General features: G+C 39.9%; 47 protein-coding genes, 1 tRNA gene and 2 pseudogenes. 23 read left to right on the top strand and 27 right to left on the bottom strand.

Translation table 11 applies throughout. The features are described from left to right. Positions 1-53: 53 nt before the first annotated feature. The gene (locus FS875_RS02915) at positions 54-944 is read left to right on the top strand and encodes an outer membrane protein (RefSeq protein WP_144752796.1); all 891 of its coding nucleotides are present in this window, start codon (positions 54-56) and stop codon (positions 942-944) included. Positions 945-2462: 1518 nt separating this feature from the next. Here the strand turns inward: FS875_RS02915 and FS875_RS02910 are convergent. Continuing rightward, a tRNA-Leu gene (locus FS875_RS02910) sits at positions 2463-2547 on the bottom strand. Between the two features lie 195 nt (positions 2548-2742). On the opposite strand from FS875_RS02910, the gene FS875_RS02905 reads away from it, so the two are divergent. Further along, complete coding sequence (locus tag FS875_RS02905) at positions 2743-3348, top strand: YqaA family protein (protein ID WP_144752793.1); 606 nt, start codon at positions 2743-2745, stop codon at positions 3346-3348. 12 nt (positions 3349-3360) lie between these two features. Next, entirely contained in the window at positions 3361-3930 is a 570-nt protein-coding gene (locus FS875_RS02900; RefSeq protein WP_144752791.1) for a disulfide bond formation protein B, read from the top strand. A 1042-nt stretch (positions 3931-4972) separates the two neighbouring features. Here FS875_RS02900 and FS875_RS10790 read toward each other — a convergent pair. The 3 genes from FS875_RS10790 to FS875_RS02885 form a co-directional block, all read right to left on the bottom strand. Then, positions 4973-5098 (bottom strand): hypothetical protein, encoded by a 126-nt coding sequence (locus tag FS875_RS10790; RefSeq protein WP_281282238.1) that lies wholly within the window; start codon positions 5096-5098, stop codon positions 4973-4975. A gap of 147 nt (positions 5099-5245) precedes the next feature. Then, positions 5246-5392 (bottom strand): hypothetical protein, encoded by a 147-nt coding sequence (locus FS875_RS02890; RefSeq protein ID WP_246067844.1) that lies wholly within the window; start codon positions 5390-5392, stop codon positions 5246-5248. A 388-nt stretch (positions 5393-5780) separates the two neighbouring features. Then, positions 5781-6419 carry a hypothetical protein gene (locus FS875_RS02885; protein ID WP_144752784.1) on the bottom strand — a complete coding sequence of 213 codons (639 nt, stop codon included), beginning with the start codon at positions 6417-6419 and terminating at the stop codon, positions 5781-5783. A 1067-nt stretch (positions 6420-7486) separates the two neighbouring features. On the opposite strand from FS875_RS02885, the gene FS875_RS02880 reads away from it, so the two are divergent. Beyond that, the gene (locus tag FS875_RS02880) at positions 7487-8296 is read left to right on the top strand and encodes a VIT1/CCC1 transporter family protein (protein WP_144752781.1); all 810 of its coding nucleotides are present in this window, start codon (positions 7487-7489) and stop codon (positions 8294-8296) included. A gap of 397 nt (positions 8297-8693) precedes the next feature. Next, positions 8694-9233, top strand: coding sequence for a dUTP diphosphatase (gene dut, locus FS875_RS02875; protein WP_144752778.1), 540 nt, complete (start codon positions 8694-8696; stop codon positions 9231-9233). Positions 9234-10469: 1236 nt separating this feature from the next. Here dut and FS875_RS02870 read toward each other — a convergent pair. Together FS875_RS02870 and FS875_RS02865 are read right to left on the bottom strand one after the other, a co-directional pair. Continuing rightward, on the bottom strand, positions 10470-11069 hold the full coding sequence (locus FS875_RS02870; protein WP_144752775.1) for a biopolymer transporter ExbD: 600 nt from the start codon (positions 11067-11069) through the stop codon (positions 10470-10472). Further along, on the bottom strand, positions 11066-11941 hold the full coding sequence (locus FS875_RS02865; RefSeq protein WP_144752772.1) for a MotA/TolQ/ExbB proton channel family protein: 876 nt from the start codon (positions 11939-11941) through the stop codon (positions 11066-11068). Before FS875_RS02865 ends, FS875_RS02870 begins: the two co-directional genes overlap by 4 nt. 702 nt (positions 11942-12643) lie before the next feature. Between FS875_RS02865 and FS875_RS02860 the strand changes: the two genes are divergently transcribed. Further along, positions 12644-12988, top strand: a complete 345-nt coding sequence (locus tag FS875_RS02860; protein ID WP_144752769.1) for an ElaB/YgaM/YqjD family protein — start codon at positions 12644-12646, stop codon at positions 12986-12988. A 3-nt stretch (positions 12989-12991) separates the two neighbouring features. Then, positions 12992-13444: a phage holin family protein gene (locus FS875_RS02855; protein WP_144752765.1), complete on the top strand. Its 453-nt coding sequence runs from the start codon at positions 12992-12994 to the stop codon at positions 13442-13444. Positions 13445-14040: 596 nt separating this feature from the next. On the opposite strand, the gene FS875_RS02850 is transcribed toward FS875_RS02855, so the two are convergent. Continuing rightward, on the bottom strand, positions 14041-14550 hold the full coding sequence (locus FS875_RS02850; RefSeq protein WP_425456892.1) for a nuclease: 510 nt from the start codon (positions 14548-14550) through the stop codon (positions 14041-14043). A 405-nt stretch (positions 14551-14955) separates the two neighbouring features. Here FS875_RS02850 and FS875_RS02845 point away from each other — a divergent pair. The 7 genes and pseudogenes from FS875_RS02845 to FS875_RS02815 form a co-directional block, all read left to right on the top strand. After that, positions 14956-15269, top strand: a pseudogene (locus FS875_RS02845) (TrbC/VirB2 family protein); the annotation flags it as partial. A 6-nt stretch (positions 15270-15275) separates the two neighbouring features. Then, positions 15276-15662, top strand: coding sequence for an EexN family lipoprotein (locus tag FS875_RS02840; RefSeq protein ID WP_144752814.1), 387 nt, complete (start codon positions 15276-15278; stop codon positions 15660-15662). A 2-nt stretch (positions 15663-15664) separates the two neighbouring features. After that, positions 15665-16051 carry an EexN family lipoprotein gene (locus FS875_RS02835; protein WP_144752762.1) on the top strand — a complete coding sequence of 129 codons (387 nt, stop codon included), beginning with the start codon at positions 15665-15667 and terminating at the stop codon, positions 16049-16051. A gap of 2 nt (positions 16052-16053) precedes the next feature. Beyond that, positions 16054-16344, top strand: coding sequence for an EexN family lipoprotein (locus FS875_RS02830; RefSeq protein ID WP_144752759.1), 291 nt, complete (start codon positions 16054-16056; stop codon positions 16342-16344). Between the two features lie 36 nt (positions 16345-16380). Further along, entirely contained in the window at positions 16381-16650 is a 270-nt protein-coding gene (locus tag FS875_RS02825; protein WP_144752756.1) for a hypothetical protein, read from the top strand. Continuing rightward, positions 16650-16865 (top strand): annotated as a pseudogene (locus tag FS875_RS02820) (EexN family lipoprotein); the annotation flags it as partial. The gene FS875_RS02825 and the pseudogene FS875_RS02820, both read left to right, overlap by 1 nt. A gap of 111 nt (positions 16866-16976) precedes the next feature. After that, a complete protein-coding gene (locus tag FS875_RS02815; RefSeq protein WP_342778851.1) occupies positions 16977-17168 on the top strand; it encodes a hypothetical protein in 192 nt (63 codons plus the stop codon). Positions 17169-17230: 62 nt separating this feature from the next. Here FS875_RS02815 and FS875_RS02810 read toward each other — a convergent pair whose 3' ends face one another. From FS875_RS02810 to FS875_RS02770, 9 genes are all read right to left on the bottom strand, one after another. Beyond that, positions 17231-17824, bottom strand: a complete 594-nt coding sequence (locus FS875_RS02810; protein ID WP_144752749.1) for a Fic/DOC family protein — start codon at positions 17822-17824, stop codon at positions 17231-17233. Further along, entirely contained in the window at positions 17811-17999 is a 189-nt protein-coding gene (locus tag FS875_RS02805) for an antitoxin VbhA family protein (RefSeq protein WP_144752746.1), read from the bottom strand. The genes FS875_RS02810 and FS875_RS02805 overlap by 14 nt, the downstream gene beginning before the upstream one ends. Positions 18000-18196: 197 nt before the next feature. Continuing rightward, positions 18197-18445, bottom strand: a complete 249-nt coding sequence (locus FS875_RS02800; RefSeq protein ID WP_144752743.1) for a HigA family addiction module antitoxin — start codon at positions 18443-18445, stop codon at positions 18197-18199. 410 nt (positions 18446-18855) lie between these two features. Then, positions 18856-20226, bottom strand: a complete 1371-nt coding sequence (glmM, locus tag FS875_RS02795) for a phosphoglucosamine mutase (protein WP_144752740.1) — start codon at positions 20224-20226, stop codon at positions 18856-18858. 602 nt (positions 20227-20828) lie between these two features. Further along, positions 20829-22970: an ATP-dependent zinc metalloprotease FtsH gene (ftsH, locus tag FS875_RS02790; RefSeq protein ID WP_144752735.1), complete on the bottom strand. Its 2142-nt coding sequence runs from the start codon at positions 22968-22970 to the stop codon at positions 20829-20831. A 114-nt stretch (positions 22971-23084) separates the two neighbouring features. Continuing rightward, positions 23085-24572, bottom strand: a complete 1488-nt coding sequence (gene tilS, locus FS875_RS02785) for a tRNA lysidine(34) synthetase TilS (RefSeq protein WP_144752732.1) — start codon at positions 24570-24572, stop codon at positions 23085-23087. 18 nt (positions 24573-24590) lie between these two features. After that, positions 24591-26201: a tol-pal system YbgF family protein gene (locus FS875_RS02780; RefSeq protein ID WP_144752729.1), complete on the bottom strand. Its 1611-nt coding sequence runs from the start codon at positions 26199-26201 to the stop codon at positions 24591-24593. A 53-nt stretch (positions 26202-26254) separates the two neighbouring features. Continuing rightward, the gene (pal, locus tag FS875_RS02775) at positions 26255-26776 is read right to left on the bottom strand and encodes a peptidoglycan-associated lipoprotein Pal (RefSeq protein ID WP_144752725.1); all 522 of its coding nucleotides are present in this window, start codon (positions 26774-26776) and stop codon (positions 26255-26257) included. Between the two features lie 196 nt (positions 26777-26972). Further along, positions 26973-27668 carry a DUF1013 domain-containing protein gene (locus FS875_RS02770; protein WP_144752722.1) on the bottom strand — a complete coding sequence of 232 codons (696 nt, stop codon included), beginning with the start codon at positions 27666-27668 and terminating at the stop codon, positions 26973-26975. Positions 27669-28049: 381 nt separating this feature from the next. On the opposite strand from FS875_RS02770, the gene FS875_RS02765 reads away from it, so the two are divergent. After that, positions 28050-28796 (top strand): YebC/PmpR family DNA-binding transcriptional regulator, encoded by a 747-nt coding sequence (locus FS875_RS02765; protein ID WP_005774608.1) that lies wholly within the window; start codon positions 28050-28052, stop codon positions 28794-28796. A 1423-nt stretch (positions 28797-30219) separates the two neighbouring features. Here the strand turns inward: FS875_RS02765 and tolB are convergent. The 4 genes from tolB to tolQ form a co-directional block, all read right to left on the bottom strand. Further along, a complete protein-coding gene (gene tolB / locus FS875_RS02760) occupies positions 30220-31545 on the bottom strand; it encodes a Tol-Pal system beta propeller repeat protein TolB (protein ID WP_144752719.1) in 1326 nt (441 codons plus the stop codon). Between the two features lie 39 nt (positions 31546-31584). Beyond that, on the bottom strand, positions 31585-33057 hold the full coding sequence (locus tag FS875_RS02755; protein ID WP_144752716.1) for a cell envelope biogenesis protein TolA: 1473 nt from the start codon (positions 33055-33057) through the stop codon (positions 31585-31587). Positions 33058-33165: 108 nt separating this feature from the next. Then, entirely contained in the window at positions 33166-33618 is a 453-nt protein-coding gene (tolR, locus tag FS875_RS02750) for a protein TolR (protein ID WP_144752713.1), read from the bottom strand. A gap of 15 nt (positions 33619-33633) precedes the next feature. After that, positions 33634-34347, bottom strand: a complete 714-nt coding sequence (gene tolQ / locus FS875_RS02745) for a protein TolQ (RefSeq protein WP_144752710.1) — start codon at positions 34345-34347, stop codon at positions 33634-33636. A gap of 860 nt (positions 34348-35207) precedes the next feature. Between tolQ and FS875_RS10355 the strand changes: the two genes are divergently transcribed. Continuing rightward, complete coding sequence (locus FS875_RS10355) at positions 35208-35477, top strand: hypothetical protein (RefSeq protein WP_207999954.1); 270 nt, start codon at positions 35208-35210, stop codon at positions 35475-35477. 658 nt (positions 35478-36135) lie between these two features. Beyond that, on the top strand, positions 36136-36498 hold the full coding sequence (locus FS875_RS02730; protein WP_144752707.1) for a helix-turn-helix domain-containing protein: 363 nt from the start codon (positions 36136-36138) through the stop codon (positions 36496-36498). A gap of 573 nt (positions 36499-37071) precedes the next feature. Here the strand turns inward: FS875_RS02730 and ybgC are convergent. The 7 genes from ybgC to FS875_RS02690 form a co-directional block, all read right to left on the bottom strand. Beyond that, entirely contained in the window at positions 37072-37512 is a 441-nt protein-coding gene (ybgC, locus tag FS875_RS02725) for a tol-pal system-associated acyl-CoA thioesterase (protein ID WP_144752705.1), read from the bottom strand. Beyond that, a complete protein-coding gene (locus FS875_RS02720) occupies positions 37478-37729 on the bottom strand; it encodes a hypothetical protein (RefSeq protein WP_144752703.1) in 252 nt (83 codons plus the stop codon). The genes ybgC and FS875_RS02720 overlap by 35 nt, the downstream gene beginning before the upstream one ends. Further along, positions 37726-38817, bottom strand: a complete 1092-nt coding sequence (gene ruvB, locus FS875_RS02715; protein WP_144752700.1) for a Holliday junction branch migration DNA helicase RuvB — start codon at positions 38815-38817, stop codon at positions 37726-37728. Before ruvB ends, FS875_RS02720 begins: the two co-directional genes overlap by 4 nt. 13 nt (positions 38818-38830) lie before the next feature. Further along, entirely contained in the window at positions 38831-39445 is a 615-nt protein-coding gene (gene ruvA, locus FS875_RS02710; RefSeq protein WP_144752697.1) for a Holliday junction branch migration protein RuvA, read from the bottom strand. After that, positions 39442-39957 (bottom strand): crossover junction endodeoxyribonuclease RuvC, encoded by a 516-nt coding sequence (ruvC, locus tag FS875_RS02705; protein WP_144752811.1) that lies wholly within the window; start codon positions 39955-39957, stop codon positions 39442-39444. Before ruvC ends, ruvA begins: the two co-directional genes overlap by 4 nt. Before the next feature lie 622 nt (positions 39958-40579). Beyond that, the gene (locus FS875_RS02695; RefSeq protein WP_144752694.1) at positions 40580-41098 is read right to left on the bottom strand and encodes a DUF1465 family protein; all 519 of its coding nucleotides are present in this window, start codon (positions 41096-41098) and stop codon (positions 40580-40582) included. A 200-nt stretch (positions 41099-41298) separates the two neighbouring features. Further along, positions 41299-42441, bottom strand: coding sequence for an OpgC family protein (locus FS875_RS02690; RefSeq protein ID WP_144752692.1), 1143 nt, complete (start codon positions 42439-42441; stop codon positions 41299-41301). Between the two features lie 354 nt (positions 42442-42795). Here FS875_RS02690 and FS875_RS02685 point away from each other — a divergent pair, with 354 nt between their 5' ends. From FS875_RS02685 to FS875_RS02655, 6 genes are all read left to right on the top strand, one after another. Beyond that, a complete protein-coding gene (locus FS875_RS02685) occupies positions 42796-43458 on the top strand; it encodes a thiamine phosphate synthase (protein ID WP_144752689.1) in 663 nt (220 codons plus the stop codon). 972 nt (positions 43459-44430) lie between these two features. Further along, entirely contained in the window at positions 44431-44793 is a 363-nt protein-coding gene (locus FS875_RS02680) for a helix-turn-helix domain-containing protein (protein ID WP_207999956.1), read from the top strand. 379 nt (positions 44794-45172) lie between these two features. Further along, on the top strand, positions 45173-45535 hold the full coding sequence (locus tag FS875_RS02675) for a helix-turn-helix domain-containing protein (protein WP_144752809.1): 363 nt from the start codon (positions 45173-45175) through the stop codon (positions 45533-45535). Between the two features lie 1227 nt (positions 45536-46762). Next, positions 46763-47806, top strand: a complete 1044-nt coding sequence (locus FS875_RS02665; protein ID WP_144752684.1) for a tetratricopeptide repeat protein — start codon at positions 46763-46765, stop codon at positions 47804-47806. Positions 47807-48627: 821 nt separating this feature from the next. Next, on the top strand, positions 48628-48993 hold the full coding sequence (locus FS875_RS02660; RefSeq protein WP_144752681.1) for a helix-turn-helix domain-containing protein: 366 nt from the start codon (positions 48628-48630) through the stop codon (positions 48991-48993). A gap of 383 nt (positions 48994-49376) precedes the next feature. After that, positions 49377-49742 (top strand): helix-turn-helix domain-containing protein, encoded by a 366-nt coding sequence (locus FS875_RS02655; protein WP_144752678.1) that lies wholly within the window; start codon positions 49377-49379, stop codon positions 49740-49742. Positions 49743-50057: the final 315 nt, after the last annotated feature.

Genomic DNA, 50057 nt, shown 5'->3' with positions numbered 1-50057 from the left:
TATATTATGTACATATAATACATTATGTAATTGAAATAAATTGGGGAAATTTTATGAATACAAAATATTTAATTGCACTCTCTCTTTTCACTTTTATGACCACTTCAACAGCGCAAGCAGCCGATACAGTAATATTGCAGCCATCAACACCGAATATTTCAACGTCAAGTAGTTTATCGCCACGGGTCGCACCATTTGCTGTTTCTACGTCTTTTTCTTGGTCTGGTTTTTATTTTGGGGGACAAATTGGACATGTTTCCAATAAAAGCAATTTAAATTATGCACCAGAAGCGATGAGTGGAAAATGGGCTTTGGTCAACAGAGATTTATCACCAAGACCATCGGGATTTATGGGTGGTCTTTATATAGGTTCTAATATTAATTTAGGAGATAATCTTGTTATCAGTGTTGATACAGATATGGTCTGGTCGGGGAGGCAAAACACCCAAACAGACAATGGCAAGAAAATTCTCGATAAATTAGACACTCTTAACGCAACCTTTCAAGAAGCTGGGATTCCTATTCTAACATCAACCACTCAAGATGAAACGACCCCCAACACTGATGATATCGTTGTAAGCAGTGTAACATTGAAGGAAAAATGGGGTGGTGCTTTTCGCGCGCGCATTGGTTTTGCTTCCCATCGTCTTATGCCTTATATTGCAGGGGGTGTTGCCTACACACAGATGCAATATATCCTATCCCTTTTAACAAAATCGCATGAAGATTCGACGGTATTTGCTTCTGGCAAAGTGTTCGATAAAACAAAAACAATGATCGGTTACACTGTTGGTGGTGGCTTTGATCTTGCCATGACAAATGACATTATCATGCGTACAGAATACCGTTATACAGATTTTTTTAAAAAGAAATTTGCAAATGATGAACTTAAAATAAGCGATCAAGCACATAATTTTCGCCTTGGCATCGCTTATAAATTCTAATGTCTTAAAAAAATGAAACGTTTAAAAAACCCTGTTAAAAACAGGGTTTTTTTTACATCTCTCCTCCTTTAAAAAAAGACAAGGACTCTAAAAACCAGCGCTCAACTGTCAACAAAGGATTGTAAAACAATCCAGCTTTTTGCAAGTTCTTCTCGTCTCCCCTTTTAGAGGATGTATTAAAAACAATAAGAGCTTTACCCTCACGACTTAAAGTAAGAGCACTGATATTTCTTTAAAATAAATTAAAATAAAGATGTATACTGCGTATCAAGAACAACAGCTGATGATAACGTAGTAGCAGCATAAAAGAGAAGCTTGTGTGTTCATTTTTCAACCTCTTCTTCACGCCTCCCAAAAGCATGTTTCTTCATCGATAAAGAATCCGGTTTTTTCAGTATCAATTCACCGATCACCTCCTTTTCCCTAAAATAAGATCATTTGATAGGGTAACGGGAATTTACTTCACGCCCCATCTTTAAAAAGCAAAGATCTCACCCCCTTTAAAACCTCATGTCGGTTTATAAAGAAACAACAACTCTTGAGTAAATTTCTCTTGGCTTTCCATTGCATGGATTTCACTTAAACTTAAAAACAAGCCCTCACCTGAATATTCAAGACACACTGAAAACAATAGTGAAACAACTTACCTTCTATCACCCCACTTTAAATGACGCTGTTTTCAACTGTTCTATTCTAGCAATAGAACAAGGATATTGTCTCTCGGTTTGTGTCATACCGGAAACGAAAGAGATAATCTCATTTGGGAAAAACATATTTGGGAAGAATATGAAATTGTAAAGATGAAAAAAACCATTTGTAGCAACTTATTTTCCAGCCGTCCCCTCTCCTATGTCCTCTGCTTCGGCAAACAAAAGCCAAGCAATATCTTTAAAAGAGTGGAGCGGACACATAGACCTCACGCTTTTATTTCTCAACCCATTTGGGCTCACACCTCTCATGCCATAGGAGAGCATTCCAAACCAAACCCTGCTCCTCCCACACACAATACACGGGCTCATTTGCGAGCGTATTTTCAAGAAATATTGAACACCTCCCTTTTGCCACAACGCTTATGAAAAATAAAATCTATTGTGTATCCCTCTTTACCCCTCATCACAGAGTACGCTGGAAGTTTCCTATACTGTGTCCCCAAATATCCCTTCGCACTTAATAAGAATAAGATGCATGAAAGGGCATGTTTTCTTATACAATTTTACGCCACGCGAGCACATCCGGTTCATACGTCCGCTATGGCTGCATGCGCACACGATACACGCGCACGATAAATGTGCAAGAGACATGATTTTGGCTGATTGGCGCTCAATGGATTTAAAAATAAGAGTCCACTCTAATCTTCAAGGTCATTCATTCAACGGGCAAAAAAATGAATACTTTTGATAAATCCCAATGGCTTATAAAGCAACGCTCTACAAATTCCAATGGTTTATAAAGCGATATGATGCACCATAACAGAATAAAATGGACGTCTTGATCAATAAAGGGAAATCTTTATCAAAGTGGTGCGGGTGGTCGGACTCGAACCGACACTCCTTTCGGAACCAGATTTTGAGTCTGGCGCGTCTACCAGTTCCACCACACCCGCACTTATACGATAAAAGACAGACTTGTCGATTATTCTTTTGCACTATATGAAGAAGGATAGATTCGTCAACAGCAGACTTCTGATTTTTTAAGAATTCCTCTCATTTTCTTCTCTGTTGGATAGAATATTTTCTTTATCGCATTTATAGCAAATTCATTTGTAAAGTTTTTACCACTCAAATTTATAAAAAACCTTATGATATTAAATAAATTAAAGCTTTGGACGATTTCTTTAGCAAATCGGCGTACAGCGCCACACTGGCTTGGTTTCATTGCCTTTATTGAAAGTTCTTTTTTCCCCATTCCCGTAGATATTTTATATATCCCACTTCTGCTTATCCGCCAAAAGCGGGTTTATCGCTATGCTTTGATTGCAACCATTTGTTCCGTTTTAGGAGGTATTGCCGGTTGGTTTATCGGACATTTTGCTTATGACACCCTTGCCAAACCCATTTTAGAATTTTACGGCAAAGTTGAAAGTTTTGAATCTCTAAAAAACCATGCAACCCTGCAATTTCTGATTATTTTACTGATAACATCAGGTTTTTTTCACCTTCCCCCCATTAAAATTGTCACAATTTTGGCAGGTGTAATGAATGTACATCTTGAACTTTTCATTCTCATTTGTATTTTTTCCCGTGGCGCTCGTTTTTATCTTCTCGCGTGGCTGATTAAACATTTTGGACAAAAAGCAATGAATTTTCTAAGACAGCATTTCAAATGGATTATCCTCATGGGCTGTGTTAGTCTCCTTTTAATTTATGGGCTTTTCATCGCTTTTTTTAACAAACAGCTTTTATAAGGAACAGACCCAATGGCATGTGTTTTGTCTTCCCATTCCCTTTTAAACAAGCATCTTCATCTAGAACCCAGCAGAAAAGAACAAAGTTTATGGGCTTTTTTTCTTACCTTTTGCTTGTCCGCCACGGTAGGTCTTGCTCTTTGTTTTGAATATCTTGGTGGGTATCTTCCTTGCGATTTATGTCTGATCGAGCGTTTTCCCTATTACGGTGCCATCCCCTTTTTGCTCTTAGCAGGTTTTGGAGCCTGGTTTTTTCGCATGTCTTCTTGGATACAACTTTTATTTTTATGTGTTTTTGTCTTAATGTGCATCAGCCTTGTTTTAGCCATTTATCATGCCGGTGTTGAATATGGTTTTTGGAAAGCTCCTCTTAGTTGTGGTTTAAACGCTGTACGAAGAACCTCAGATATTAACCAGCTTCTTAACCAATTAAACCACATTCACCCTCCCTCTTGTTCAGAAGCCCCCACACGTTTTCTTTTTCTTTCATTTGCCGGTTGGAATGTGGTTGCAAGCCTCCTTTTCACCCTTATGAGCCTCTATATTACTTCAAAAGGCATTCTTTCAGCCCACAAAACATAAACATTCCCCCAGGTAAGACAGCATCCCTGCTCTTAAAAACACCGCATACCCCATAGAAAAGAACACCCCGCACAAAACATCCAAAACACAAAAATTGCCTCTTTAACACGCATCCACACACACATCATCTCCTTTTCAAACCTCTCCTTGAACATTAAAATGGATGAAACACACCTTTTGTTTGTCAAATCTCCCTCTGTTTTTTCATGCCTTTGCAAATTTAATATTGTTATCAATATCCTCCTCTTAAAAAGGAGAGAGAAACAACAAAACAACGGATATTTGTATTTTATTGTTTTGCTTCTTTAATATTTTGATAAAAGCTAGCGGTAGAAAAGTGAACAGAGGATTAAATAAAGGGACCAATCACTATTGAATGGTCAACCTGCCTTGACGGATAAAAACACAACGCCTCTCCCTCCCCTGCTCACCCTTTTAGAGATCTATCACCTTAAAGCACCATATAGTGTGATGAAACATGATCATGCCACATGGTAAGAACATGAGACATTTTGAGATCTCAATGCGCCTTATCCCCCTCATATAAACCCTCGGCTCAAATCAGCACCACACATTCGACACGTTTTTAGGTGCGATTTTCCGCATGATTCATGTCTTACCAGAACTTTGAAAAAAAACGCCTATTTGAGTGCTCTCTAAAAAAGGCAAAACTCTACGAGAATGTTCTGGATTTTGCCATTTTTGACAAAATCGCAACCGAATAATCCTGCGTCTTATGCTTGACAATCTCTAATAGAACCTAAAAAACATGGATTATCTGCAATTATGCGACAACCGTTTTGATAAGCCATTTTAGTTTGCTCACATGGCATCCCAAAGTTATCAGAGGAGGCATTTCATAAGTTATTGTTCTTATGCTTAAACATTTCCCCCCTTTACACCTTTGGCTTAAAAAAAATAAGCATATATAAAGAAACATAATACAGGCATCAGTAATGGTGACCACTTCCCCGCAAGGGAGGAAATAAGAACGCAGGAATGGTTTCCTACTCCTTTCGTCATTTAAGTTCCCTCCTTTGATTCAAACGGTCCAATTAAGAGCATAACCACCATCACCATAAAACAAAAGCTGCTGTTCATCATATCCACTGATAAGCGATAAACTGAAATATCGCTCATCATCTGTACGAGCGACAGATTCTTCCAAAGTAACCACGCCCTACAATCATTTTTTTTGTATTTTCATCATGATAAATCATAAGATATTCTTTTCATAGTATGCCATAGAGAGGGTTTTACTATGGCGCCAATTTTTCAAGAGAAACCCTAAACCGCAATAGAGAGCAAGGTTTCTTTATGGAGAGCGCGCAGGACGCCGTGTTTTGACCTTTTCCATCACAATGATAAATTCAAACTTTATCCAAAACGACAATACGCTCCCTCTAAATGATTTTCGTACCACCTCATCCGCCACAGGCTGCTCCAATATCGATCCATTCATCGGTATATTTCCTTGAGAATTTTTTGCGTTTTCAGTCCCCGTAAAAAAAGACAATATTTTTTTTAGCACTATCACCTCCAGTGCATTTTCAACTTCATTTCAGTTGATTCGAATTAAACAATGCCCAAAAAAATCCAATAAAAATAGAGGGTTAAGTTATAAAAACGAGAGGGGAGGTTTCAGTCTTATGTAAGCCTTTTTCAGCCTAACTTATCCTTATAAAAAACGTTTTTAAAAAATATAAAGAATATTTTATTATGTAAAAACAATTGCTTATAACCTAGGGGAGAAAGACAAAAACCTCCCCCCTAAATAGGAAGACATTTTCAAAATTATTAAAAAAACGACGTCATTTTAGTGATCTTTTTGTTTTTTTCTTCTGATAAAATTAATTGGCAGATGTCTTCGGAGCCCCACCACGAGTTTCCCAATTAGCAACAGCCGCTAATTCCTCAATGAGCTTTTCTCTTGGTAAATTATCATCATCGACCAACTTGTATTGAATGGCATGTTCACGAATCCACTTTATAAGCGTTCCTTTAACACTTTTACCTGGTGCAGCCTCACTCACGGCCTCCCACGCCGCCACAATAGCCGCAAGCTTTGGAGCATAACGCGGATGATTTGGATTTTGAAACGCATATTTTTGATCTTGAATGTCGCCAGCATCACCCTCCGGAAAGAAAAATGCAGGGCGATGACCACGTGATAAAAGCCATTTTTTTAAATCTTCAACGAGAACATATGAGAAATCTACATCTATACTACCAAAAAAATCATACGACCATTCTACTTTTAATTGCCCTTCTTTTCCTGCTTGAACGATAGCACAATAAGCTCCTCGAAAATTAGAAGTTTTTTCTAATGAAATGCGACAATGACCTTCAAAAATATCACTATATTCTGGTTCTCTTTTGTCGAAAAGAGTATATCTTGCTGGATCTAATCCGGCCATTAAAAACGCTGCTTCCAATAATTTTAGTTTTTGCAAACTCAAAAACCATTCTAAACCTTTATCAATTTCCATATATTTCCCCGCTTTTTTCTATGAAACTGACCATTTTTTTCAAAACGCTAAGAATAATCTCCCTTGATACACAGAGAGATTATACACTCCCTCAAACCGCGATTTATCACACTTTTTAAGCGGTCCACAACACCTCCCCCCATTTGTGATCCACAAGCAAATGATTTTGATTGATTCAATATAAGGAGTTTTAAAGTGAGAGAATCCTAGTGAATTTGGGGCTTTCATGCAAGAGATAAGGCACATGACAAGGCGATAAAAGCCCTTTCATAAAGCATCAATTTTCATACGTGATCAAACAAATATATCTCGCTCGTTTATGCACCCCAACCTTTAAAACAAGTTCCAATCACAGCACAAAAGATAATTTGTCAGACGCAAATAAATCCACCTCAATGCGAATATCATAAGAGGACTAGCTTACACTTAAAACGCGACGCCGAATGTGAAACGATCCAATAAAAATGCCGCGAATAAACGGTGCGAAAGACTGTCGCAAACATTGGGGGCTAAGATAAGTGATGGTGCCGTGCTCTTTTATGAAGCATCAAGATGAAAAGACTCAAGAGATTTTTATTATTTCATGGGGGAATTTATACTATTTCATAGGCTCCTTACTGCTCTCCCTCTTCACCAGCACTTTCGCGAAAAGGGACTTGAAACCCTTAAAACAAGGTCTTTTTTTAAAAATGATTTCAAATTTCAAAAAGTTTTTTATCGTCTTTTGAACGCATCAACTAAATGATAGGGCTGGATTATTTCTTTCCATACATTCTCGAGTATCATTATCTCTCGTACAATAATTGGAATGCTCTATTGCAACATTTCTTTAGCACAATAAAATATATTTTTCTCAATTCTTTCATGGGTGCCCTTCTCGACACCCTTAGATAAATTTTCTTTATTGACTTGATTTTACAGCTTTATTTTCATGGCATCACCACATTCTTTTTTCTTTTTTTTAAACGCAACTTTTTTGCACTTTTTCAGTTTGTAACTTTTAGGTTGACTTTCAATTTATTTTTATTAAGCTTTTAGAATTATTCTAAAGTGCAAAGGAACAGAGAATGTTGAAATCGTTTTTTTCATTTGTACAGCGTAAAGTTCTGTTCTTTCGTTCAGCACAAAAAATTCTCCTTCAAGCGCTCAAAATAAAAGAGCAACAAGCCGCACTCTATTTAAAATATGCAAAAGCTCTAGAGCCTTATTCCTCTAAAGAAGCGGCGGTTTTTACTGCCATGGGGCTTCAAGCGCTTGAAAATTATAAGCAACTTTTGTGTCTTTCTTGCCATAATCGTGCCCACACGGCGGATAGATTATGTGAACAAACTTCTTTTATAAAAAGCAAGGGGAACCAGCCCTCTCCTAAAAAAGCAACAGCAAATCACACCATAAAGAAGCCCTCGAAAGAACAAAAGCAAACACTTTTGACATGGATTCAACCAGGTCTCGCAGGGTTAATGGATGGCTCTGTCTCCACCCTTGCCCCCATTTTCGCCGCAGCATTTGCCACAGGAGAAACACATCAAACTTTTTTGATCGGGCTCTCAGCTTCCATTGGAGCGGGGCTTTCAATGGGGTTTACAGAAGCAGCCCATGATGATGGGAAGTTATCAGGGCGTGGTTCACCTTTGAAAAGAGGTCTTGCCAGCGGCATTATGACAACATTAGGTGGTTTAGGTCATACGCTTCCCTATTTGATCCATTCTTTTTATGTTGCAACAGTAATTGCCTGTATCATTGTTTTTTTCGAACTAGGTGCCATCGTCTGGATTCAGAATAAATATATGTCGACCCCTTTTTGGCGCGCCTCTTTACAGGTTATCATTGGTGGAGCTTTGGTTTTTGCCACCGGGATTCTTATCGGCAGTATTTAAAAAAACGCATCCCCCATCATTTCACTCTCGCATATAGTTTTGCCTATCTCATAGCATGTCCCTTTTTAATGGGACACCAAATCATCGTTAACGATCCCTTTATTGAAAGGGGTTCTTATAGTGCTTTGATAGTCTTATCCATTGTATCTAAAAAACCTTACCTGACTATTTCGTTTTAAATAAGCCCGTGTTCCTTATATAGGCATAAGCCATTCTTGCTGATATCATGATTGGAAAATGCTGTTGATGGAGCTTTGGAGTCTTATGGATTAATAAAAGATAATAACCAAGCTCTGGGGACAACCTGTATCAAAAAACCTTTATCGACTTGTTTTATGGATATCTTTTGTTAAAGTACCATTTTTTCTAAACTTCATATTTTGGAAATGCCTTGATCATGCCGCATACTGAAACCAACGCACCGCTAAACAACCAAGAAAATTGTGTTTCTTCAAAATCTTCACATCCCGTGACTTTATTCGTTCAGCGTCTTGCACACGGACAAGATTTAGAACTTCCTCACTACGCGACAGCGGGTTCTGCGGGTCTTGATTTACGTGCTGCCATTGGAGAAGGAGAAACACTCGTCCTTTCGCCAGGACAACGTGCTCTTATTCCAACGGGTCTTATTTTTCATTTATCCCCAGGCTATGAAGCACAAATACGCCCACGTTCTGGTCTCGCTTTAAAACACGGCATCACATGTCTTAACACCCCAGGAACGATTGATAGTGATTACCGTGGCGAAGTCAAAGTCCTTCTCATCAATTGTGGTCAGGAAGACTTTTCTATTGAACGAGGTATGCGCATTGCTCAAACCGTCATCGCCCCTGTCACCCAAGTGAATGTTTGTGCCATTGAACCAGCACAAGAAGACAGTCAAAGTCATACAGAGAGCCGTGGAACAGGAGGTTTTGGTTCAACAGGGCATACTTAAAGCACAATAAATACAGGTTAAAGCGACACAGGCTTATTTAAAAAGGTTTTTTTACTTCTAGATTCCTTAATTTTTTGAGGCTCTCTTGACGTTTGAAAATCCCGTGACGTTTTGGAATCCTTTGAAATCTAGAGAAATTCTTTGCGTAGTACATCATCATAATTCTGATACCCTAACAGCTTGAAGAATTGATTTGATGTATTCTTATTTCAGAGCCCTTGATTTTTGAGGCATCTTAAGTTTTTAAAGCAAAGCAGCGCCCACTTTATGCCTAAGGCTCCCACCTTTTAATCAAATACACAAACCCTGCATCCTTTCTCCCCTTGTGTCTCTTCAAAAGATTCACAACCCCGTGACGTTAACAATTTAGCATCTTGCACTTGAAATAATGAAAACTCTCATCACGTGGCAGCGCGTTCTGCGAAGCTTGATTGATATGCCCCCTAAACGAGAAGCAAAAACCTTTACACTTAAAATATGCCCTTATTTCTTGACATCTTTCCTTAATCCTTTAGAGCTTTTAAAGCACGCATTCTTCCACACTTCTCACTTAAACGCACAAAACCTCCCCCCCTCACATGCCCCTCTCCCCCTTCAAACAAATGGGTATGATGATGCAAAAAAACACAGCCTCTTTAAAGGATTTAAGAAGAATTCATTGTCTGGTAAAATGAGCGATCCAAATGCCATAAGAATGTCTCATGGCCAATTTGTTTTTTCAAGCCATCACACCCCAAATCTCGACACCCCAAATCTCGTGTCCGTTACAAGCGCTTGTTGTCCGTACAGATAAAAACGAAAGAAAAGACTAAAAATGCCTATGTGAACACATATGCCAAGAGCGGACGCAACATTGGAAGAGTATAAAGGATACTCACTTGCTCTTTTATAAGGCATCAAATATAAGGCATCAAAATGGGAACATTCAATTTTTATAAAAGCATGAACCATTTATTCATGAACGCCGTTGCAAAAGCTTTATCTCTCTTCAAACACAACGAACAATAACCACGGTTGCTTTATAGAGCCTCTCTTGTAAGTAAGATTGAGAGCGGATTGCAATCCGCTCAGAGCGATTTTACGCTATTCTAGTGCATCCATCTTTGGTTGAATCAATCAATAACACTCCCCTCATCAATTTCATTCGATAACTTTGATATGACTTTGATGAAGTTGCTTTGCATCCTTTAACAAAGCCATTTTTTTATCAGCTATTTTTTATCAGCTATTTTTTTATCATGGGGCAGAAGCTGTTCCAGAAATATGAGCGTTTTCCACAGTACTGGTTGTTACGGCATCCACATGCCCGACCAGGTTAGTCCCCGCCCTCTCAATAGCCCCCTCTGTCACAACAGGTCCCTTTGTTCCATTTGCGATTTTATGATTGTCCCCACCTCTTGCGGCAAGATTGGAAGTATTTTGCAATCCGACAAGACCGATTTTACTATATCCAGCCATGCGTACTTGATTTAATAAATCGATGACAATGCCATAATCAATTTCACTATCGGCTTTGATTAAAATTTTTGTCTCTAAATTTTGCTTGGTCTCCCTCAACAAAGCTTCCCTCAAAGCTGCTTGTTCTATCAAATGATCGCCAATGTAAAGAGAATGATCTTTTTGCAAAGTGACATAAAGGGGCTCATCAGGTTGCACCACTGAAGGCGCTTGAGTGATCGAAGGAAGCTGAACAGGAATGACAGATGTTGCCAAAGGCGCAGCAACCATAAAAACAATCAGTAACACCAACACAACATCAATAAAAGGGGTCACATTGATTTCGCTGTGCAATCCACTTTCATCGAGATCAAAATCATCATTAAAGCTTGCTTTCATTTTTTATGACTTTTCTGTTGTTTTTGTCGATCCAGTTCACGACTCAAGAGCCTTTCAAGAGCAGCAGCAATATCGCCTAAATCACTGCGATACCCATTCAAAGCACGCATAAGGCTATTATACATAACAACGGCGGGGATCGCTACAAAAAGCCCAACCGCTGTTGCAAATAAAGCTTCAGCAATTCCAGGAGCAACCACATCAAGCCGCGTTGTTTGCGATTGAGCAATCCCAATAAAAGAATTCATAATTCCCCAAACCGTTGCAAAAAGCCCCACAAAGGGCGCAAGTGCACCAATGGTTGCAAGAACAGCATTTCCACACGCAATACGACGTGTTGCAGCCAGCAAACAACGCGACAAAAGCGAATGAACCCTTTCTTTTAAACCTTCATGAACATCGCGGACATAAACATCGCGAGAAACGTCTCCATATTGCTTATTTTCCTCATAAAAAAGAATATCCTCAAGCGTTTGTGCACTTTTCCTTGGATTGGTTCTCTCAGCAGAGCTTTCACTTACCCCTTCAGGAGCAGTAAAATGAACCTCTTGTGTTGAAAGATAAACCTCTTTAAGAACTTCTTTGAGAAAAAACACCCCAGCCCCTTTGCTTTCCTTCAAGCTAGCCGCCAAACGCGTGAGAGTCTGAGCGTTTAGAACTAATCGGAGTTCATGACGCACCCGTCGTTTTGCCACAGTGATCTCAATAATTTTCACAAAAGCAATTGTCCAAGATATCAAAGAAGCAAGCAACAAAAGAATGATAACAGCTTTCACCACCCAATCCGCAGCCATAAACATAGAAAAAGGCGAAAAATCATGTCCTACCAATATAGCAGAACTACTCTCTAAAGGGACTGTTTCAGATTCCATTTCTATCTCACAACTCTCGTGGTCTTAACCTTCTTTATGCGCTGAATCGTCAACCCGCAGAGCATCACTCTTCCACAATGCCACTTCAACGTCACTTTTGCATTCCTCTTAAAAAAGAAAACTTGATAAATCAAGTATAGTTTTATTCCCTAAATTCTCTTTTACCCTAGCCAGATCACTCAAGAAATTTTTTTTATATCCCATCTCACAAGTTTATCTTAACTCAAGTCGCTTTACTGCATAAATTTGTCAAAATGATAGACTGATAAGAAATCTCTCGTATAATATTTCAATTGATAAAAACAAGGCATCATTTTATACTTATAACACATTGATTTATAAGAGTAATTTATCATCATTGTTTTTGAATAAGCCCCTCATATTGCACGCTTATCTCATTCAACCACTCTTGAATGAAGAGAACAAAACATCTGCCCACATGGGATAATATATACGAGATAAACAACACGGATTTTTCCCTTAAAGAAAACGATCTTCAACCTTTTACAAAGAAACAGCCCTCCAAAAGCTAAAAAATGGTGCTGAATAGCTTGAAAGGCATCAAACAATTTTAAATTGCACAAAAAGACACGGAACCAAAAAACACTTTTTGCGTTACCCCAGCAGTAAAAATTTTCACTCCAATGCAAATGATTACGATGAACACAGCAAGACAACTATACAAGAGAGGGAAAGAACATCATGAACAAGAACAAGAACAAGACAACAGACAAAAATAAAACCGCCGCAGAAAAAGACCTACAAAACGAGCTCCAGGGACAATTAGACACGTTACGTCATGAAATTTCCGGGATGACCTCAACACTAACAGATCTTGGTGCCAAAAAATTCAATGCGGCCAAAGACAAAGCGGAAAAACTGTATCACTCAGCCAAAGAAAGTAGTGAAGACATCATGTCTCAAGCAAAAGACAAAATCAGTGATCTTGAACAAAGCATGAATCAATGTGTTCGTAAAAATCCTGGCAAAAGCGTTTTGTTTGCAGCAGGTGTTGGTTTTATTCTTTCTCAGTTACTGCGTCGTTAAGCAATGCATAAGTTTATCGCTCCTCTTTTAAACCATCTTGTCGGTGGAGGGCTAAAAAGCACTGTCAAGCAAGTGCGCCTTCAAGCAATTTGCTGTGGGTTTATTGGCATTTCATTATTTATGGCTTTGCTTTTTTTATGTATCATTGGTTTTCTTGCGTTATGTACTGTTATGAAGCCACTTTTTGCTGCCAGTATCATGTTTTTCATTTGGCTTTTTCTTGCGGGATTAGCGTTTATAATCAACAGGATTTTGAAAATTTATCAACGCTATGACCAACAAAAAAAGACCGAAGAACAACGCCACAAACTAATGACAGATGCGACTGTTTCCAGCCTTGCTGTTCTCAGTCAACATTTTCCTTTTGCCAAATTGGGTGTCCCTATTCTCGGATTAGCAACGTATTTTCTGTGGAAAAAAGATAAAAAAGACCCCTTTTTAGATGAAAATATGTAAAGTTGTAAACTTATCCCCCCCTGAAGTGCTTTCTTTTACCATACAAAGAAAGCACTTTTTTGTTTTTTAGCTTCTTCAATCCCTTGGGAAGAAGAAACCCCTTTCATTTTAGCTAAAAACTCCATAGCCCCAATTAAATTTCTTTCAGATTACAAGTCTATTGTTCACGCACATGAGCGCAGTATAAGGCAAAGCTTCAATTAAAAGTTCTGATTTTTAATTTGCCCTTATATTTCTTTTACTTTGAAAAGACTCATAGCTTTGAAGAAAGCATGTCAAGATGAAGCATATCTTAAAAAAAGATTTTCACGATGATAAAGATTTCAAACAACTGTTTTTTATTGCCAATCCTCTCATAACAGCAAAATGACATATAGGGGAAGAGAGTGCTCTCTCCCATATATACACTTGCAGAGACCCAACTTATACATGTAAGCAAGCTTTAAATAAAAACAATTTTCCAAACAAACTTAACCATGACGAGAGTTATCCATTAATCCCTATGAGGCTTTTGGTTCAACTTAAGGCTCGTTGTGGACTATTATCTTCATTTTTAAAGCGCACTTGAGAAAATGCTTGATCAATTATGGTCAAAATCAATTATGATCAATGGGGTTATAGGTCCCATGATCTCTTCGCCAATCTTCTGGTTGTTGAAATTGGCTCGACCACAAGCCATTTTTTTCTTTTTGAGCTATCAATTGTAATTTTTTATAGTCTGCGGGGGATGGGAAGTTATGCTGATCTTTTGTCAAAACCATCAACCCTTCTGCAAGTCCCAAGCGTGCCAGATCCACGCCATCCACAAAACATTGAGCATAGTGAATTTGTTTAATGACACGGGTTTGTCGACAGGTAACATTCTTATCGATTGTTTTAGAGACAAGCCACGCCGTGACAAAAGCCCCACATGGCCACTTAACACCATTTCGGGTAGCAAATTGTCTCGTTTCACAGGTTTCCACACCATAGAGGCGGATATCACGGATGATTCTTTTTCTCCATTCATTATCTGTTGGTGTGATCATTTTAAAGGTCACACCACTTGTGACCTGAATAGCACCAGAATAAACGGGGACATTTTCTTCATAAAATTGTGATGCCAATGGCTGTTGGAGCGATAGCTCTTAGTGTAAAGCTACATTTTGTTGGTTTGTATTTTGTTGGTTTATATCATTTGTAAATTTTAACCTTGAATTTTGAACTGTTTTTTCTCTTGTCTTTTCCGATACTTTTAAAGAAAAAGTTTGAATAATCTGTTCATTATTTTCACTCAAATAAAAGTATCCCAAAATAATAAGACAAATTAAGACAATATATTTAGAAACGGATCAAAACTGTTTAAAAATTATCATTTTGAATATTACTGTAATTTATTGTTCATTAACTGAGGAAAAATTAAATATTGTTAATTTTACAATAGAAAAAACTATTTTTTCATTTATATAATACTTAATTAATATTAACTATTAATTTTATGATTAACTTAAACATAAAGCGGGGGAATTTTCATGAAAAGCATGAATAATTCGTTCAATTGTGAACACACCTTAAGAAACATTACTTTATCCAACACCCAAAAGAAATGGCTAACCACAGTCTTGATGCTTTTTATTACCTTCATGGCACTCAGTGAGCCAGCATTTGCAGAAAGCTTCGGAAAAGTTGAAGATGCGCTTAACAAAATAATTGAGACTTTAACAGGACCCATTGGAACATCAATTGCCACCCTTGCGGTTGCGGGTATTGGGCTTGCATGGATTGCTGGTTATGTTGAAATGCGTAAAGCTTTTTTGTCTGTGTTGGCATCGGCATTGTTATGGGCTTAAATATGAACAAGATCACCATCACAACATTACTGCTTTGCACAGGGCTCATCGCTGCTGGCTGTGAAAAAACCTATAGCGTCGCTGAATTTAAAAAAAATCCAACGTTGATGGAAGAATGGGGAGCAAGATGCGGATTCACAGGGACTTCAAAAAATTGTGAAAACCTAAGAGTAGCAGGGCTTGAACTTCAGAAAGAATATGAAGCAAAAGCGGAAGAGAGACAGCGTAAAGCCGCAGAAGACTTGGATAAAAGATTAAAAGAACTTAGGGATAAAAAACACGCTGAATATGAAAAATGGAAAGCTGAGTTTGAAGCAAAACAACGGGCTAAAGCCGAACAAGAAGCAAAAGAGCGCGCGGCAGAACAACAACAACAGGACAATCACTAATCATGAATAAAATCATCATAACAACATTACTACTTTGCACAGGGCTTATGGCTGCTGGCTGTGAAAAAACCTATAGCGTCGCTGAATTTAAAAAAGATGAAAAATTATTTGATGAATGGGTCGTGAGATGTGGAGGAGTAGGAACTTCAAAAAATTGTGAAAACCTAAGAGTAGCAGGCGCTGAACTTGAGAAAGAACGTCAAGCAAAAATTGACGAACATAATCGCAAAATAGACGAAGAGTTTAAAGCTAAACGAAAAGCCTGGATTGAAAAAATGGAAGCTGAAAATCAAAAATTCCGCGCTGAACAAGAAGCAAAAGAGCGTGCTGAAGAAGAACAAAGAGCAAAAGAGCGCGCGGCAGAAGAACAACAACAGGACAATCACTAATCATGAATAAAATCATCATAACAACATTACTACTTTGCACAGGGCTTATGGCTGCTGGCTGTGAAAAAACCTATAGCGTCGCAGAATTTAAAAAAGATGAAAAATTACGCTTAGAGTGGGATGCTAGATGTGGATTTGCTGGAACTTCAAAAAATTGTGAAAACATGCGGTTAGCATTCTTAGAACTTGATAAGGAACGTCAGGCAAAAGCTAAAGAAAGATGGAAGGCTACATTTGGGATAAAAGAGCATGCTGAGGAAGAACAAAAAGCGAAAGAACAAAATAATAATTAAATTATAAAAATACACAACGAATAGCGAAGTATCTAAATGGCAGTAGAAACCAAAGGCATATTCACTAAGATAGACAATATGTTGATGGAGCCCCTTACAAAAACAATGGGTAAAACCATTGCCTATCGCTATTGCGCTTTAGCTGCTCAAGCTAAACACTTACACACATTTTGTATTACATTTATGGCAACATTATGTCACTGCCATAGATTTATCATCACTGGTTATAAAAAACCGATAACCGAGCATAATTTAAAAATTGTGCTCAAACCTTGTAAAACTGAAAGAAAGAAGGGGAAATATTGATGAATAAAGTTCTCATAACAACATTGCTACTTTGCACAGGACTCATCGCTGCTGGATGCGAAAAAACCTACAGCGTCGCTGAATTTAAAAAAGATGAAAAATTACGCCTAGAGTGGGATGCTAGATGTGGATTTGCAGGGACTTCAAAAAACTGTGAAAACATGCGGTTAGCATTTTTAGAACTTGAGAAGGAACGTCAAGCAAAAGCTAAAGAAATATGGAATGCTACATTTGGGATAAAAAAGCATGCTGAGGAAGAACAAAAAACGAAAGAACAAAATAATAATTAAATTATAAAAATACACAACGAATAGCGGAGCATCTCAATGGCAGTAGAAAGCAAAGGCATATTTTCTTATATCGACAATATGTTAATGGAGCCCCTTACAGAGGCAATGGGTAAAACCATTGCTAATCTTTCATCGTCTTTAAATGCTCCGCTTAAAGCGTCTTGTACAAATTACATTATATTTATGGGCGACAATATCATCTATGGGCGTTCTTCCATGCCCTTATAGAACTTTATAGCCACAACTTTCAAACTTTGCATCGTTGTTGTACGCACCACAAATACCGCTGCTTATAAGAGATTGAGGTTTTGACGAATAAGTATAGACAAGTGTTCAGAATTCCCAAAATGGGCTGCAATGGATGCCTCTATCATTTCTTGTCGCATGATACCTTTCCAGCTGATACGATAACCAGCTTCACGAGCAAGTTGCCCCATAAATTCACGCAATGTGCGCCCATTTCCCTCTCGAAAGGGATGCAAGGCATTCAACTCTCCCATGTAATATCCAGCCCTTTGGCTAAATTCATCCATATCAAGACCACGCAGATACTGTTCTTTTGCAAGCTGTTGCATAATCTTCGGGGCATAACTTTCAATCCGATGATAACTTGCAAACATACTATTGCCTTTGGCAATATCCACTAAACGGATCTCTCCCGCCCATTCATATATGTCACCAAACAGCTTTCTATGGATCTCCTTCATGTAACCCAGATCAAACTTACCACCTGTAGCAGCACGCATAAGCTCAAAAGACCTTACATAAGCGAAAGTAGATTCCACACGCTCCAGTACAATTTTATCCTGAATTTCAAACCGATTATACAGCACACCAGTATCAAGATCAGTATAAGGATCACCACTCCCTTTATACTTCTCCACGTTTTACCCACTCCAACAAATCTTTGATAATATCACTTGTTTCAAGCTCTCCAATAATAACACGCTCCATTTGCTCCACGACTTTTGGATCTGGCTCTAACCCCTCTAAACGTTGGCTTGCTAATGCATTTTCAGCAGCAAAGCGACGTCGTTTAATTTCCTCTTCACTCAACATATAAAATCCTCCTTTGCTTATATTCATTATAGCTCAAATGTGCGACAAACATAAGGTTTTATTCCCTACTTTACGTATATCACATCTTTTGATTTTATACGCTCTATCTCGCGTTATTTTGCTCTTCTCAATATCTCTGTTGCAAAAATTTAACAGCCATTTGAAACTCTTTTATGCAATCTTTAGTCATGAGACTGTTATTTAAGAATTGCTTTTGATAAATCATAATTTGTTTGCAGTGCAAGCCACATACGTGCTGTGCTTACACCAGCCATTTCAAGCCTAATAGCAAGATGAGCCCTCATAGCGGCTTTTCCATTTAAAACGCTAAAAAGTGTTCCACAAGATAGACCAAGCCACTCTGCTGCTTCATTAACCGATAAACCAAGTTCTTTGATCACATCTTCACGCAATAATTCACCAGGATGTGGTGGATTTTTCATCATTTTTTAGCACTCCTTAGTGATAATCACGATAATCAACTCATTCGACATCTACACCATTAAATATGCCATCAAAGCGAAATATCACCCGTCAATTTCCATTGACAATCATTGACCCATAATCTTTAAGATCACTTTTTAGCGGATATAATCAAAAGGACGCATAACTTTAAATCTTGTGGCGATACATCTCCTTCACCCTTAGAACAGTATGGACGGTTCTAATTGCTTTAGTCGCATCAGTAATATTATAGAAGGTTTCAATTCTTTTATATTTAAATTCTAAAATTATAAATTAAGAGAACGCGTAACACGACAAGATACAAAAATGCTTATTATTGTTATATGACATGACTTCTTTTATTTTATAAACATGAGAATGATCATGAAAAAAATTGATTATTCTCATCACTTTATTTTTCAAGTGCAGTCTCCACGCGTGCATCATGATGGGTAATCACATCCATCAACTCTGTCACGACCGTATCCAGCACCTCTCGTGCATCCCCTTCCGCCATAAGGCGAATAACCGGCTCGGTTCCAGAAGCGCGAATAACCAATCGCGCTTCTTTTCCCAACCGCTTTTCTGCTTGATTAATGGCCGTTTTGACGGGATTTTTTTTCAAGACATTTTTATCTTTAATCGTTACATTTTTTAAAATTTGTGGAACAGGTTCAAAGCGTTTACACAATTGGCTCATAGGGCTTTGACTTTCCTTCATACAAGCTAAAATCTGCAAGGCTGCTACCAACCCATCACCTGTTGTCCCAAAGTCACTAAGCACAATATGCCCCGAAGCTTCTCCTCCAACATTATATCCCTTTTGGCGCATGGCATCGACAACATAACGATCTCCAACTTTTGTTCTGATCAGGTCCAATCCTTTGCTGTTCAAAAAACGCTCCAGTCCCAGATTAGACATAATTGTTGTGACAACCCCATTGCACCGTAAGCGTCCCATTTTATACCAATTTTCAGCGATCACAGCAATCAACTGATCCCCATCAACTGTTTGTGCTTTTTCATCAACAATGAGCACACGATCGCCATCTCCATCAAGAGCAATCCCCACATCAGCACGCACCTCATGCACTTTGCGTTTTAAAGAACTTAAATCAGTTGAGCCACATTTTTGATTAATATTGGTGCCATTGGGTTCATCATGAATAGCAAACACCTCAGCCCCCAACTCCCATAAAGCACGAGGAGCCGCTTTATAAGCAGCGCCATTAGCACAATCCACAACGATACGCACAGCATCTAAGCGAACATCACGAGGCAAAGTTCGTTTGGCATATTCAATATATCGATAAATATCTCCCTCAACCCGTTTTACATAACCAATTTCAGCAGAACTTGCTAAAGATTTTGACAGATCTGTATCAATCAATTGTTCAATTTTTGCTTCCATATCATCTGAAAGCTTAAAACCATCAGGACCAAAAAGTTTAATTCCATTATCATAGAAAGGATTATGAGAAGCAGAAATCATCACACCAAGATCCGCACGCAAAGAGCGGCAAAGCATTGCAACAGCAGGTGTTGGCACAGGCCCCAATAAAAAAACTTCCATTCCCGCAGCAGTCAGCCCTGAAACCAAAGCATTTTCCAACATATAGCCAGATAATCGGGTATCCTTACCAATCACCACACGACGCGATTGATGTTGTGAACGGAATAAAACCCCTACAGCCATTCCTACCTTCATGGCAAAATCAGGTGTCATGGGAAATGAATTGGCTTTTCCCCGAATTCCATCTGTCCCAAAATATTTTTGCACCATGCCTCGTTCCTTTATTCTTCTTCCCTTGGCTTTTCTTTAAAACTCCAACAGCCCCCTTGGGGACAATAGCCCTCTACTCTATACCCCTCACTCTATAAATGATACCATTGGACTTGCCCCTCCTCTTTTTAGATCATCAAAAACCCCTTCCACCATTGACACATCTAAACGACGCTCAACCAATAATGTTTCTCCTCTGCACACATAAAGCAATATTATTTGCTAAACAAGCTTTACACATCCCTTGAACATACCTAAAGGATAGTCTCACCTCCTACTAAAGCCGCAGAGCACCCTCATCGCTTAAACCTTGGCACCCTTGAGCAAGCCCGCAAAGCTAATTCATCATCAAACCTTCAAAACCCTCAGCCCAAAGCCGCAAAGCCCCCCATCGCTTAAACCTTGCACACTTGAACAAACCTGTAAGAAAACAGACCACTTAATCCCCAGCTAACGCTGTCATAATAAACGGCTTTTCTTAATTTTTTTCTTCCATATTTTGGCAAATATTACGTCAAAGGCGCAAAGCTTCGCTCGCGCCCTTTTCAAAGAATTTAGAATTTTTTCCAAAACACAGCCACTTAAGCATTATTAAAAGGCTCTTATTTTTCTTTATCAGCTCCCACAGTATTGGGCTTTTTGTCAGCACTATTTTTACTTTGAGAGTGATTGACTGTTTTTGTGGTGCCTTTTGCATTTTGCGCTTTTTTAGACTCAGTATCCTTGGACTTAGTATCACTGGATTTTGCTGTTTTCTTTCCAACAGCGCCCTCTGCCTTACCGTCCTCCTCTTTAACGGCTTCTGCTTTATGGGTCACTGTTTTAGGCGCTATTTTAGCATCTTTTTCATCGTCCACAGAGGTCTCTACCTTTACTGTTCCAGTTTTTGGAACAGAGGAAATCCGCGGCGCAGCGTTTTCATCTTTCTGCGTGCGTGAAGGAGGCTTACCTGCAATGACTTCGTTAATTTCAGCACCCGTTAAAGTTTCATATTCCAACAAGCCTTGAGCAAGAGCAAACCATTCTTTTCTTTTTGTTTTCAAAATATTAGTTGCACTTTTATAGGCATCATCAATAAGCTTACGCACTTCCATATCAATCATGCGCGCTGTTTCTTCAGAAACATTTTGTGTTCGTGCAACAGAATGACCTAAAAAGACTTCATCTTGGTTATCGCCATAAGCGACATTTCCAAGCAGATCGGAGAATCCCCACCGTGTGATCATGGCACGTGCTAATTTCGTTGCTTGCTCAATATCAGAAGAAGCCCCGGAGGTAATATTTTCTTTTCCAAATTTCAATTCTTCAGCCACGCGCCCTCCCATCATGATGGCTAAGCGAGAAATCATCCACCGATAACTCATGGAATAGCGATCACCTTCCGGCAATTGCATCACCATTCCCAATGCCCTTCCCCTTGGAACGATTGTTGCTTTGTGGACAGGATCAGCAACCGGTACATTGAGAGCCACAATAGCATGCCCTGCTTCGTGATAAGCCGTGAGTTCTTTTTCTTCTTGTGTCATAGCGGTTGAACGACGTTCAGCCCCCATCATCACCTTATCTTTTGCATCTTCGAATTCTTGCATTGTCACAACTCTTTTATTACGGCTCGCAGCCATAAGAGCAGCTTCATTGACAAGATTCATGAGGTCGGCACCGGAAAATCCTGGTGTTCCCCTTGCCAAAACTTTCAAATCAACATTCGGAGCTAAAGGGACATTGCGCACATGTACTTTCAAGATTTGCTCACGTCCAGAAACATCCGGGTTTGGCACCACAACTTGTCGGTCAAAACGCCCTGGTCTCAATAAAGCAGGATCCAGCACATCAGGGCGGTTTGTTGCAGCAATCAGAATAATACTCTCATTGGGCTCAAACCCATCCATTTCGACAAGCAACTGATTTAAGGTTTGCTCGCGCTCATCGTTTCCCCCACCCAATCCAGCACCCCGATGACGTCCCACAGCATCAATTTCATCGATAAAGATAATACAAGGTGCATTTTTTTTAGCCTGTTCGAACATATCCCGCACACGGCTTGCCCCAACACCGACAAACATTTCAACAAAATCAGACCCTGAAATGGTGAAGAATGGTACATTAGCTTCCCCCGCCACCGAGCGCGCTAACAGCGTTTTACCGGTTCCTGGAGGACCAACAAGCAAAACACCACGAGGAATACGCCCTCCTAAGCGTTGAAATTTCTGTGGTTCGCGTAAAAATTCAACAATTTCTTGCAGATCTTGTTTTGCTTCTTCAACGCCAGCAACATCCTTAAAGGTAACACGTCCTTGCGCTTCATTAAGTAATCTTGCTTTTGATTTCCCAAATCCCATTGCCCCGCGTGATCCATTTTGCATTTGTCGCATAAAAAAGACCCACGCCCCAACGATAATAATAACAGGCAACAAAGAAAACAGGAGATTGAGGAAAATACTATTTCCAGAACTTTCAGGAATAGCTTTAACATTAACGTTTTTGCTTTCCAATTTTTGTATCAAACCAGGATCACGCGGTGCAAAAGTTGAAACAGTTCTCTGCTCGACAGTTTGTCCTGTTAATTTTTGACCTTGAATGGTCACCGATTTCAGCTCATTATTCTCAACCTTTTGCAAAAATTCAGAATAGGAGACTTCTCCCCCACCAGAACGTTGACTATCTCCATTAAAGAGAGAAAACGATATAATCAAAATCAAGGCAATAACTCCCCAAATGAGGAGAGAGCGGTAATTGGAATTCATATTCAGCCCACTTAATCAAATATAGATTTCAAACAGTTCCCCTTAACATATAACCTTGTCAGTCCCTTGCCAAGGGATGAGAGACGGTTTATTCTCTTTTAGCGTTATTTTTCTTTATCTTTTCACCTCAAGATTAAAAAAAGGTTCCACAACATTCACCAGCGCAGCATCTTCACGTGAGGAAAGCCAATCGAAAGGCGCCATAATTCGCTTGATGATAACATTTTTATGAATAATCGCTTGAGAAATCAACTCAGGAATATCATACCCTTTATCATTTGAAATCATCAGCAACGATTGTAAAGAGGGAAAATGAGGTTTTTCAAGATTAAAATTGCTATTTTTCAATAAGGATTTCAACTGTTCTAAATTTGCAGCTCCAACCTTTATAGCCTCAGATCCATGATTGGTGATTTTATAGCGCCCATCCCATATGAGTGTTTCCTCTGTCCCTACCAGAGCCTCTTTCATATTGCGCCCTTCACGCCACAAAGCAATACCATCTTTGTTATATTCAATTACACAGCCCGCATAAGTAAAACGCTGCTTTTCGGAAGAATGGAGACAGAGTTTTTGAACAAGCATGCTTAATTTTTTTGAGGGGAGCAAATAAAATCCCCCACCCATCAACACGGCAAAAAGCCCAACAACGAAAGGGAAACAAGCATTTTTGTGTAAAAGAGACGCAGGCTTTTTGATGAAACAACGCCCATATTGAACCCTAATATCCAGAGCTAAGATTAAATCAGCAATATTTTGCGCGTGTTGACGCCGCTGTAATGCGGCTTGATTTATTTTTTGAGCAATATCAGCAAGCTTTTGCGAAGAAAGAGATTGGCGCACACGCACGCGTTCAAAATTGCGATCTTCGTTTGTAGGATCATCAATCCACATTTTTCCTTGTATGCTTAAATAATTGCGCAATGTTTGGCGCTTTACACCAAGAAGCGGACGAATCAAACGTATTTTTCTGTGCAACAATGCCTCACGCGGGATACAAGATAAACCACGCTCATAGAGGACTCCATCGTTTTTTTCGGTAATATTTTTTCTCGTTTCTTTGGCATGATCTTCATCACCCATAGCACCAACTTCACCGCGCCATGCACCAGCAAAACCACCCGCAGAAAAACCATCACGCATAACACTAGCATCATCATCCAAAAGCCCCCTCCTTTTTTGGAGACGTTGAGACCGCATTTGATAGGTTTCAACCTGATCATTGAGTGTATGGCCCGTCATAATAAGGGAGGCACCTTGTTTTTGTGCTTCCTGAACTAAGAGATTATAGCGTGCAACACGAGCGCTAGAAGCAATATGCGTCTTTGGTTTTTTGCCTTCCCACCGCACAGTGATATGTTTAATGTGATGGGAACGACAAATTTTCGCAACAGTTTCTGCTTCACGCGCTGATTCTTTACGCAATTGGTGATCAACCGTCACAGCAATGATTTCTAAAGGAGCAGAGAGCGTTTCCAAATACTCTTTGACCAAAAACAGTAAAGCTAAAGAATCACTTCCCCCTGAAACGGCAAGAATCACTCGTCGACACTGAATAAAATCCGATGTTTTAAAGAGATTTCTTGCCAGTCTAACGCACACCGAAAATGACCTCGCTGCTTATTTTAGAGGAGCACAAAACACAGACTCTAACATTTGATGATGTTTTGACTTCTTTGCAAAAAGAGCACAATCCTTTTCATTTTTCTCAAGAGCAACCATACTTCTTGCTAATTTCAGCAAAATCTCAGAGGTATAAAGCTTCTTTTTATCGGCATACCATGCGGACAGATAAACTTGTGCTGCTTCATGATAGCGTTTTTGTCCCAACAAAGATTCAGCCAACCAAAACAAAGCATCATCACTCAAAGGATCTTTTTTGTAACGATTTTGAAAAGTACAAAATCTCTTTTCAGCCTCAACATAGTTGGCAGAACGGATAAAATCATACCCTTCCTTATACAAAGCTTTAGAAGAAGAAAGCGTGTCACTCTGATCTGCTTGAGCCGTTACATCATGCGCTTTTTGTAAATGATCGCCTGTTTCCTTCGCAGTATGATCTTTCACATCTACAACCTTTGTCTGATCACTCGTGCTATGCTCCTGCACTATCTCTTCTTTTACAGTCTGAGATTTTGCATCTAAAGCGGCACTTTCAACGGAACAAGAATAAACAGAAGAGTCTTTTTTATCAAAAAGCCGGTGAAACTGCTGGTTAACAGTCTTCAAATTGTTATGCTCAAGCACCATCCGTATTTTATGCAAAAGTTTATCTAAATCATAATCTTTAAATAAATCCTGCTGGTTCTCTAAAATACTCCCTTGATACACCGAAACACCAGCAGCTTTTTTCACTGCATCCGCAGCTTTATCAGCAGCATCTGAAGCTTTTTCCACCACACCAGAAGCAGCTTTATCAGCAGCATCCGTGGCTTTCTTCACCACATCAGAAGCCTTATCCGCGGCATCTGAAGCTTTTTCCACCACACCAGAAGCAGCTTTATCAGCAGCATCTGTGGCTTTTTCCACCACATCGGAAGCTTTATCCGCGGCATCTGAAGCTTTTTCCACCGCACCAGAAGCAGCCTTATCAGCAGCATCCGTGGCTTTCTTCACCACATCGGAAGCCTTATCAGCGGCATCTGAAGCTTTTTCCACCGCACCAGAAGCAGCTTTATCAGCAGCATCTGTGGCTTTCTTCACCACATCGGAAGCTTTATCAGCGGCGTCAGAAGCTTTTTCCACTACATCGGAAGCAGCTTTATCAGCAGCATCCGTGGCTTTCTTCGCCACATCGGAAGCTTTATCCGCGGCATCTGAAGCTTTTTCCACCACACCGGAAGCAGCTTTATCAGCAGCGTCAGGTGCTTTTTCCACCGCACCGGAAGCAGCCTTATCAGCAGCATCTGTGGCTTTCTTCACCACACCGGAAGCCTTATCAGCGGCATCTGAAGCTTTTTCCACCACATCGGAAGCAGCTTTATCAGCAGCATCTGTGGCTTTCTTCACCGCATCGGAAGCCTTATCAGCAGCGTCAGAAGCTTTTTCCACCACATCGGAAGCAGCTTTATCAGCGGCATCCGTGGCTTTCTTCGCCGCATCGGAAGCCTTATCCGTATCATGTGCTGGATATTCAGAAGCCTTTCGAGCCGCACTTTCAGCAAATGACGTAGAACAAGCTACGAAAACCGCCATATAAAAGATCGTTTTCCAATTGATTTTACGATACATTCTTTTCTCCCCTTAAGAGTTCATTGAATGGTAGAAGCAAACAATTTGCTCATTTAATGACTATTCATATCACTTAGCGTTGTCACAGCACGTCGATTTTGATTCCAACAGGAAATATCATCACACACCGCGACAGGTCTTTCTTTTCCGTAAGAAATTGTTTGAATCCGTTGCGCAGACACACCAAGAGACACGAGATAATTCCGCACAGCAACAGCACGACGTTGTCCAAGTGCTAAGTTATATTCACGTGTTCCTCTCTCATCAGCATGGCCCTCGATCATAATAGAATAATAAGGATAATGAAGCAACCATTCTGCTTGGCGCGTTAAAATACGTTCAGCATCTGCATCTAATGAAGAAGAATCGAGACTAAAAAACACACGATCCCCCACATTAACCGTAAATTCTTGTCCTGAACCTGGTAATACCTGATTTAAACCAGCATCATTCATATAAGCGCCATTCATACCATGAAATGCACCGGTATTTCTTTTGTCACACCCACCCAAACACAGGGAGAAAAGAAAGAGGAGCGCTAAGGAACGAGAGAGAGTATTTTGGGTAGAGTACATAGTCCGTTTTTCCTTTAAAGAAGCGTAAATTCTTAAAAAATATTTTTTAAGAATAACTGTTAATTCCTAATGAAGACGAAATTTTTTTGTTTTTTGTCATCATTTTTCAGTCTCTGCCAATTTTTCTTCCCTCCCCGTTATTTCCCTAACATTTCCATGATAAATTGAGAAATATTGCCCTAATACGTCATAACGCTTACGTTTCCTCTTGATCTTGACGATTTTTTTGCAGCGCGTTCAATTTTGCAAAAACTTTATCAGCATCAAAAGTTTTATGAGCATTATCTTCACTTTCATTTTCCTCTAAAGCAGCGTTTTCCGTCACAGAGGCGGGAAGCAATGACCTATCTTCTTCTGCAGCAACAGGGCGATTTTTTGCCGCACGTTGGAGTTCAAAGTCTAAATCGATTTGCGAACACAAGCCAAGCCCTACAGGATCAAGAGGAGATAAATTGGCACTATTCCAATGGGTTCGAAGGCGTATTTGTTCAATGGTAGCTTTTGTTGTCCCAATCAACCGTGCAATTTGTGCATCTTTCAATTCAGGGTGGTTTGTGACCAACCATAAGATACCATTGGGACGATCTTGACGTCGAGAAAGAGGGATATAGCGTGCTCCTTTACGTTTTTTTTCAGGAATGTGCACCCTTGATTGAGAAATTTTCAAGCGTGCGTTTTGATCCGCCTCCACCCGTGCAATTTCACTGCGCGTCAACTGCCCAGAGTTAATTGGATTGAGACCTTTAATACCATAAGCTGCCTCACCATCGGCAATAGCTTTTACTTCCAAAACATGCAATTTACAAAATTCTGCAATCTGCTCAAAAGAAAGAGCTGTATTATCAACCAACCAAACAGCTGTTGCTTTGGGCATCAAAAGTTGCGTTGCCATTTTTATAAATCCTCTTCTGCGCCTCTTCTATGAGGCAGGTTACCGCCCACTCAAGAGCACTGGAACTTCTTCATTATATGTTCTTATATGTTTGTCTTTTCCACCCACTTTTACAATAAAGCGAGGCATGGAATAAACCACTTTGCCATGAAATTATATTCTGTTATAGCGTGATTTTTGCTCAACGACAAGAGATCTCTCTTGGAATGATCCTCAACGAAGGTGTCTTTACCTTTAGGATGAATTTTCCTATAAAGGATTTATTTGATTATTTCACCTCATGCTGTGGCACATTTACTCTGGTGAGCTGCGTGTTTTATCGCCTTATATTCTAAAAAACACCTCCCCCAGAAAGAAAGCCCTCAAACAGGAAGGAAAACTATGGCAGGCCATTCACAATTTAAAAATATTATGCACCGTAAAGGGCGTCAAGATGCAATGCGCTCGAAAATATTTTCTAAGCTTGCACGCGAAATTACCGTCGCAGCAAAACAAGGTGCTCCTGATCCAGCCATGAATCCACGTTTAAGGCTGGCTGTTCAAAATGCCAAAGCACAGTCAATGCCAAAAGATAATATTGAACGCGCGATTAAAAAAGCGTCAGGAACCGATGTCGAAAATTATGATGAAGTACGCTATGAAGGTTATGGACCAGGCGGTGTTGCCGTTATTGTTGAAGCTTTAACCGATAACCGTAACCGCACCGCTTCAAACGTGCGCGCCGCCTTCACAAAATCAGGCGGAGCTTTAGGCGAAACAGGATCGGTCAGTTTCATGTTTAATCGGATTGGGGAAATAATTTATAAACCAGAAGCAGGAACCGCAGATAACATCATGGATGCCGCCATTGAAGCCGGTGCTGAAGATGTACAATCCGAAGAAACTGGACATCACATTACCTGCGCATTTGAAGATATTGGTGAAGTTTCAAAAACACTTGAAGCAAAACTTGGTGAAGCAGAATCGATTAAAACAATTTGGAAAGCCACCACCCTTGCTCCCATAGATGAAGAAAAAGCTTTATCCGTTTTACGACTGATTTCAACCTTAGAAGAAGATGATGATGTGCAAAATGTTTATGCTAATTTTGATGTCAGCGATGAGATTTTGGCAAAACTGTCCGTATAATTCTCATCATTGAGCTCTCTTTTCACTTATGAGGGACTGAAAAACTATCATCTCACCTTTGTGGTCATAAATATAAAAGCCCCGCGTAAAAAGCGGGGTCAATCATTAATAGCGCCCAAAAAACCACAATCAATCAAGTGCATTAAAAATAGAACCAATGGCCCCCAAAAGCAAATGGAAGAAAAAAGAAAGCATAAAGCAAGTCTCCCCTTTGAACACTCTTGAACGCTTAAACAGTTTTGATGATAAAAGTGAAAACTCTATCATCTCACGGCTTTTTACATATCCCAAAGATGATCCCTCTAGCGCCTCTTTTTATTTTTGTAAGAGTCTCCTTGTTCTCCCATCCCCTGAAGGGATAAAGATGATCTGATCTATAAACTATTGGGATTTTCTTAAAGATGCATTCTTCTTCTCACACATGAAATTTATTTGAAACTGAAAGAAACAATCTTATCACATTGATTTATAAGGGCAGTTTAGCATTATCAACTTGAATTAAAAACCCTTCAATAACGCCCAATTCTCTCATTTAAAATCTGTGTGTATGGTGCATCAATTAAAACACATTCTTCAACAGAAAAAGCCTGTGTGGCGCGTAAAACTTAAAGGAGAAAAATACTCTTTTACGAACTGTTTCAAAGGCTGTAAAGCAGTTATAACATGGGGAGCTTGTATGACTAGTGCTTGCTCTATTGTGCACCACTATCTTTACGCTTATGGCGTAAAAAGGAGGCATCATCACACTATTTTTCAGCGCCCAATGTTACCGACAACCCTTGCATTGAGATGATTCATAAGAGGTATTTTTATTCCTTGTCTTATACAATTTTTATCCACACACTCATCCCGCTCGTGTAATATGCAAGCGAGTGATTTTGATTGATTCAAAATAAACAAATTTGAAATAAGAAAATCTTACAGTATTTAAAAGTTCTTATTTAAGTTAAATAAAGATAAATTATCATTATAAATCAATAAGTTATATTTATCATGAAACCTAAAAAAACTTCTAGAGACTTCAATATTTTTTAAAAACGTGGATCCATCGTCTTGTAAATAGAGCTTATCCACAAAGCTTCCTTATCGTTTGAAGGAAAACACCTTAAGGGGAAGCAAAGAGAACCGGCTTTAAAACAACCTGGTCTTTAAGCAAACCAGATCAGAAAGGAAGTCAAAAAGATCTATAGCGACAGCTTGGAAAATAAAGGCGATCTAGAAACTTTAAAACAGCTCTATTTTTTAAGAAATGTTTTCATCTCAAGAAGATTCGGCTATCGATAAATGACAGCCGATGCTAAATGAAATTTATAAAAGCCACTCACCCCTCTCACAAGTGCATTCTTTTAACTGATTAAAGACCCTTGAGATTGTGTCGCCTCTATAGGTTCTGTGTTTTTATCTTTTTATCAAGCATTTTGTTTTATTGTATATTGAGCAATGGCGACCATGCTGGATCGGAAGCATCATTGGGTGTGGGGAGTTGACGTTCATTGCGTCCTGTAATGTCAATGGTATAGATTTTTGGTCCCATACCGGGGTTTTTACGAAAGAACATCAGCACACGACCATTGGGTGCCCAAGTGGGTCCTTCATTGTGAAAACCAGTGGTTAAAATTCGCTCTCCTTGTCCATCAGGACGCATAACACCGATAGAAAATTGTCCACTTAATTGTTTTGTAAAGGCGATATAGTCACCCCTTGGCGACCAAATGGGTGTCGAATAACTCCCTTCATTTAAAGAAATGCGCTGAATATCACTGCCATCGGCATTCATTTTATAGATTTGCGGCTTTCCGCTACGATCTGAGGAAAAGACAATTTGTGTTCCATCTGGTGAATAAGAAGCGGAGGTATCAATGGCGGAAGTTGTTGTCAACCGTGTCATTGTACGGGTCCGCAAATCCATGGTGTAAAGATTTGCACTTCCATCATTTTGCAATAAACTCATGATAACTTTTTGTCCATCAGAAGAAAAACGCGGAGCAATTGTCATATTATGAAACGTTCCAATCAACTCTCTTTGCCCCATTTCAATTTGTTGTAGATAAACATGAGGGATTTGATTATCCTCATAAGCCATATAGGTGATTTCTTGCCTTTTTGGTGAAAACCGTGGTGTAAGCACCAATTCACTTCCATCAGACATATAAATCAAATTTGCGCCATCTTGATCCATCATGGCTAGACGTTTAATGCGTGCATTTTGGGGCCCTGTTTCATCGATAAAAACAATTCTTGTATCAAAATAGCCACTTTCTCCTGTCATTTCACTGTAGATCTCATCAGCGATCATATGGGCCACACGCCGCCAACGTTCTGTCGCGGTATAAAAACGCCGTCCTTTCAATTGTCGCTGTCCAAAAACATCCCATAGACGAAAATCGACTCTCAAGCGTCCATCAATTTCTCTCATGACTTGCCCCGTCACCAAACCTTGCGCTTTTATTTTTTGCCACGAAACAAAATGCGGTTGTTTATTGGGATTAGAAATTTTTTCAAAAAATTGTTCTTTATCAAGCGGTAAAAAAAGCCCTGATCGTTCAAGATCGGCTGTCACCACAGCCGATATTTTCAATCCAATCGAATCATTGGAGATAAAATCTGTAATCGCAATGGGAATGGGATTAAAATCAGCACTGGAAATTGTTCCTTTCAATTGCGCATAAGTCGATGAGAGACTTGAAAGCCACAAACTGCAAGTGACTATAAACCACCTAAACACCTTATGTCTTATTATAGTCATCATGGAATGTGTCCTTTCGTTAAGCGATTTTTTCTTTATTTATCATCTTATTTCTTGGAGGGGGTCAACATTAAAGTCAAAACCTTGCCCCCAAAGGTCATATTGATCACGGGGGAGATCTACATAAGGTTGGCATGAAAAGACAGCCGCGTACACCTGCCTTATCATAATCGCCTGTTGGCTCTCAAGACCGCTTATGGGATCAATGATAGGATCGCCCACCACCATCCCTTCACGGTCTAAGTAAAAACGCAACCGTACGATGGGACGGTTTTTTAAATCGCCACCAAGCGCCACAAGTTTAAGCTTCTGTTGAATACAACCCCCTGCAATATTGACCAATGTTTGTGCCATTTTTGTGGTATCTTGAATATTTTTTCTTGCCCCCAAAGCTTCTGGTGTATGAGACCGTTTTGCTCCCCCTCCTTGTGAGCGCGCACGATTGAGCAAGTTATTTTCTTCCAGAGCTAAAATATCTTCAATGGTCTTTTTCTCTTGATTTTTCTTGTTAAGCTTTGACGTCTTTTGATTCAAGGAAGAGCCATTGTTCATTGGAAATTCTTCATCAAATTTTGGTTTAAACTGTGGAAGAAGAGGTTTTTCTGGAAGTGCAATTTTGGGCACTTGAGGCACAACCTGCTCTGTTGGTACCTTTTGTACCGTTGGAGCCAATTCTTTTGGCGATATCTTCTCTTCATTTTTGTGCGCAGGCTCAGGCACAATCTTAGACACTTCCTTCAATGCTTCTACGGGGATCTGAGGCGCAAGCTTCGATGTATCTTCTGGTGTTTTTACAGGCATTTCAGGGGCGAGCTTAGGGGCTTCCTGCACTGCTTCGACAGGCATATGAGGGGCGAGCTTGGGCGCTTCTTCCACTGCTTCGACAGGCATCTCAGGGGCGAGCTTGGGCGCTTCCTCCACTGCTTCGACAGGCATCTCAGGGGCAAGCTTAGGCGCTTCCTCCACTGCTTCGACAGGCATTTCAGGGGCAAGCTTAGGGGCTTCCTGCACTGCTTCGACAGGCATATGAGGCGCAAGCTTGGGCGCTTCTTCCACTGCTTCGACAGGCATTTCAGGGGCAAGCTTGGGCGCTTCTTCTACTGCTTTTGAAATCTCTTCTGTTTTTGCTTCTGTTGGTTCCCTACGTTCGGATATTTCCGTTGCGTGCTCACTTGGCGGTGGCGGTGTTGTCTCAACGGGACGCGGCTTTTCCTTTGGTTGAAAAGGTGCAAGACTATCTCGTTGTCCTTCTCCAATATGGCGAGCATCTTCTATCTCTTGGGGGGCAGTGGTTGGTTTAACGGCAGGAATTGCATGGAGTGGCGCTTCCACGGCGCCTTGTTGGGAGGAAAACTCTTCGCTCAAAGGTGCAAGAGTAATGGGAATTGCTTCCAAGGGTTGTGGTAAAGAAACAGAATTTGTAAATTGAACAACACCCCAACTGATCAAAATAACATGGACCACAAGGGATAAAGCCAAGCCTCGTTTCATACTATGATAGGAGTCTTTATTCATTCTTTATGCCTTAATTAATACCTTGTATTTTTTCACTTTTAATCACGCTACAATCTTTTAAAAACATTTTAAAAGTAATCAGTTATGGTCAATTTTATTATTTGTTATTTATTGTGCTAGACTTGCTAGCGCAACTTGAGAAAACCCTGCCTTTTGAATATCTGCGAGCAATTTTAAGACTTGTTGATATTCAACAGTTTTAGCAACCCGCACAAAAACCCGTTGATCTTTTTGTGTAGGATCCGCTTCCAGAAGAGCTTTAAGCTGTGCAATCAACGCTTGTGAACTATCATAATAATCTTGATGAATGGCAAAGCGCCCTTGTGCATCCAGTGAAACCGTAAGGGGTGTTTTTTGCGCGCGGACGGGTCCTGCTTGACTGCGTGGCAAATCTAAGGGGACACCGTTCACCAAAAGGGGCGCAGAGACCATAAAAATAATAAGCAACACCAACATCACATCCACAAAAGGGGTAACATTAATCTCACTCATCAATTGGCTTCGTGAATGATGCCGCCTTCGTGTATTTTTTCGAGAAGAAGAAGCAACAGAAATTCCCATGGGACAAGCTCCTTTTTATAAAGGGGAAGATGCTGTGCGTGTTTCATCAATACGCCGCGAGACAATTGTTGAAAATTCATCAGCAAAATTTTCGATTTGTGCAATGATATGCGCACTTTCATGAGTCAACTTATTGTAGGCAATAACAGCTGGAATGGCTGCAAACAAACCAATAGCCGTTGCCAAAAGTGCTTCTGCAATTCCTGGTGCGACAATGGCAAGAGAGGTATTTTGAGAAGCAGAAATGGAAAGAAAAGACTCCATAATACCAATCACTGTTCCAAAAAGTCCGATAAAGGGTCCTGCAGACCCTAGTGTTGCAAGAAAACCTAACTTTGATTCTATTTTTTCACTTTCACGTCCCAGTGTTAGATCCATCGCCTTATCAATTCTGCTCTGCAAACTGATCGAAGTATGGGTTCCTTTTTCAAGAGATTTTTTCCATTCAGCCATTGCAGCCATAAAAACAGCAGATATGCTATTGGTACGTTGGCTTTTACAGGCGACATAAAGATCTTCTAGCGCTTTGCCTGACCAAAAAGTCCGTTCAAATTTCTTGATTTCACGCCGTATTCTCCGGTAGGTAAAAATTTTATCAAAAATAATGGCCCAACTCCAAACGGAAGCAAGCAGCAACCCAACCATAACAACTTTAACGACGAGACTTGCTTGCATAAACAAATGCAAAATTCCCATTGTTTCCGGATTCATTAGTTCACCATGCGGCATAATTTTTGTCCCTCTAAATGAAAGGTGCACTTCTTAAAATTCTATAAAGCAGATTGTTTTATAGTTTCTAAATTTAAGTAAAAAACCTTAGTTTCACATAAATTCATGCACTAAAACAAGACCTGTTTCTTAAATTTCTTTAAAAAGTGATCATCAGAGACATTTCTCAAGACACCGCCCCCTCTTTCACAAAGGCATTAACGACAAGATAACCATAAAGCTTCCTCCTTCATCAATATTTATGAAGGATACAACCCAATCCCCCGTTTATGAAAAGAACGCTCAACCATCTTGACTTGTCCCCCCTCACCTCAAAAGACGAGGTTTCTACCCCACACCGGTCTCATGTGAACAGTCCAACTTCTCTTAGCGGCTTCCCACAGCTGCGCCCCCATGCACTCCACTTGCATAAGGCTCTAGGGGCAAACCCTGCCCCAAATATTCTTAATCTCTCCCCCCTTCAAAGAAGGTTGCCCCAATCCCATTTCTAAAGCCCCCACAATCTCAAAACTTCCTTTAATTTTTACAGATTCACACCTTTACGCTTTTCCATCTTGATAGAAATCAGCAAACAAAACTATCCCCACACCACTTTACAAACAATAATCTACGCCAGCTTTCCTTAAAGGGAATTCTCTCTCATTGACTTCAGATCCCCGCCTCTCAAACAGCACTATTTTACCGTATCATAGCATAGCCACTGCTTTAATTTATCTTGCCAATCTCTTGAAAGCACTTTATCACTTAAAAGATATTTTGATCGTCTACACACCGACCAAGAGGGTTAGTAAAGCCCTAACCACGAGCGTATAATTATGCCTACTCTTGTGGGTGTCTCTCGGATTCCGGGAGTTTTTGCCATGTCCAAGTGTTTCTTACGCACTAAAAGCAAAAAAGCTGACTCGGATTCAGTCCTTTATTACTCCCGGAATACTAATGCGAGGGCACTCGCACGAGGTGGGGGAAGCCAAACCAGAAGTTTTCAGGAACACATTCCCATTAGCAAAAAAATTCGCTTTAAGAGCCTTCTTCATTTTTATTGCCAATCTTCTGAAATGGCTTTAGGGATTAAAAGGTGTTTTAATCGCATACTCGATAATCAAAAGAGCTCTGAAAAATCTAAGCTTTAACGTAAAAATAAACCCGCTTTTCGAGTATGTGGAATTCCGGGAGCTTTTGCACTGTCCAGGTGTGTCTTACGCACTAAAAGCAAAAGGCTGACTGAACTCAGTACTTTTAACTCCCGGAATACTAATGCGAGGGCGCTCGCACGAGGTGGGGAACTTAACATGCAAACCAAAAATTCACATTTTAATGATATTTCTTATCAAGCAAAAGAATTCGTCATAGAAGAATGTCAATGAGGCTTTCTCAAAGCAGCAAGCGAAACATTCAAACCACGCTTCACACCGTAAAAAAGGTCTATCAATACGCTAGATTTCTTTAAAGGGAATTCTCTCTCGTTGACTTCAGATCCCCGCCTCTCAAACAGCGCTATTTTACAGTATCATAGTATAGCCAATGCTTTAATTGGTCTTGCCAATCTCTTGAAAGTACTTTATCACTTAAAAGATATTTTGATCGTCTACGCACCGATCAAGAGGGTTAGTAAAGCCCTAAACCCTAGCGTATAAATAAACTCACTGTTGTGGGTGTCCCGGGATTCCGGGAGTTTTTGCTATGTCCAGGTGCCAAAAGCACTAAAAGCAAAAAAGCTGACTAGGGTTCAGTCCTTTACTACTCCCGGAATACCAACGCGAGGGCGCTCGCAACCGGCGGGAGGGAAAAATGCAAACCAAAAATTCACATTTTAACGATGTTTCTATTGGCAAAAGAATTCGTCATAGAAGAATATCGATGAAGCTTTCTCAAAAGGAATTAGGAAGCCATTTAGGTGTCAGTTTCCAACAAATCCAAAAATACGAAAAAGGGTTAAACCGTGTAAGCGCAGGACGTTTGCTAGAAATTGCCAAGCTACTGAAGGTTCCAATGAGCTTTTTTTATGCGGATATTTCAAAAGAAGACATTCCAGAAAATCTCTCACACAATGATCAAGAAATCTATAGCGAAAAAGAACACACCCTTTTGAAAACTTTTAGAGAACTCCACCCTAAAAAACAAAAGGCAATTTGGTGGTTAATTTCCGATTAGGCAAAACACACACAAAGCTCCAATCCTTTTTAGAGATCCACACCTTTACGCTTTTCTATCTTGAAAGAAAGCAGCAAACGAAACATTCAAACCACGCTTCACGCCGTAAAAAAAAAGGTCTATCGACACGCCGGCTTCTGATGCTAGCGGATTGTTCAACTGATTATTTCATAAGAGTATCACTCTCTCTCAAAAAAAGTGTTCTCCAGCCTACCCTAAAATATTCCCCCCACTTTCACCCCCCTTACATTTACATTGCCCAACAATCACCGCCAAAAGAGCAGTGTTTTACGACATAATAGGATAAGCATTCCTAGCTCAAAATTTGCGATCAATCTTGGCACTTAAAAAGCTTTATAAAAGGCATTTTATGCCTTTCTCAATCCTTTTTATCTCCCCCATCAATCCTGCGTGTGACAAAAAAACATGACATGCAAGAAAATGATTTTGATGAATTCACAAAAGAGCTTGAAATGATAAAATCTTATCAACACCCATGGGCTCTCATTTAAATTGAATAACCCTATCTTCTCATTATCAATCAAACTGTTGTATATTCAATATCCAAGAGTTTTAACCAAGCATTTTTGCAAACAGCTCTTTGGGTAAACGTCGTGGTTTTGCTTCCTTATTAATCAAAGCAATTTCAACTTTTGCTGTAACCAACGTGGTTGCCTCATGCACAATAGATTGCTCCATAAAAAAACGTGCTCCTTGGATATGATTAACACGCGTTTTAACAACCAAAAGATGATCAATTTGGGCTGGTCGTAAAAAACTAATTTCCATATGACGCACAACAAAAAACAGTTTTTCCCCTTCAGTCCCTGCAGCTAACATTTTATTATTAAAACCGGTATCCCGTAAAAACTCTGAACGTCCCCGTTCAAAAAATTCCAGATAACGCGCATGATAAACCACACCGGAAAAATCTGTATCAGCTACATAAACGCGCACCTGAAAATTATGAAAAGCATTTTTATGATTGCTCTTGAAAGGCGTTATTTCTGTCATTAACTTCATGTCCCGTAAAATCATTTAAGATAGCAAATTGTTTATCAATCAAAAGATTGAACACACTTTTGTGTTGAAGTTGTGAAAAGAAAAAACACAAAATCCTCCATCGTTCTAAAGCTGTGCGGTCAAAAACAAGGACCAGAAGCGTTCTTCCTGTCCTTAGTAAGAGCTTGCGATAAATCATCCGCACAGTTTTTTTTAAAAGATGCCTCACTCATCTTCCTCATCCCATAAAGTTGCCTGAAGTGATGCATTATCTTGGGCATCAGAAAGTTGAGTACGCTTTTGTATAGATGTTGGAGCAGGTGCCGCAAGTCCTAAATGGCTCCATGCCTTTTCGGTCAGAATGCGTCCACGAGCCGTTCTTTGAATAAAACCTTGTTGGAGAAGATAGGGCTCAACAATATCTTCAATAGCATCACGGGGCTCTGATAAAGCAGCCGCAATAGTTTCAATGCCCACCGGTCCCCCAAGAAAAGTTTCCGCAATCAGCAGCAAATAACGCCGGTCAAGCGGATCAAGCCCAAGATGATCGACCTCAAGGCGCGAAAGCGCTTCATCAGCAATTTTTCGATCAATTTGTTGTGCTCGTTTTACCAAAGCAAAATCACAAACGCGCCGTAAAAGCCGTCCGGCGATGCGCGGGGTTCCACGTGCTCGACGCGCAATTTCATGGGCGCCATCATCACTGATCTTGACGGCAAAAAGCCGCGCATTACGCTGCACAATATATTCCAATTCCTCTATCGTATAAAAATTAAGACGAATAGGGATACCAAAACGATCTCTAAGTGGTGTCGTTAAAAGCCCCAACCGTGTGGTTGCCGCCACCAAAGTAAATTTAGCCAGATCAATTTTAACCGAGCGTGCCGCCGGCCCCTCCCCAATGATCAAATCAAGTTGATAATCTTCCATAGCTGGATAAAGAATTTCCTCAATCGCTGGATTTAAGCGATGAATTTCATCAATAAACAAGACATCGCGTTCTTCCAAATTGGTCAAGAGAGCGGCTAAATCTCCTGCTTTAGCAATGACCGGTCCTGAAGTAGAGCGAAAATTAACACCCAATTCCTTTGCCATAATCTGTGAAAGCGTTGTTTTTCCCAGTCCCGGTGGTCCTACAAACAAAACATGATCCAGCGCTTCTTGCCGGGTTTTTGCAGCTTCAATAAATATTTTTAAATTAGCCCGCGCCGCTTCTTGACCAATAAAATCATCAAGAACTTGTGGTCTTAAAGAACGATCTGGATCGTTGGGAAGGGGTGCTGCCCCTAAAAGGCGTTGATCTTCATCTGTATGCATTGTTACCTTAATTTCAAGTAGGAGAAGAGAGCAATTTAAGACTATGGCGGATCAAGAGAGCAGAAGAAACTGTTTCCCCCTCAAGAGCGTTCATCGCAAGAGCAAGAGCACGGGCTGCTTGCTCACGTTCAAAGCCTAGCTTCATCAAAGCGGAAAGCGCATCCTGCGCAGGTTGATTACTCGTCTCATGCTGCGGAAGCGAAACCGTCTTAACTGCTTGTTCAAAGGGAAGCGTTTTACTTTTTAACTCACCCACAATTCTTTCACTGACTTTTTTACCAACGCCCGGTGCTCGACTAATCATCGCCCCATCGTTTAAAGCAATGGCTTGTGCAAGTTCATCTGGCGATAAAGTGCCCAAGATTGCCAAAGCAACCTTAGCCCCGACCCCTGGAACATTTTGGAGCATACAAAACCACTCCTGTTCGGCTCTTGTTGCAAAACCAAAAAGGCGGATTGCCTCTTCCCGAACATGCGTTTCAATAAAGAGACTTAACGCCTCCCCAACAGAAGGCAAAGAAGGACGCAACCGATTTGAGATAAAAACAACATACCCCACACCATGAACATCAAGAATGATATAATCTTCAAAGATATGTTCAAGCGTACCCTTTAATTTGCCAATCATATCGCCACCCTTGCCTGATAAGATTGATCAATCCTCTTACGATGCATGCTATGACAAAGAGCAAGAGCAAGGGCATCAGCGGCATCATTGCTATCAAATTCAGCCCGTGGGAGTAAAACTTTTACCATCATATGAATTTGTTCTTTCGCCCCATGTCCAACACCAATAACTGATTTTTTCACCTTATTGGGTGCATATTCAAAAACAGGACACTTTGCCTGCGCAGGAACCAACAGCGCAATCGCACGTGCTTGCCCAAGTTTTAGCGTTGCTGTCGCATCTTTGTTAACAAACACATGTTCCACCGCAGCTTCATGAGGCATAAATTGATGCACAACCTCTGAAAGACCTTTATGGATCTGACAGAGTCTGGAAGCTAGATCACACTTTACATCGGAAGAAACTGTCCCTGCAGCAACAAACTGAAGACGATTACCCGCAAGATCGATAACACCCCATCCAGTATACCGTAGTCCGGGATCAATGCCTATAATACGAATCGTCTCTGCCATAAACGCTAGTTTATACACTTTTCCCCCTTTTGAATAAAGGCTCGCCCACAAAGAAAACAGCAGCAAAACATAAAACCCGTAAAAAGAGGGATATGTGTCATAATTTATGCCATATAACACATAAATAAACAGCAGCTTTATAAGACATCACCCCCCTCACACCTAATAAGCAAAAGATAAAGTATAAAAATGCCCCTTCTATCACCTCTCCCCCTTCTATCTCATCTACAATGTCATAATGACTAAACCATCCCAAGCAAGCACAGGGAGAATCCATACATTCATAAGGATAAAAATTCTCCTCTCTGGATAGTATATACGCCACCGAGACTTTTTTCGTTATACCGCCCAAAGGCTGTTTTGAGCAATTCAATTTGTTTTGCCAGCAGATTTTCATCTTCTAAAGTACTAGAAGCCGCCGCTTGCCCACCCTGCGCGCATAGATTTTATACGTGCTTCCAAACGAGAGTGAATAAGCAACAAATTGGCGGAAAATTTCTGGAAGTTCGTTCCAATGAGGGGGATCAAATTCTAATGTTGAGATCTGAAGGGAAACTTTGACGATTTCTTTTTTTTTATTTGCTCTGATGACATTTCCCCTTAGACAAAAGCCACACATCCTCTAAGAACGCCCAAAGGCTGTTTTAAGTAATTCGATTTGTTTCCCTACTGGATTTTCATCTTCTAAAGTATTGGAAGCCGCCGCTTCCCAGCCTGCGCGCATATACTTTATGCGTGCTTCCAAACGCAGTGAATGAGCAACAAATTGGCGGAAAATTTCTGGAAGTTCGTTCCAATGGGGGGTTTCAAATTCTAATGAGGGGGTCTGAAGGGAAACTTTGACGATTTCTTTTTTTATTTGCTCTGATGACATTTCCCCTTCACGCTCTGCCCGAAGAAGAAGCAGTTGAGAGGCAATTTGCATCAGTCGTGTACTTAAATACATTGCCTCTTTTGCATAGAGTGCAGAAATTTCTGCTGAAAGGGAACGCGCGACAACTTTCCCTTCTGAATCGATATAGGCTGCTGTTTTTTCAATCAGCGCCATCGTCTCTTCATAGAGACGATTAAAAGCATTTTCAAAAGCATTATGCTCAATCATGATAATAGGTTCATCATAAGGACGTTTATGTACGCTCACGCTTTTATACTCCAAGGATCAGCACAAAACCACACCGCTCAATCTTACATCACTCAACGAACAGAGTCTTAAAAAGTTTCTTTTGTTACTGTATAGAATGCTTTTTTTTAAAATGACTACCTCTTTTAATTTTTTTGTGCAATGCACTTTTTATACTAAGGTTAACGCAGCCGCACAAGGACCATGGGACCGCGTTTTTCTTATAAACGGATCAGTCTCTTTGAAAAAGCCCCCTGCAAAGAGCGCCGTTTTTCATAATAATAGGCAACTCCAAATTGCAGAGCAATACCTGTTATCATTAAGAGGCTATCGGAAAAAAACGTTCCTGTCATCACTGTTTTGATAATTTGTCCAAACATGGCAAAAATAGTTCCTGTTACAAAGACGGGTAAACTATGTTTTCCTAAGATTGCTAAAGGATGTTTTTCTGAAACAGAAAACCATTTATTGATGCACGGCAACGAAAGAATAAGAAAGGATAATGCAAGAACATGGAGCAACCGCGGCAAGCTTAAAAAAGTTTTATTAAAGTTGAGTAATGGGGAAGACCAACCCAACCAACCCAAAACGCCCCACCAATTTAAGCGAACCCATAACAGTGCCACCAAGAGATAGCCTGCCGCACAAACCACCCAAAAGGACTTAAAAGCGATTGTTTTTCCTTGTTTAAGCGCTAAAGTGCTGGTCAAGCCTATAACAAACAATAATTGCCAAGACAAAGGGTTCAAAAACCATTTTCCCTTTATAGGATAAGAAGGGGGGGCAATTTTATACAGTCCGCAGATAAGATAAAGTATAAATGAGCCCAAAAGAAGCCACTTTGTTTGTTTACGCCCTACATATAAAATAAAAGGCGCAAAAAACATCAAAACCATATAAAGCGGCAGAATATTATTATAGCCTAATTGATGTCCCAAGCTTAAGCTATGCAAAAATGCTGTAAGCGGCTGTGTAACAAAGAGCCCCATATTGTTCATCGTTAACAGTTTTTCTGTTCTCCATAAGAAAAAGGCTCCTAAAAACAGGCTTAATGTGACAAAAGTGGTTAAAAGATATGCGCCATAAAGCTGCAAAGCCCTGTACCAAAGTTTACGCACAATAAAGGAAAAAGACTTATTCTGTAACCGCGCATGAAAGCTTAAACCTAGCGAAACGCCTGAAAGCAAAACAAAAACTTCTGCAGAATCAGAAAAGCCAAAATTTCTATGAGTTATATGTTCATAGAGCGTTCCGGGAATATGGTTGATAAAAATCGTCAATAAGGCTAAAGAACGAAAAACATCAATGCGTGTATCACGACGAAAAGGCTGCGTCTTATGATCAACAACGGCTTGGTATTTCATAAAAATGGACTCCCACGCGTCACAAAACTTTGAAGTCGCATAAAAATGGTGATTACCTTTATCGCAAACAAGCATGAAAAGAATGAAACTTTAGCTTTTAAGAGTCAAGTTTCTTTTTAAGTATTTATTTTTAAAAGGCAAAAGAACTAAAATAACCATACATATATCACAATAAAAAGGCGACATCTTATGCTTAAAAATACGCTCATATATCATCAATGGCTTCCCATAAGTTACAAAGCTTTTAAATCACATAAAAAGGGAGTTGGGATCATCGCAAACAAGGGAGGATGAAACTTTAACTTTTAAGTATTATTTTTTAAGAGATATTTTTTGAAGAGACTGGGATATGGCATGACACAACGAAAAAATAAACCGATTGACTCTCCTCTTGTTCCTCAATTGGTTTTAACCCTTGATGTTCGGCGCAATATTCCTCACAGTTTTTTGCGTCCCATTTTGCAAACAAAATCTTTTGCCTGTGTCATCCTTTACGATTCTGAACGGCAAAAAGATGATGGCTCTTTTTTACAAAAACAAGCTCAAACTTACGCAGAAGATATTCAAAACAATGACGCTGCTCTTCTTATCGCTGGTGACAGCCGCATTGCTGGACGCATAAAGGCTGATGGATTGCACATAGAAGATGATCTTAATGCTCTTGAAAGCTTTAAAAACCAGCAAAAGGAACAAAAAATCATCGGCTTTGGCAATCTACGCAATCGCCATAGTGCTATGCTTGCCGCAGAAACAGGGGTTGATTATCTTCTCTTTGGCAAATTAGGGGCTGATAAAAAACCCCAAGCGCACCCTCGCAATCTTCAGTTAGCCACATGGTGGGCAGAGATTATGGAAACTCCCGCCATTATTCAAGCAGGCAGCGACTTTGCAAATTTTGATGAATCCTTAAAGACGGGCTGTGAATTCATTGCGGTGGAAGAAGTTATTTTAGGGAACGACACCCCCTTGCCTTTGCTTCAACTTTGCCAAGAAAAATGTAAAAACGCCCCCTTGTAAAGCGCCTCCTTTTACAACTTTTCTTGTAAAGGAAAAAGCCCCCAGATTAAAGCATACTCAAAACACGCGCCCCACCCCGCCACACCTTACAGACATACACATCCTGTAGACACAAAATTACCCCCCCACCCTTCTTCAAACAGCAAGTGATTGCGCAGGTTTTGATGAAGAAACCGCTTGTGAATTCAGCATCGTAGAAAAAATCATTTTAGCCCTCTCAACAAACACGGGGCCTAATGTCATGATTTTGGGACTCGTTCCAGAAAGGTTGAGAGGCTATTCTCGCTCTCATTCAAAAAACAAATTTTATAAGTCAAAAAACTATTTTTATTTGCCAATTTTCTGAAATTACTTTACACATTAAAAGGTGTTTTGGTCGCATACGCGGGCGACCAATAGGGATTAAAAAAACTAAGACCCGATACATAAAAACAAATCCACTTTGCAGGTATCCCAGAATTCCGGGAGATTTTGCCATGTCCAGGTGCTCTTTAGCACTAAAAGCAAAATGCTGATTTGGACTCAGTGTTTTTAACTCCCGGAATACGCATAAGAGGCGCTCGCAACCGGTGGGGACAATGCAATCTAACCTCATGTGATAGTGCACACCACATTCTCGATAAAGCGATATGCACTGTTCAAAGCCATACTCCCTCTATATGAATGCTTTTATTACTTTCACGCAAAACACATCGCCTCTCATTAAAAAAGCGGTTTCTTATTGCCAATTTTCTAAAATTACTTTACACATTAAAAAGTGTTTTGGTCGCCTACGCAACGACCAATAGGGATTCAAAAACCCGAAAACCTAAACATGAATTTGCCCCACTGATGTGGGTATCCCGGAATTCCGGGAGTTTTTGCCATGTCCAGGTGCTCGACCGCACTAAAAGCAAAAAAGCTGATTTAGGTTCAGTATTTTTGACTCCCGGAATACTTATGCGAGGGCGCTCGCAACCGGCGGGAGGAAAAATGCAATCTCAAAATCTTAATATTGATCTTTTGGTTGGCAAAAAAATTCGTTTGAGACGAAAATTACTTAAAATGTCTCAAACAACTTTAGGAAACGCTTTAGGCATCAGTTTCCAACAAATTCAAAAATACGAAAACGGCTTAAATCGTGTAAGTGCGGGGCGTTTAATGGAAATTTCCGATATTTTGAATGTTCCGATTTCCTTTTTTTATGCGGATATCATGCCAAAACGACAACCCCACCATGATGAAACGATCTCCAGTAGAGAAGAATACCTACTGCTTAAAAGATTTAGAACGCTCACTTCAATAAAACAAAGAGCCATTTTACAATTACTCTCTGAACCCAATGAAAACTTTTAATATCACGTGAGTACGACAAGCTCTATTCATCAGACGTTATCTGTAGAACATCTCCCTCTTCAATATGGACGCTTTTTCATTGTACCAAACCACACACTCTTTCATAAAATAAAACAATCTTCATTTTTATTGCTAATCTGCTGAAATGATTTTATGACTGAAAAGGTATTTTTGATCGTATACGCAACAATCAACGGGGATTAAAAACCCTAAGACCCGATACATGAAAACAAATCCACTTTGCAGATATCCTAGAATTCCGGGAGATTTTGCTATGTCCAGGTGCTCGACCGCACTAAAAGCAAAAAAGCTGAGTCAAGTCAGTGTTTTTGACTCCCGGAATACGCATAAGAGGCGCTCACAACCGGCGGGAGGAAAAATGCAATCTCAAAATCTTAATATTGATCTTTTGGTCGGCAAAAAAATTCGTTTGAGACGAAAAATACTTAAAATGTCTCAAACAACTTTAGGAAACGCTTTAGGCGTCAGTTTCCAACAAATTCAAAAATACGAAAACGGCTTAAATCGTGTAAGTGCGGGACGTTTAATGGAAATTTCTGATATCCTTAATGTTCCGATTTCCTTTTTTTATGCGGATATCACGCCAAAACGACAGCCCCACCATGATGAAGCGATCTCCAGTAGAGAAGAATACCTACTGCTTAAAAGATTTAGAACGCTCACTTCAATAAAACAAAGAGCCATTTTACAATTACTCTCTGAACCCAATGAAAGCTTTTAATATCACGTGAATATGACAAGCTCTGTTCACCCTACAAGCTCTATGCATTTGCATACATCACACATTCCTATCCCCTCAAAGAGCAGCGCTTGAAAATTTATTGGCTCAATCTGCAGGAGCACCCCATGCAATCATTGTACTTTGTCTATTAAGCATAAGCTTTAAATATTATGAAAGATGATGGCAGTTTTTTAAACAATGTCTAAATATTGATAATATAAATACTTGCTGATATGCCAATATATGCTAGTACAATAATAGAAAAGGTGCTTTTCTTCTCTTATGAAAGAACTTCCTAAAGAGAAAACGAGTCAGAAAAAAGGAAAATGATAGAGGGGGGGAATGAAGATGTTAAAATATTTATTTCTGTTACAACTTTTGTTAGTGGCTGGTTGTGCATCTTCGGGGAACTATGTATCGAATTATGTTGATGAAAATCTTGTGGAGAAGGATATAGAGATAAGATTAATCAAAAAAGATCTTGCTAACGGTATCAAAAGATCTTTATCATTAAATCCAACCACACTTCCCCTCTTATAAAGTGATACAATAGACAGCTTTACGCCTTTATTTATTCGATCTGTTGCGGCAAACGGGATGGAATGTGATTTATACAGATCAATCCCAAAAGCAGCAAAACATGGGTGTGGGTTTGTTTTACACACGAACACCAAAGAAGGATGGACGTATAGTTTCTGTGCGTCAGGATGATTGGTCTGAAGAACAAAGTTATTATCTACGTATTTATCGGAATAAATAAACCCGCTCTTTGAATATGGACATTTTCTCTATTTCAAACATAAAGACTTAAAATTTTTTGCAAAAGATAAAGAGATTTGCACCTCATTTTAACGGCTCTAACAAGTGCTCAGACACGCTCTCTTTTTCTCAACATTTCGCATTTTTCATAAGCAATTCTAAGCAATTCATTGCGTATTTTAAAAGGAGCCTCATGGTAGACGTTTTTTTATTTTAGGATGATGCATATTGATAAGAGAAGGTCACCTCTCTTAGTCATTCTTTCATTATCGTTGTTTAAAGTTGTTTAAAATAGTACTGTTTAAAACAGTCTGGTTCTTATCAATGTTTATGCTATCTTTATAAAGGGGTCTAAAAAATCTCCCTTAACTGAAATGAAAAATAAGAAAGCCATGGGATTGTTGATACCGCTTGTAATGATGAACAAAAAATGTGAAAATTCTGATCGATAATGAGGAGGAGATATCGATGATCAAGAGAGGTGTTAAATTGCTTGTCCTAGGAATGGTAGGGCTTACAAGTTCTGTTGTAAATTCTGCTAGCAACACTGATGAAGCGGCAAATTTTGAACACTCTTTCAATACGATTCAAGAATCTTCCCCCCCAGAAGAACCTTTTCACCCCTTAAAAGCTGGAGACTATGACAAAGCCTATGACTATTACATTCAAGGCTATTATTTAAAAGCTTTTCAAGAAGCGCTTCGACGTGCTGAAAAAAATGATCCTTTTGCACAAACGCTTCTTGCCCGAATTTATATGGAAGGATGTGCTGTTCCTGTTGACGGGGCGCGGGCTGCTTTATGGTTTGAACGCGCTGCAAAACAAGGGGAGCCCCAAGCGCAACTTCGCTATGGGCTTATGTTATTTGATGGTAATTTTGTAAAACGAAATCAAGAGCTTGGTGCACAATATATTCGAAAAGCTGTCAAGGCAGGTGTTAAGGAAGCTTATTTTTATTATGGACAACTGCTTCTTTATAAAGCCTCCCAGGAAAAACAAAATCTTCCCGGCGTTTCTTCTTCAAGCCGTGAAAATGAAGCCATCGAGCAAGCTTTAAAATGGCACTTAAAAGGGGCTGCTCTTGGGGATGCTGAAGCGGCTTTTGCAGCGGCAAAAATTCTTTCTTTAGGCACATTAAATCAACCAAAGGATGATCGTAATGCCCGCAAGCTCATGGAAGTTGCGGCTCAAAACAACCATTTAACAGCTCAACTTCATTTAGCACAATGGCTGATAGAAGGCCGTGGAGGTGCAAAGGATTTTGATCGTGCTTTTCATTTGCTGCTTCACAATGCCAATAACATGGTCGCCCCCGCCCAAATTTCTCTTGCAAGACTTTATCGAGACGGCATTGGAACAAAAGGCGATATAATCATGGCAGCAGCATGGTATATGCTTGCGAAAGAAGCAAAAATGCAAGCCCCTGATCTTGAAAAAATGCTCCAAGGTATGGACAACAAACAACAAGAAAAGGCGCGCAAAGAAGCAATAAAGCTCCTTCCTGTTTTTTAAAACGCCCTGTATCATTTGCTGAACACTATCCAATGTACAAAATCCAATGTGCAAAATAAGCTATCCGCTTGTAAAATATTGTTCTCAAAATATGAAAAGATCAGAGGATAAAAAGAGCACTGCCTTCTTTGTCTATAAATGAAAAACACAGCGCCTCTCGTTTAAAAAGCTATTTTTTATTGTAAATTTCCTGAAATTACTTTACACATCAAAAGGTATTTTAGCCGCATACGCGGGCGACTAATAGGGCTTTAAAAACCCGAAAACTCAAACATGAATTTGTCCCGCTTTGTGGGTATCTTGGAATTCCGGGAGATTTTGCTATGTCCAGGTGCCTCTTACGCACTAAAAGCAAAATGCTGATTTGAGTTCAGTGTTTTTAGACTCCCGGAATACGCATAAGAGGCGCTCGCACTAGGCAGGGGAAAATGCAAGCTAACCTCATGTGATAGTGCACACCACACTCTCTATAAAACAATACGCGCTGTTCAAAGCCATACTCCCTCGATATAGAGGCTTTATATTACTTTCATGCAAAACATAGCGCTTCTTATTCAAAAAACTGTTTTTTATTGCCAATCTGCTGAAATTACTTTATGAATTAAAAGGTGTTTTGGTCGCCTACGCAACGACCAAGAGGGCCTTGAAAACCCGAAACCTACGCGTAAATCTGCCCCACTTTGTGGGTATCCCGGAATTCCGGGAGTTTTTGCTATGTCCAGGTGCTCGACCGCACTAAAAGCAAAAAAGGCTGATTAGGTTTCAGTATTTTCAAGCTCCCGGAATACTTATGCGAGGGCGCTCGCAACCGGAGGGGGCAAATGCAATCCCAAAATCTTAATATTGATCTTTTGGTCGGCAAAAAAATTCGCTTAAGACGAAAATTACTTAAAATGTCTCAAACAACTTTAGGAAACGCTTTAGGGGTCAGTTTCCAACAAATTCAAAAATATGAAAACGGCTTAAATCGCGTGAGTGCGGGGCGTTTAATGCAAATTTCCGATATTTTGAATGTTCCGATTTCCTTTTTTTATGCCGATATCATCACAAAACAACACCCCCCATACCACCATGATGAAGTCATCTCGAACACTGAAGAATACCTGCTGCTCAAAAGATTTAGAACGCTCACCTCGATAAAACAAAAAGCCATTCTACAGCTCATGATGGATGAGAATGCAAGCTAACCACGCAATAGTGCACACTACGCTCTCGATAACGCGATACGCACTGTTCAAAGCCATACACTCCCTCGATATGGATGCTTTATATTACTTTCACGCAAAAAACACCGCTTCTTATGCAAAAAACTGTTTTTTATTGCCAATCTGCTGAAATTACTTTACACATTAAAAAGTGTTTTGGTCGCATACGCAGGCGACCAATAGGGCTCTAAAACCCCGAAACCTCGATCATAAAAATAAACCCACTTTGTGGGTATCCCGGAATTCCGGGAGTTTTTGCTATGTCCAGGTGCGTTTTCGCACTAAAAGCAAAAAAGCTGATTCGAGGTCAGTGTTTTAGACTCCCGGAATACTTATGCGAGGGCGCTCGCAACCGGAGGGGGCAAATGCAATCCCAAAATCTTAATATTGATCTTTTGGTCGGCAAAAAAATTCGTTTAAGACGAAAATTACTCAAAATGTCTCAAAAAACCTTAGGGGATGCTTTAGGGGTCAGTTTCCAACAAATTCAAAAATATGAAAACGGCTTAAATCGTGTAAGCGCGGGACGTTTAATGGAAATTTCCGATATTTTGAATGTTCCGATTTCCTTTTTTTATGCCGATATCATCACAAAACAACATCCTCCACATCATCACGATGAAGTCATCTCGAGCACTGAAGAATATCTGCTGCTCAAAAGATTTAGAACGCTCACCTCGATAAAACAAAAAGCCATTCTACAGCTCATGATGGATGAGAATGCAAGCTAACATCACGCAATAGCACACCACATTCTCTATAAAACAATACGCGCCTATAAGGTGCTACACGCTCTTTTCTTACCTCATACACCTTTAAAGGACACAAAGCCCTTTCCCGATCCAATTTCTCAGCAATCCGGCTTCTCAGAACGAAACTCCGCTTTCCGTTTCATGGGATTGATTTCACAAGATTATTCGTACAAGTTTCCCCGCACAATATCCACGCGTCATTCTCATAAAACAACGCCTCATGATTTTACAAAATTTCTATCATCAGTCTCAATGAGATTTTACAACATAACGGGATAAATTTCCCAAAAATCT

This window comes from Bartonella saheliensis (assembly GCF_902162175.1).
Note: the sequence above shows the minus strand (reverse complement) of the source record. Positions and strands in the feature narration are given on the sequence as shown.

Coding starts and splice junctions, on each gene's coding strand:
- FS875_RS02915 (WP_144752796.1), top strand. CDS start 54: ATGAATACAAAATATTTAATTGCACTCTCTCTTTTCACTTTTATGACC.
- FS875_RS02905 (WP_144752793.1), top strand. CDS start 2,743: ATGATATTAAATAAATTAAAGCTTTGGACGATTTCTTTAGCAAATCGG.
- FS875_RS02900 (WP_144752791.1), top strand. CDS start 3,361: ATGGCATGTGTTTTGTCTTCCCATTCCCTTTTAAACAAGCATCTTCAT.
- FS875_RS02890 (WP_246067844.1), bottom strand. CDS start 5,392: ATGAATGGATCGATATTGGAGCAGCCTGTGGCGGATGAGGTGGTACGA.
- FS875_RS02885 (WP_144752784.1), bottom strand. CDS start 6,419: ATGGAAATTGATAAAGGTTTAGAATGGTTTTTGAGTTTGCAAAAACTA.
- FS875_RS02880 (WP_144752781.1), top strand. CDS start 7,487: ATGTTGAAATCGTTTTTTTCATTTGTACAGCGTAAAGTTCTGTTCTTT.
- dut (WP_144752778.1), top strand. CDS start 8,694: ATGCCGCATACTGAAACCAACGCACCGCTAAACAACCAAGAAAATTGT.
- FS875_RS02870 (WP_144752775.1), bottom strand. CDS start 11,069: ATGAAAGCAAGCTTTAATGATGATTTTGATCTCGATGAAAGTGGATTG.
- FS875_RS02865 (WP_144752772.1), bottom strand. CDS start 11,941: ATGGAATCTGAAACAGTCCCTTTAGAGAGTAGTTCTGCTATATTGGTA.
- FS875_RS02860 (WP_144752769.1), top strand. CDS start 12,644: ATGAACAAGAACAAGAACAAGACAACAGACAAAAATAAAACCGCCGCA.
- FS875_RS02855 (WP_144752765.1), top strand. CDS start 12,992: ATGCATAAGTTTATCGCTCCTCTTTTAAACCATCTTGTCGGTGGAGGG.
- FS875_RS02840 (WP_144752814.1), top strand. CDS start 15,276: ATGAACAAGATCACCATCACAACATTACTGCTTTGCACAGGGCTCATC.
- FS875_RS02835 (WP_144752762.1), top strand. CDS start 15,665: ATGAATAAAATCATCATAACAACATTACTACTTTGCACAGGGCTTATG.
- FS875_RS02830 (WP_144752759.1), top strand. CDS start 16,054: ATGAATAAAATCATCATAACAACATTACTACTTTGCACAGGGCTTATG.
- FS875_RS02825 (WP_144752756.1), top strand. CDS start 16,381: ATGGCAGTAGAAACCAAAGGCATATTCACTAAGATAGACAATATGTTG.
- FS875_RS02815 (WP_342778851.1), top strand. CDS start 16,977: ATGGCAGTAGAAAGCAAAGGCATATTTTCTTATATCGACAATATGTTA.
- FS875_RS02805 (WP_144752746.1), bottom strand. CDS start 17,999: ATGTTGAGTGAAGAGGAAATTAAACGACGTCGCTTTGCTGCTGAAAAT.
- FS875_RS02800 (WP_144752743.1), bottom strand. CDS start 18,445: ATGATGAAAAATCCACCACATCCTGGTGAATTATTGCGTGAAGATGTG.
- glmM (WP_144752740.1), bottom strand. CDS start 20,226: ATGGTGCAAAAATATTTTGGGACAGATGGAATTCGGGGAAAAGCCAAT.
- ftsH (WP_144752735.1), bottom strand. CDS start 22,970: ATGAATTCCAATTACCGCTCTCTCCTCATTTGGGGAGTTATTGCCTTG.
- FS875_RS02780 (WP_144752729.1), bottom strand. CDS start 26,201: ATGTATCGTAAAATCAATTGGAAAACGATCTTTTATATGGCGGTTTTC.
- pal (WP_144752725.1), bottom strand. CDS start 26,776: ATGTACTCTACCCAAAATACTCTCTCTCGTTCCTTAGCGCTCCTCTTT.
- FS875_RS02770 (WP_144752722.1), bottom strand. CDS start 27,668: ATGGCAACGCAACTTTTGATGCCCAAAGCAACAGCTGTTTGGTTGGTT.
- FS875_RS02765 (WP_005774608.1), top strand. CDS start 28,050: ATGGCAGGCCATTCACAATTTAAAAATATTATGCACCGTAAAGGGCGT.
- tolB (WP_144752719.1), bottom strand. CDS start 31,545: ATGATGACTATAATAAGACATAAGGTGTTTAGGTGGTTTATAGTCACT.
- FS875_RS02755 (WP_144752716.1), bottom strand. CDS start 33,057: ATGAATAAAGACTCCTATCATAGTATGAAACGAGGCTTGGCTTTATCC.
- tolR (WP_144752713.1), bottom strand. CDS start 33,618: ATGGGAATTTCTGTTGCTTCTTCTTCTCGAAAAAATACACGAAGGCGG.
- tolQ (WP_144752710.1), bottom strand. CDS start 34,347: ATGCCGCATGGTGAACTAATGAATCCGGAAACAATGGGAATTTTGCAT.
- FS875_RS10355 (WP_207999954.1), top strand. CDS start 35,208: ATGTCCAAGTGTTTCTTACGCACTAAAAGCAAAAAAGCTGACTCGGAT.
- FS875_RS02730 (WP_144752707.1), top strand. CDS start 36,136: ATGCAAACCAAAAATTCACATTTTAACGATGTTTCTATTGGCAAAAGA.
- ybgC (WP_144752705.1), bottom strand. CDS start 37,512: ATGACAGAAATAACGCCTTTCAAGAGCAATCATAAAAATGCTTTTCAT.
- ruvB (WP_144752700.1), bottom strand. CDS start 38,817: ATGCATACAGATGAAGATCAACGCCTTTTAGGGGCAGCACCCCTTCCC.
- ruvA (WP_144752697.1), bottom strand. CDS start 39,445: ATGATTGGCAAATTAAAGGGTACGCTTGAACATATCTTTGAAGATTAT.
- ruvC (WP_144752811.1), bottom strand. CDS start 39,957: ATGGCAGAGACGATTCGTATTATAGGCATTGATCCCGGACTACGGTAT.
- FS875_RS02690 (WP_144752692.1), bottom strand. CDS start 42,441: ATGAAATACCAAGCCGTTGTTGATCATAAGACGCAGCCTTTTCGTCGT.
- FS875_RS02685 (WP_144752689.1), top strand. CDS start 42,796: ATGACACAACGAAAAAATAAACCGATTGACTCTCCTCTTGTTCCTCAA.
- FS875_RS02680 (WP_207999956.1), top strand. CDS start 44,431: ATGCAATCTCAAAATCTTAATATTGATCTTTTGGTTGGCAAAAAAATT.
- FS875_RS02675 (WP_144752809.1), top strand. CDS start 45,173: ATGCAATCTCAAAATCTTAATATTGATCTTTTGGTCGGCAAAAAAATT.
- FS875_RS02665 (WP_144752684.1), top strand. CDS start 46,763: ATGATCAAGAGAGGTGTTAAATTGCTTGTCCTAGGAATGGTAGGGCTT.
- FS875_RS02660 (WP_144752681.1), top strand. CDS start 48,628: ATGCAATCCCAAAATCTTAATATTGATCTTTTGGTCGGCAAAAAAATT.
- FS875_RS02655 (WP_144752678.1), top strand. CDS start 49,377: ATGCAATCCCAAAATCTTAATATTGATCTTTTGGTCGGCAAAAAAATT.